A 57,671-nucleotide genomic window follows, 5' to 3' on the forward strand; every position below is an offset into this window, starting at 1 on the left:
GCGTGACGCGCTGATGGTTTCGTTGTCTTGAGGAAACACCAGCGTGACGCGCTGATGGTTTCGTTGTCTTGAGGAAAGCTCAGCGTGACGCGCTGACGGTTTCGTTGTCTTGAGGAAAGCTCAGCGTGACGCGCTGATGGTTTCGTTGTCTTGAGGAAACACCAGCGTGACGCGCTGATGGTTTCGTTGTCTTGAGGAAACACCAGCGTGACGCGCTGACGGCTTCGTTACGTTGAGGAAAGACCAGCGAAGCTCGCTGATGGTTTCGTTGCGTTGAGGAAAGACCAGCGAAGCTCGCTGATGGTTTCGTTGTGTTGAGGAAAGACCAGCGAAGCTCGCTGAGAGACTATTCAATAAAGTGTGTCAACAGCGATATATAGAACCGTGCTACTCCGTAAAACATCTTTTACTCTCTAAATAACTTAGCTTATGGAATTCCGTAAAAAAATTAAATTATTATTAGTAAGTTCGTAAAGATATAAACAAACATAAAATACAACTATAAACCTATCAAAACAGGTGTATAACGATGTATTTTACATCTATATAAACAAGTTAGGTAAAACAGAACAGTAGCAGCGTGTTTGAATTAAAAAAAAAGTAATTATCATTTAAAATAATTAAAATTGAACCCCTACTCCATTCTGAAAAATTATTCACTCCGAAAAAAATCCTTTAAGAGTTTTTAAAAGGTTACTGTGGTGTTTTTTTAGCTCATGAAGCAAATGACAACTGAAACTAATAAAACGTGCTTAAAACGTTACGTGTAGAAAATAGTAGAAACGTGTATGAATTATCGTAGCTACTAAAAAAGTTAAGTGTTTGAAACTTGTAATTTTAAATTAAACTCAAAACTTTCTGAAAACAAATAACGCTGGAATAAGCGTAGCAATGTTTTTCAATGAAACCTCTTTTTTGTTCGAAAAACTGACAACCAGCAGAACGTGGAAAATTATCGTAGTTTCGTAATTAACTTATTCCTATTTACTTCGTTGAAACTATTTCAGGCTGAAAAAAACTGCATTACCTAACACCGGCTAAACTTCATGCGGGTTTAGTTTTTAACTCCAATGTTTTATGTATATTTACTTGGTCGCCAAATCTTGTTGATTTGGCGTTGTGATTAAAAAAAATACAAAACCAAACAAAAAGCTTCGGCTTGGTCACGGTTCGAAAATCTGGTCGATTTTCTAGTCCGCACAAAGCCTAGCCAAAACCGTTGGCGGTAATTAAACTCACTCAATCTAAATGAACGAATATTTTGAAATCAGAATTAAGGGAAACAATTACTATTGGCACATTGCTGAATTGTTGGAATCTAATGAAGAAACTGAAAAGTTTTTATTCACAAGAAATGAAGAAGAAATAATTCTGAATAAAAATGAATTCAGTAAGCGCGATTTATCTGTTGATAAAATACATCTAGAAAGACTAGGATTCTATGATAATGAAAAGAAAAAATTTGTTTCTAAAAATGGTCTATTCGTAGAACCAATTTATTTTCATAAAAAAGAGTCTTCAACAATAGCAACAGAAGAATTTTTAGGTTATGTCATTTATAAATCAAGCCAAACAGATAGTTTAAGAAAACTTCATTCTCAGCTATATCAAGATTTCTTTAATGACATAATTAAAGATAAAGAATCAGCTCGCAAACAGTTGAATTGTTTTTACTCAATTAATCATTTGTTTCAAGTTCTAAAAGAAAAATATACTTTTTCATTTAATGAATTAGAAATTATAACAGGTAATAAACAAAATGAGCGATAAAAACAAATTGATTAAAGTAAATAATCAGGTTCTAAAACGAACTGATAATATTATTTCTATTACCAATAAAATTGTAAATAATCAAATAAGTGTTACAAAAGAAGATTTCGAATGGTGGGATAATCTCGAAGATTTTTGGAAAAAGATTTTTAACTTCTATATCGAAAAAGTTACTCTACCACCTTCGCCATTAGACGAATTTGCATTCAAAACTAATGTAAAAAAAAATGGACTTAATGGTTATTTTAATGGCAAACAGCTGCAAGATTTAGGTATTACAGATACGCCAACCAAAAAAGAGTTACAAGAAATTCTTAGCATAAAAAAAATAAGAATTACAGAGTTTGGAATAAATAATATTTCGCCATTAAGTAGATTAAAAAATATCGAATCAATAGACTTAAGACAAAACTCAATTGTTGATATAAAACCACTTAAAGACTTAAAAAAATTAAAAGAGATAATTTTGTTATCTAATTCTGTGGAAAATATAGAAAATTTAAAAGAGTTAAAAAACCTTGTGGTATTAAATTTAGATGAAAATAACATTATTGATATATCGCCAATTAAATCATTATATAAGTTAGAAATTTTAGGACTATATAAAAACCATTTTACTAGTATTAAAAGTATTAAAAATCTTCCTAATCTTTTAGAGCTTTCGTTATCTTACAATAAAAAAATAAAAGATTTAAACTTTTTAGAAGAACTAAAGAATCTAAAATCATTGAGCTTAAGAGATTGCAATATTAAAGATATTACAATATTAAAAGATTTGAATAAATTAGAAAATTTAGATTTGGGTTGTAATAATATAAGAGATATTTCAGTATTAAGTTACTTATTTCACATCAAAAAAGTATATCTCTGGAGAAATCAAATTAATGATTTTAGCCCTTTATATAAACTTCAAAATCTTGAAAAAGTCAGTCTTGGCGAAAACAATATTACTGAATTTATATACGACGAATTAATTAAAAATATACCTGAGTCCAAAATTTATAATAGAATGTAAAATGCAAACAGAAGCAATATTTGAAAATATTAACAAGAGAATCAAACAAGAAATACTAAAAGCAGAAAAAACAATTTATGTTGCTGTTGCTTGGTTTACAGATTATATTTTATTTCACGAATTAGAAAAAAAAGCTAAAGAAGGCTGTAAAGTATTTGTGCTAACTTCAAATGATTTTATAAACAAACAGTCAAAAATAGATTATGATACTTTCCAAGAAAACTTTAAGGTTTTTCTTTTTGGCGATTCTAAAACAAGGCTTATACACCACAAATTTTGTGTAATAGATAAGCAAACTGTTATTACAGGCTCTTATAATTGGACACATAAAGCAAAATCTAATGAAGAAAATGTAGTAATCACAAAAGGAGATAGTGTTTTAGCGGAACAATTTATTGGAGAGTTTAATAAACTACTTGAACAGTTTAATATTAAAGATAATCAAGTTGACTATCGCAAAGATTTAGATAAAATTATTAAGCGTTTAGAAATCATAAAGAACTTCATCTTAATTGAAGAAACGGAATCAATAAATACAGTAAGTAATAAATTAAAACCTTACAAAGAGTTAAAATCAATCTTAATTTCACTCAAACAAAAAGAATACGCAACTGTTATTAATCAAATCCAAGATTTTATAAAAAGTAGCAAAAATGAAAATTTAACGCTTTGGATTGATGAAGAATTAGTTGCATTGAAACTTGAATTAAAAAATCTTGAAATTCAATTAAATGCTTATGATAATGAGAAAATTGAGTTAGAAAAAGAGTTATTAGAATTTCAACATAGACATAGCTTGGAAGTTGGTTCAATTATGTCTGAAATTTTAAAACTTAGAAAGCATAAATTTAGAGATAATAAAAAGAAATTTAAAGAAGCAGAAAAAGACGAAAAACAATATAATGAGCAAATTGAAGAAGATAAAAATAAAGTTCATTTTGACTTAAACGAAGAAGAAAAAAAGGAATTAAAAATTAAATTTAGAAAAGCGTCTATTCTTTGTCATCCAGACAAAATAAATGATGAAATGAAAGATGAAGCAGAAAAAATGTTTATTGAATTAAAAAACGCTTATGACAGTAATAACATAAACAAAGTAAATAACATTCTTAATTCTTTAGAAAATCAATCCTTCTTCAAATCTAAATCTGAAACAGTTACAGAAAACGAAAAATTAAAATTAGCAATTCAAAAAATACGATTACAAATAAATAGTGTTTTAGAAAATATTGTTGAAATAAAAGAAAATGAGACATACAAAACAGTATCAAAAATAAAGGATTGGAATGAATATTTTAGTAACTTAAAAGCGGATTTGAATACGGAATTAGAACAATTGAAAAACGAAACGGAAATAATAACTACCGCCAACACCGTGTATAATTAATTACTTGGTTATCGCCTACTTACGAAAATACTCACGTATTTTCTATTCGGTTTTTATTTGCTAAATTACGTGCTTAACCACGCAACTAATCATACACAAACACGTTATGTGCAAGCTGAAAAAACCAACAAAAATGGCTGATGATACAATATACATGTCTGAAAAAGATGACTACCCTAGAGAAAAAAAATCTTATGGAGAATTAGTAACACGAGTTTATTTTAGTGGAAAACCTGAAACAGCAAAAGAAGCTAGATTAAAATATACAAAACCTCTTGTAAAAAAAGTAGAAGGTCCTTTTAATGAAAATGGAGAGTTAGTTAATGAACTTGAAATTGGAACGACATATATTTATAAGGCTACAGAACATCAAGAATCAATTTTATCTCTAATTAAAAATATATGGTGGGCTGAACAATTAGATGATGGAACAATTACAGACCTAGAATACAAAAAAGGAGAAAATCCATATTTGGATGATAAAGGAGTTGTTTGTTTCAAATACACAGTTAAAGAATGTGAAAAAGTAAGGATTTATGCTTATGTAGCTAAGCCAATAAAGCCTGTAAGTATTGAATCCGAAGTAGCTTCAAAAAAGGCTATAGCGTTTTTTATTGGTGGTGCTAGTGATAAAGAACCATACTATGGCAATCCTGCTACTGAAATTGTAAAAGAACGTGTTAAAACCGAATTTGATGAATTAATTAAAACAGAAAGTATTAAAGGTTATGATAGTTTCTATCTAGGATATAATGAAACAAGAGGAGATGAAGACATTCAAAATAAAATTATTGCTAATATTCACAATAAAGAAAATACAGCTATTTACATTATTGGTCATAGCCTTGGTGGTTGGAATGGCGCTCATTTATCTCAAATCTTAACTGATAGAGGGTATAATGTGGATTTATTAATAACACTTGACCCTGTTGGTGTGGGTTCAACTGTAACTTACATTTCAGATATTTATTGGGGAACACCAAAACCTAAAGCTAATTATTGGATACACATAAGTACATTTCCTGAAGATTATAGATTTGATGATTTTATAGCTGATTTTGGAGAACAGTGGAGACCCAAAACAGGAATGCAAATTAATGATGAATGTAGTTGCAATCACGGAAGTGCTGGTTTTATGTTTACTAAAAACCTAAAGGACACCGATATTTCTGCATCCGATATGCTTCTTCATCAAATAAAACTTTTCATATCAAAACAAGCTGAAAAATGAAAAACATACTAATTATTTTAATCTCTATCTTATTTTTTTCTTGCAATCACGATATTCCAATAGCAAATATTCAGTTTATTAAAATTGAAAAAAATGATAAATATGAAAATTCCTTTTTTTTATATTTCAAGTCTGATGTAGAACTTATAGAAAATCTGCAAAAAGAACACCTAGGAGCAAGAGTTGATTGCTTTTTCAAAAATGAAAGGGTTAATAAAAGAGATTATGCTGACTACAAAGGTTTCATATTATCTTCTGTTGGAGATTTAGAATTAATATCTAAAAAAGATAAGTATACTTATAAAATTAAAACTTTCTTTGAACAAGAGGGTATTGAAAAATATTCGAATAATCCAATAAAACAAGGAGAAATAATATTAAAAAAATTACAAGAAGATATAGACAAACAAACTGAGTGTGCAAATTGCGCTGTAACAGCTGTCACTTTTATGAATACAACAAATCGATATATATCCAATGCAATGTGTCTTCCTAAAAGAGAAATAAAGAAAGTACTGAAATAACGTTTTGTAACACGGTGTATAAAACATAGCTAATAAGAGCTAAACTGAAAGGGTTCTGTATATTTAGAAAGTCCGCCAAATTTTTAATTTGGCTTTTAAAATTGATAAATTAAAAACAAAATATAAAAATTCGGCTCTGTGTTAACCCGAAAAGTTAGTGTCTTTTTGCACGCTACGTTTCATACACAAACCGTTGCAACAATTTAACCAAAACGTTGAGAAACTAGGAGCTTAATGTAACAAATACTTTAATTGAGATACTAATTATTTAAAATCTAAAATCAAATGAAAAAAATAACGAAAAGAAAAGCATTAATTTTATTATCAATTGGAATGCTTGTAATTACAACTTCACAAATTTTATCTCACTTTTTTGAATTACCTGATTTTACAAAGGGTTCTTTTATCGGAATTGGAATCGGACTTTTACTTACTTCGTTAATTTTCGGAAATTTCAAAACTGTTCGTAATTAGAAGCGAAAAAAAGCGGAATTGAATATAATTGGAGGAAAGAAAAACTCTTTTTTAAATTATACTTTCCAAAATCAAACGAATTCAATTAAATATCAGCACAGAAATAATTTAATGAACTATTTTCGGAATCTGAATTTAAATAAGTAAATGGAAACTAAAATCTTATTAGTTACGAAAAAAACTGTTGCCAACAATGTATAAAAATAATTGCGGTTTAGTGCTTAATCAAAGGTAGTTGCGTGTTTGCTACGTCTGAATTTCCTGCGGAAATTCCTCGCACACAAACCCGCAACTATTCTTATACTAGACCGTTAGCACACAGTTGAAAACCGAACTCAAAAAAAAAACACTGAATAGAATTGATAGATTTTGATAGCATAAAAAAGAAAGTCGAGTTAGAAAGCAAAATAGAAGACATTTACTCGAATTTTCTTCTAAACTATCTTTTGACAACCCAAAAAGAAGTCGTAAAAATTACCAAACTGACTTTGAGGTTGAATGGATTTCCACCAGACATTTCTGATTTTATAAAAAAACAGTGGTCAATTAGATTTGGCTACGTGGAATTAATAAAAGAAAAGAAAAATTACGTAAAAGTAAAACTTACAGATTCTGCATATTTAATGGCTGATACTTTTGAATACAAAGAGCGAATTGTTAAGCGGACTTACTTAATGCGCTTGATTTATGGAATTGTGGTTTTCTTTAGAGCAATTAAGAGATTATTCAAAGTAATAATTCCGAACTTCATTAAACGTTTATTTAGCAAAAAAAGTGGAACTCTGATTATGAAAACCATTGGAGTTTTAAGTGCATTATTAGGTTTTATTTGGCTCTGTATTGAAATGTTTGAATGGGCAGTAAAAAAAGGATTTATAAACTGAAAAGAAAAAACCGTGTGCTAACACCGTATAAAAATAATGCTTAATTTAGTGCTTAATCAAGAGTCCGTGCACTTTTGTTACGTCTGATTTTCCTGCGGAAAATCCTCGCACACAAAACCGCAACTATTCTTATACATAAACGTTGACCCGTCCTGAATAAAGGCTACATAATTTTAAACATTATGTATAAAAACGACAAAGTCATCAGACGGTATTCAGAACCTTTCAAACTGAAAATTTTAGACGAACTTACAACCGGTAAACACACAAAAAGCGAACTTTGTAAACTCTACTCTATTGCTCCTACAACAGTCAACGAGTGGATTAAAAAGTACAATCGTAAAGATTTAATGAACACCTCAAATGACACAAGAACTATATCAAAAAGCAATTAAATTTGCTGGAGAAAAACATAAAGATCAAAAAGTTCCTGGAACAAACTCTAACTATTTGCTACACATCTCTAGCGTTGCTATGGAAATAATCTTAGCATATAATGCAACTAACAATTTCGATTTGAATTATGCTGTTCAATTAGCGCTACTCCACGATACATTAGAAGATACTGATACTAACTTTTTGGAGTTATTGAACATGTTTGGAGAAAAAGTTGTTAATGGAGTTCAAGCATTAACTAAAAATAAAAATCTGGATTCTAAAAAAGAGAAAATGACAGACAGCTTGAACCGGATAAACAAACTTGAAAAAGAAGTTGGAATGGTAAAATTAGCAGACAGAATTACAAACCTTCAAGAACCACCAAAACATTGGAAAAAAGATAAAATTCAACACTATTTATCTGAAGCTATCGTAATTAATAAAACACTAAATAACAAAAATGAATATTTAAATAAAAGGTTAGAGAGTAAAATTGCTGAATACAAAAAGTATACTATTAAATAAGAATAACTTATTATTAAACTCTTAATTACAAACATAATCTATTCTTTAATCTCAAGAAGGTGTAGAGAACCTCAAAAAAATACTAAAACAATTAATAACATTAAACTAAACCTAAAAACATTATATTTAACTCCATAATTAACAGACACATAAAAGCTGTTATTAACAATTATAAATCAAATAAGAATTACAATGAAAAGAATTTACTCAATCTGTTTGTTATCAATAATTACTTTAACTTCATGTAAAAATGAGAAAGAGACTACCAAAAACAAATTAGATGAAGTTGTTAATAATGAAGTAACAACCAAAGAGAAAAAAGAATTAAAGAATAACACTAAAAAATTTTCTTGGAAAAACATAGTTGAATCTAAAGTTGATATTGGTGCATACCCTTATATAACACCACCAAAAGGTATGTTAGTAAATAAAAATACTAGCAGCACAGAGTCTTATGACTTTCACAAACTTGAAATGTTTGACGGTAAATCATTTTTTGACATAGAAGGACGAGTAGATAAAATGGGAATTATGATGGATGGAAGCAAAAAATGGAATCAATACTATTTTGATAAAAGTATTAAAGACTATTTAAAAGCTATTGGTGCTCAACTTATTTTTGAAGGAAAAATACCTAATGAACTTGTAAACCAAAAAGGAGAAAGCGTAAACGATCGTTATGCTTACTTTAATAATTTTTATGTTGGTGATGCTGTAAACTCCCCTATTCGTATGTATGTATTAAAAACGCCAACTAAAAAAATAGGAATTCAAATTTATTCAGATGTGGCTAATGCACAAATTGGAGTTGTAGAATCAAAAGAATTTGAACAAACAATAGAGAAAATAACAGCAGATAAAATTATAAATGAAATAAACACTAAAGGCTTTGCTACATTACATATTAATTTCGACTCTGGTAAATCAAGAATTAAAGCTGACTCTTACGAAATAGTGAGTGAAATATCTAAAATGTTAAAAACAAACCCCAATTTAAAAATAAGTATTGAAGGACATACTGATAATGTGGGTAATGAAGAATTTAATATGAAACTTTCTAAAAACAGAGCAAAATCCGTTCTTATGTCAGTCGTAGATGAAGGTATTGAAGAATCAAGATTAGAAAGTAAAGGCTTTGGGCACACGAAACCTATAGGTAATAACGCTACAGAAGAAGGAAAAGCACAAAACCGAAGAGTTGAACTAAGAAAAATTTAAGAAAAAACGTGTAAGTAGTATGAAAACTACTGCTTACACAAAACACAACATATTATATTTTTTAAATTATTAGGGTATCACCCCAATAAAAAAACACACTTTCTTATCTTATATATATTTGAAGGTGTTAATAAAATTGCTATACTTTCTACTTATTCTACTTTCTAAAAAATGTATTGGTAGTTTTAGTATATATATAAACTAGTTGTAAGTAATTTGAGAAAATCATCAATAACATAAAATATTTAGCTCTAGAATAAAATTAAGTAAGTACTTAGCTAATCGACTAAAGGAAATTTTTACCGAGGGGAAATGGGTTGTGGAAACAAACTTCAAAGAGCAAATAATTGATCTTGATTGGAAACAAGCAACTCAAAAAATAGAAGATTTCAATACTATTGCTGACTTGACGTTTCATATTAATTACTATATCTCTGGTGTATTAAAAGTACTCGAAGGTGGAACACTTGATATTCGGGACAAGTTTAGCTTTGATTCGCCGCCAATTAAATCGGAACAAGACTGGAAAGAGTTAGTGAATAAGTTTTGTTCTAATTCGGAAAAATTCATAAGTCTCGTTGAAACAATGACTGATGAAAAATTATTGAGTGATTTTGTTAACAAAAAATATGGAACTTATTTTAGAAACATTGATGTAATGATAGAACATACATACTACCACCTTGGACAAATAATACTTATTAAAAAGAAAGTTATTCAATAAAGTGTGTCAACTTGTTTTTAGTACTCTAAACAACGTATCAGGAATCGATAATAACATACAAAACACCCCACCCCTACTATTTAAATAATTAACATAATGATACTTACAAATTAAATTATTAGTAAGTTCGTAAAATATAAACAAACATTAAATACAATCAAACCTAACAAAATCGCTGTATAACGATGTCTTTTTACATCTATATAAAACACATGTTGGCGGTAATTGAACAATCTGTAACATACATCACAATAGAAGTTACATAGAAGAATTATTTTCGTAAAAATAAAATCAATAAAAAATGGAACATTTAAATCGAATCGGACTTGACACAGAAAAAAGTAAAAAACTGGCAGATTTACTCAATGAATTACTCGCCAATTATTCGACATTTTATCAGAATACCAGAGGATATCATTGGAATATTAGGGGAGATAAATTTTTTGTTCTACATATCAAATTTGAGGAACTCTACAATGATCTAATATTAAAAATAGATGACGTAGCAGAAAGAATTTTGACATTAGGTTATACACCAAGTCATAAGTACACCGATTATCTTAGAAAAACAGATGTTAAAGAAAGTAACCAAATATCTGACGGTAAAAAAGCTGTAGAAGAAATTCTTGCAGCATTCAAAACTATTATTTTAAAGCAACGTGATATTTTAGAAATCGCTTCTGACTCGAATGATGAAGGAACAAGTGCATTAATGAGCGACTATATAAGAGAACAAGAGAAATTGGTTTGGATGTATTCTGCACACCTTAATGATAAATAAAGCACTCATTGAATACCGCAAATGTTTTCAACACTAATTAACCACAACTAAACAAGCATTATTGTAACAATAGTTACTTTCTTAAAATAAGCTAAGTTGTACCTTTACTTTAAAATAATGACAAGTAATTAAAATTATAGAACCATGGAAAATAATAACGAAATAGAAAACAAAATTTATTCAATGCCAAGAATTGGAGACAATGCTCCAGACTTTGAGGCAGTTACAACTAAAGGAAAAATTCAGTTTTCAGACTTTGCAAAAAATAAATGGGTAGTAATGTTTTCTCACCCTGCAGATTTCACTCCTGTTTGTACCACAGAGATGAGTGGATTTGCACAAAGAAAAGCAGAGTTTGATGCTTTAAACACTGAACTGTTAGGTTTGAGTATAGATAGTATTCATGCACATTTAGGTTGGGTTCAAAATGTAAGAAAAAATACTGGTGTTTATTTTGACTTTCCAATCATAGCTGACTTAGATATGAAAGTATCAAAGTTATATGGAATGTTACAACCAAATGAAAGTGAAACAGCAGCAGTTCGTGCTGTATTTTTTATTGACCCGAAAAAAAAGATTCGTTTGGTTATGTACTATCCACTAAATGTAGGTAGAAATATGAATGAAATATTAAGAGCATTAGAAGCATTACAAACTTCAGATAAGTATAAGGTAGCCATGCCACTTGATTGGAAAAAAGGAGATAAGGTAATTGTATCACCTCCAAAAACACTAGATGAATTAAATGATAGAATTAATGATGAATCGTTAGAAAAAGTAGATTGGTACTTAGCAAAAAAGAATCTCTAACATTAAATAAAAAACTACCGTAAACACAGGTAACCGTTGTACAAGCCCTATAAAACGATATTTTGTTTTAAGATACTTGTACAACGGTTATTATTATTAGGAATAAATGTAAATCTCTTCTTAGAAAAAGCGTAGGTAAATTTATAAAATCATTAGATAAAGACTTTACTAAAGTCAATCTTAAAATTGATAGAGACACGCTATTTAACGTTCTTAAAAAATACAACATACTTACACTTAGAAAAAACAAGTACTATAACCACAAATTCGTATCATTGTTTTTATAAGTACAATAATCTTATAAAAGATATAGAAGTTACTAAACCAAACCTTTCATAACGTGATGCATGCAAAAAGAGCAATAAAAAACACAATTAATTTATACAACCAAATAAGATTACATCTATCTTTAGACTATAAAACACCTAATATGGTATATAAATTATTTGCTTAAAATCAATTTTAACCATAGCCATATTTAAAGATAAGACATTTGATAAACCGAACTAAATAAGAAAAAATGTTTAGACATCAAGGTAAAAGCAGAACATTAAAACATAATCTGAAAATTGCCACTATTCTATCATTTGTTGCTGGTATTGTGAATGTTACAGGTTTTTTAGCATTTAAACAATTGACAACAAACGTAACTGGACATTTTGCTCTTTTTATAAGAGATGTTGCCGATTTTGAGGTTTGGAAAGGAACAGTTTATTTTCTTTATCTTTTTTCTTTTCTCTTTGGTTCTTTTTTGTCAAGCTTTTTAATTGAAAAATTTAAAGAAAACAAAAAGCTCAACGTTTTTGTTATACCAACAATAATTGAATGTTTCATTTTTTTATCAATCCCTATCATAAGTAATACTGTAGAAATAAAATATCCAGACTTCATTGTTTGTTCACTCCTCCTCGCCATGGGACTTCAAAATTCTTTTGTCACAAAGATTTCAAATGCAATTGTAAGAACAACACACCTTACAGGGTTATTCACAGATTTAGGAATTGAATTATCTCAATTATTTTTCCCTGAATCTCATCCGCATAGAGAAAAAATTAAAGCAACTATAAAGCTTAGAATTTATATTATTTGTTTCTTTTTTTTAGGAGGAATAACCGGTGGATTTCTTTACTCTAAACTTAACTTGAGGTTAAACACTCTTATTTTAGGAGCTATAATTTTATTAATAAGTTTATTTTATGACGATTTAAGGTATAGATTAATCAGAACTAAAAGAAAATATAAACAAAGAAAAAAACTACACACAACTAATAAGTCTGGTTAAAACAAATAAGTTTCATAAAATTTACCTCAAAGTACTTTTATAGCTCAAATCATACGGCAACCCATTTTTTACAACAGCAAAAATATGTTTTAGTAACTTATTACATACCTTAACCTTCTAAATGATAGAGCATAAAACCTGTATAACCACACAGCTCTTTTAAAACCAATACAAAAAATAGTAGAACGTGATAAAAGTTACACTACAACTAAAAAATCTATCGTACATTTGCGATAAGAAATATGAAAAGAACTTTAGAACACGTAGAGTATAACAAAAATACCGAAGCTTTAGCTAAGTTTGCTAAAGCATTAGGACACCCAACACGTATTGCCATTTTAAAACATCTTGAAAGTCAATCATGCTGTTTTACTGGTGATTTGGTAGATGTTCTTCCATTAGCACAATCTACCATTTCTCAACACCTGAAAGAATTAAAAAATGCTGGTCTTATTCAAGGAGAATTAAAGCCACCAAAAATAAAATACTGTATTAATAAAGAAAATTGGAAGATTGCAAAAAACTTATTTCAACAATTCTTTGATTGATATTTTTTTAATAATCAAATCGTACATTTACGATAAACAAACATAAAATAATGACTAAAGTAATTAAAATATTAGGAACAGGATGTCCAAAATGCCAATCCATGACAAGTGTTGTTAAAGATGTCGTTTTAGCAAACAACATTGATGCAACAATTGAAAAAATTGAAGATATTATGGAAATTATGAAATTCAATGTAATGATAACACCAGCTTTGGTAATAGATGATGTAGTTACAATAAAAGGTAGAGTACCTTCAAGAGATGAAGTATTAAAACTTTTAAATTGAGTAAACTATGAAGTATCATATCAAAGCTTCATCTATTTCAAATCAAGATGCAGTTATTTCTATTAAACAATCAAACATAGGTTTTGGCATCACTAAAAACACTACTGAAACCCTCCCTAACCCAGCAGAATTATTCTTAAGTTCATTCGCTTCATGCATACTTAAAAATGTAGAACGTTTTTCAATTATGATGAAATTTAATTACTCTAAAGCTACCATTGAAGTAACAGCAACACGTATTGAAAATCTACCACGAATGGAAGATATTGTTTATACTTTAACAATTTACAGCGATGATAAAAAACTAAATGTTAATTTATTAAAAAAGAACATAGAAAAGTTTGGTACAATATACAATACTGTAAAGCTATCTTGTAACATTTCTGGAACTATTAATATAACTGAAAATGTTTAATTGGTTACAAAATTTTGCTGACTGGCTTATATACTCTGTTTTTAATATTGAAACAGAAACTCACTTAGCAACCGCCCTTAATTTCTTTGTGTATGATACACTTAAGATTTTAATTCTCTTATTTGTTATTGTTTTTTTTATGGGAATAATAAACGCATACTTTCCCATTGAACGCCTTAAGAATTATCTGAATCGAAAAAAAATGTACGGCTTAGAGTACTTCTTCTCCTCTATTTTTGGAGCAATTACACCTTTTTGTTCGTGCTCTTCTGTTCCTTTATTTATTGGTTTTGTTCAAGGCGGTATTCCTCTAGGTGTAACATTTTCTTTTTTAATTACTTCTCCTTTAGTTAATGAAGTTGCCATAGCTATGTTTATAGGTATGTTTGGCTTAAAAGCAACACTTATTTATGCAGTTTCTGGTATTATATTAGGAACAATTGGTGGTTGGTTATTAGGCAAATTAAATCTAGAACCTTTACTCTCCAATTGGGTAAAAAAAATTCTAGAACGTAAAATACAACAGGTAGAATATAAAGAAGAAAAGCTAACTTTTTACCAACATTTACCCGAAATTATAAGAGGAGCTTGGGATATTGTAAAAGGAGTGTTTATTTATATAATTATTGGTATTGCAATTGGTGCAGTAATGCACGGGTATGTTCCAGAAAACTTTTTTAATGAGTTTTTAGGAGGTGAAGAATGGTGGACTGTTCCCCTAGCTGTAATTGTGGCTGTTCCAATGTATGCCAATGCAGCAGGAATAGTACCAGTTATTGAGGTTTTTGTAGCTAAAGGTGTACCACTTGGTACTGCAATTGCCTTTATGATGGCAACAGTAGGGTTGTCAATTCCTGAAGCAACTTTACTAAAAAAAGTGATGTCGCTAAAATTAATTGCTATCTTTTTTGGTGTAGTAACACTATGCATCATTATTTCAGGATATTTATTTAACATCATATTATAATCTATAAAATCAAATAAAATGAATAAAACAATCATTTTTTTTACCGCTTTAGTAATCGGTATAATATTTACATCTTGTGAAAGTCAAGAAAAAAACAAAACAACTACTCTTAATACATCTATTTCAAAAATAGAAGTTTTAGACTTCCATTCCACTCATAGGTGTATGACCTGTAATGCAATTGAAGCAAATACCAAATTTACTTTAAATACCTATTTTGCAAAGGAGCTTAATGAAGCTAAAATTACATTTCAAGTTATCAATGTAGATGAAAAAGAAAATGAAAAGGTTGCTGAAAAATTTGAGGCGTCTGGCACTTCTTTAATCTTAAACGTAATTAAAGAAGGAAAAGAAACCCAAATAAATCTAACCGATTTTGCTTTTATGAAAGGTAACGACCAAGAAGCCTTCAGTAAAGAATTAAAAGCTAAAATTGATAAAGAATTAAAATCACTCTAAATGGATTATTTACAATCGCTTTTAGAAAATTACAATATCCCTGTTTTATCGGCATTTATACTCGGGTTAATGACAGCTATTAGCCCGTGCCCTTTGGCAACCAACATTACTGCAACTGCATTTATTTCTAAAAATATTTCGAGCAAAAGAAAAGTTTTTTTGAGCGGATTATTATACTCTTTAGGAAGAGGGTTTAGTTATACTATAATTGGTTTAATATTATACTTTGGTGCAAGTAAGTTTCACATTGCACGGTTTTTTAATCAAAACGGAGAAAAATATTTAGGCCCTTTATTAATTATAATCGGCTTAATTATGCTAAATATTATTAAACTAAATTTTTGGGGTAAATTAAATTTTCAAGAAAAACTATCTGAAAAACTCAAAGATAAAGGTTTATTAGGTTCTTTTTTTATAGGTGTTGTTTTTGCTTTAGCATTTTGCCCATATAGTGGAGCATTATTTTTTGGCATGCTAATTCCAATGGCAATTACATCAGTAGATGGACTTTATTTACCTATAATATTCGCATTCGGAACAGGGTTACCTGTAATTATTTTTACCTACTTGTTAGCTTTTACTGTAGGAAAAATAGGCATATTCTATAACAAAATCACAAAAATTGAAAAGGTAATACGAACAATTACTGGTATCGTTTTTATACTTACTGGACTATATTATGTTTCTGTTTTTACAGGAATATTTGAATAAACAACATTAACAAGTATGTAAAAAACACCAACATATAACAAAGAACTAAGCTAAAACACAAGTAAATTTTATATCATAACCTTACTCCACACTTTATTTTATAAACTAGATAATAATATAATAAATTTACTTATATGCTGTTCAATTAGCGCTACTTCACGATACATTAGAAAAATTGCTCCCATATCCTTAAACTACATTTTTTTACTAACATTTTTCTACACGGTAGTATATACCACTGTTTAAAATAGCTCCCCTTACTATGGGAGAGTCACTCCCCTTAGGCAGGGAGTATCGCTCCCCTTACCATTGGGGTGTCATCCCAATTAGGCTTGGGGTATCGTTTCCATTACCGTTGGGGTGTCACCCCAATTAGGCTTGGGGTGTTGCCCCTATAAAACCACCCCCTATTTTCACCCCATAAAAACAACCAACAAAAGCTAGCCTTTCTAACAAAAAAACACTGTAAAAGAACATATTACAAGCAATACCTTAACCAAGCCACACATAAAAAGTGTAATTTTTTTCATATCTTCTCATGGTCTAACCACTTAATAATAAGCCTTAAACACAAAAGCCATGAGGAACAAACTAAAAAAAGACTTAGGATTATTTGATGTTTTTGCCATAAGTACTGGAGCTATGTTTAGCTCTGGTTTCTTTTTACTACCAGGAATCGCCTCACATTACACAGGTCCCTCTGTGTTTTTGGCGTACTTACTTGCAGGTGTATTAATACTGCCCACCATGTTTAGCATTGCTGAAATATCAACAGCCCTACCACGATCAGGAGGAGCATACTTTTTTTTAGACAGAAGTTTAGGACCACTTATGGGAACCATTGGCGGACTGGGTACCTATTTCGCTTTAATGCTAAAAACAGCCTTTGCAATTATTGGTATTGGTGCTTATGCCGCTATATTTTGGGAAGTTCCCACCAAAATAGTTGCTATCGTAGCCACTCTTTTTTTTATGGCATTAAACTTAGTGGGAGCTAAAAAAACCTCCGCCTTTCAAAAGGTGTTTGTCATATTCCTATTAATCATTTTAGTTGGTTTTATTGCTGATGGACTTTTTTCCATCTTCACCTCAGATACTATTACCAACGAATCTATTAACAAACAATTTACCCCTTTCTTTTCAAACGGATTTGGAGGTATGTTTACTACCATAGGTTTTGTTTTTGTTTCCTATTTAGGGCTCACTCAAATAGTAAGCGTTGCAGAAGAAATTAAAAATCCTGAAAGAAATATTCCTTTAGGTATGATACTCTCATTAGTCGTTACAGGATTAATTTATGGTTTGGGTGTTTTTATTATGGTTACTCTTATTGAGCCTACCACTTTTGCTAATGAGTTAGCTCCTGCGGCTACAGCTGCAGAATACCTTTTTAAATGGTTACCCGATAATGTAGGAGTTTTATTAATGTCGGTAGCAGCGCTTGCTGCATTTGCCTCAACAGGAAATGCAGGGCTTTTATCAGCATCAAGATATCCGTTTGCCATGGGACGCGATAAATTATTTCCTGCTATTCTAGCCAAAATTGGCAAAAAAGGAAGTCCTGTAGTCGCTATATTCTTAACCACAGCGCTAATTATCGTATTCATTTTAGTATTATCAGAAGAAGGTATTGTAAAGCTTGCGAGTACCTTCCAACTATTAATTTTTATCTTTATTAACTTCTCTGTTATCGTTTTTAGAAAAAGTAAAATAGAATCGTACGATCCTGGGTATGTATCTCCATTATATCCGTTTATGCAAGTTATAGGAATTGTTATTTCATTCATCCTTATTATTTATTTAGGATGGATGCCCATACTTTTTACCTCTGGTATTATTGTAATAGGCCTACTTTGGTATCACTTTTATTCCAAAGGAAAAGTAAAACGAGAAGGTGCTATTTTTCATTGGTTTGCGCTTTTAGGAAGGCATCAATACGATGAATTGGAAAATGAATTAATGACCATTTTAAAAGAAAAAGGACTTCGTGAAGGGGATCCGTTTGATGAAACCGTAATTACATCGAAAATAAAAATAATTAAGGATACCACTAACTTTGATAAGGTCTTAAATATCGCTTCCGATTACTTTTGTAGGGAGTTAGACCTCAACAAAGAAGGAGTACTACACAAATTTTTTCAGTCGATACCCGATGAATCTGTCATCACTTTACCAGGTATTTTAGTTTTTCATGCCAAGTTTAAGAGTGTTACACATCCTTCCATGAAAATTGTAATTTCTAAAAAACCAATTGAAGGAATACTTCCCTCTGAAGATTATGAGTTTAAAAAGCCCATACAAATCTGTGCTTTTCTAATTAATTCTGATGAAAACCCAAAACAGCAATTACGTATGCTATCGAGACTTCTTGATATTTTAGAGCGAGAGCACATCGTAAAAACCTTGCTTAAAATGAATAGTCACAGAGAGATTAAGGAGTTTTTATTACAAAACGAGCGATTTGTAAGCATCAAACTACTCAAAGGAACTCCGCAAGACACCATGATTGGAAAACAGTTAAAGGAAATTCAGTTACCAAAAGATGTTTTAGTCGCTTTGGTTGAAAGAAACGACAAAACATTTACCCCTAATGGTTCAACTGTTTTTCTAAAAGATGATGTACTCACCATACTTGGAGAAACCAAATCTATCGCAAAACTGTATAAGGAATACATGAGTTATGAAATAGATAAGCTGGATACGGAGGAGACTACTTAATTTTTGGTTTGATTCTAAAGCTATTTTAAATAACTTAGCTTTCGACCAATAAATCTAAATTATTGGCATAAACATTCAATATTTAGCCACATAAATATTCATTCTGAACAAATTTTACTTAAATGATAAAACATCATAACTATTTTAAAGTTCATTTACCTAAGAAACAATATAAAGGAGAAAGTGAAGACGAATTAGCTGAAATTATTATGGAAGAAGCTTACCTATTATCTGACGGAAAATGGACTAAAAACTACAGTCCTATTAATCCAAAAACTGACAGATTTGAAGTAAGTCTTTATCCATCTATTCTTTACGCTACCAACAAATTAAACTATTCTGAAAAAGAGAAGTTTCAAATGATAAATAACTATTTAGACCATTCATTTGTTGACTTTTTAGAAAAATTTGATCCTTTATACAAATGCACAAGTTTCATAGAGTATCACCTCCATTATTTCAAAGGAGACAAAACCGAGTTTTACAAACACATTAAATATCAAATTATAACTATTATTAAAAAGCGAAAAGAATTAAAAAAGAAAAACTTAGATTATAATAATTTAGAACTAATTATAAGTGACTGGGTTAACGAAAAAATGAAAACAAAAGAAGAAAAATTAAATACTCTAAATGCAGAAAATGTAATTATAAACAACAAAAGCAAAATTAAAAACCAGTCAATTAAAACAGGAAAAGATCCAAAAGAATCAAACTGGAATAAAGCTAATGTTTTAATTGCTCTAGTAGTTGGAACTGTAACAATAATTGGAATTATATGGGGAATAATAAATTAAAAAACTATACATACACTTTAAACCTTAATTAATATTGATTTAACCAGTCTTTTTTCACTCTTATTTATCAATACCTTTTTAAAATTAGCTGAACGAGAAACAAAATCAATAACAAAACTCCCCTCTACTCTCTTTCCAAAAAAATCTAATTTACCATATCTAACAATTTTATATTATCAGTTTACACTTCTTATAGAAATTATATCTTTGGTAAACCATGTTTCATGCTGAAAAAGATTAAATGACAAAATGGACTACCAGACATACGAACCACATACAGATTTAAGCTCCATTATTAGTTGTTATTGGACGTTGGAAGTACCCATACATTCCGAACCACAAAAACAACGAATTGTACCAGATGGTTGTATAGAAATGGCATTTATTCTTGGAGACGATATAAAACGGTACACTTCCGAAAACAACTTTATACTTCAACCACGGGCAATGATATTGGGGCAAACAATTGAACCTTTCTACATTGAACCTACAGGATATGTCAATACTTTTGCAATTAGATTTTATCCTTATGGGTTTGCTAATTTTATTTCTGAACCAATCAACAACTTAGCAAATACAGAAACACCTTTAAACCTCCTTTTTGACAAGGAAATCGCAAATAACTTGCAACAAAAAATAATCAACGCTGAAAATACGATACAACGTATAGACATAATCGAAAAGTTTCTTTTACATACGTTTAACGACCAAAAAACAATTCATAACATAGTAAAAAGTACTGTGGATACTCTCCTATCTACAAACGGAAGTGTTTCTATAAACTCAATCCTCCAATACGACCTATCTAAAAGAAGGCAGCTTGAAAGAAACTTTAAAAAACAAATTGGAGTAAGTCCCAAACAATTAGGAAAAGTAATTCGGTTACAAACAGCTTTAAAATTGATGCTTAACCAAAAGTCTAAAAACCTAACCGATGTTGCCTATAAAAGCGACTATTTCGACCAAGCCCACTTCATTAAAGACTTTAGAGAATTTACAGGAATAAACCCTAAAGAGTTTCTTGCTGACGAAAGCTTGAAGCTTTCTACCCTTTTTTACAAATAAACTAAGGTGTCGCATTTTTACAATTTCAACTAATTTTCTGCTCTTAGTTTTGCATCAATAATACTAAGCCGAAAATGAAAAACAACACATTTATTACCATTATTACCCTACTTTTTTGCTTTGTGTCTTGCAAAAACAAAGACACTTCAGTCGCTAAAACAATACAATCTAAAGAATCAATCACTAAAAGCATACAACAGATGAAAAGTTATGTCTCAATTTTTGAAATTCCAGCAACCAACATTACACGAGCCGTTAATTTTTACAAAGAAATTTTAGGAATAGAAATTGAAAGATTCCATTTTCCAGAAATGGAAATGGGGGTATTTCCTTACCAAAATCAAATGGTTACAGGAGTAATTATACAAGGCGAAGGTTATCAACCTTCTGCTAGTGGCGTTACCATTTACCTCAATGGTGGAGACAACCTGCAAACTATTATTGATAAAGTAGAAGAGTATGGTGGTAAAGTTATGATACCTAAAACACCTCACGCTGACGAAAACGGGTATTTTGCCATTTTTCTCGACTCAGAAGGAAACAAAATCGGACTTCATTCGCCAAATTAAAAAACAAACACCTAACAATAAAGGGAAGTAATAATGGTTTGGGTACTAACCCAAACCGTTATTTCTTTTTATTAAAGTGTCTTGAAAACCAACCCATAGATTTATAAAGTCAGCTACAGCTCATACATCAAACGAAAGTAAAACTCCCTTTATAAAACCATTCTCTCCCCTTTCTAAAAAAATCTAATTAACGTATCTTGCAGTCTTATTAAAAGATACCTATAATGCAAGACAAAAACGTACATACCTATATAAAAAATGTTGTAGAAAATATGCCGGCAGATTGGTTAAACCTTACCACGCACCGCCTGGATATTTATGAAGAAAAGCTAGCTAAAACCCAGTTTTTAGAGCAGTTTGAAGATTTGTATAAAAACAACAATGCTACTGCTTCAGCGTTAAGCGAGTTACCAACTGCATACGATTATATCCGTTTAGGGCATCCTTTATCATCTGTATTAGAGTGGACGATTGCCAAACTATACAACACAAAAGCAGCAAATGTAATTAGTTTTTCGTCACAAACAGTTCCTGTATTGGCTGTGTTAAGAGCGAATTTGTTTGCTAATAAAAACACGCAAATAGTGTACACCAATAAAATCCCTAGCTTTTTTGATGCTGAAGCAATTAAAAATGTATACGGATATCAATTTGAATTAAAAAAGGTGGATAGTGTTGAAGCGATAACTGAGTTTGATGGTAGTACCGTATTGATTGTTGAGCAAGAAGCTATTTGCAACTTTACCATTGTACCAAACGTTGATTTCTACATCAACACACACCCAGAGTTAGGAAGCTTTTTATTAGTAAACGGTGAGCAAAACGACGCTTATATTTCAGACATTCAACATGTAAGAAGAAGAGAAACTATTGCCATGACTCCTGCTAATTCATTAAAAGCATTAAAAAGTCTTATCGATGAGCCGTATGATGTTACGGTTACTGATGTAGCAGAAAACAAAGCGAAGGTTGAGAAACTCATCAATGAAATTACCAATACCAGTACAAAAGCGTTAGTAGCATCAAGTGGACTTTCAATACAATACGCCATTTTAATGGGATTGATTGACGATGCTCTTGAAAACCATAAAGGAAAAGCGATTAAAATTGTAGTGCCTCCAAACTGCTATGGTGGTACTAACGACCAAGCAAGACGTGTTGCTGCTTGTTTAAACAACGTAGACATTGTTGATTTACCTGTTGATGGAGACAACGACATGGTAGAGAGTATTGATACCGTGTTAACCAACATTGCAGCGCAAGATGCGGTTCCGTATATCATTGCAGAAATTCCAACCAACCCAAGAGTAGAAGTACCAAATCTTACCGATTTAAGAAATGTTTTAAGTAAAAAACGTACCACTCCTACTGGTGAAACAGCGGTTGATCCTGTATTTATTTTAGACCAAACTTTTTGTCCGAATGTTCACTTTTTAGGAGATACAGACATGTTAGCCAATATTAGAACTATTTCGTTTGCAAGTGGATCTAAATTCCCTAGTGGTGGAAAATGTACTGCTGGATACTGTGTTGGGAATAAAACAACCAACACGTTAATCAAAAAAATAGAAAAGCACTTACACATTTGCGATAACGAGGCTACACCGCTTCAATACGAAATATTAGCTGCACAAATGCCTTCAATGACACAACGAATTAGTGATGCTTATAAGAATACGCGTGAGTTTGTAAACTTTATTCATGAAGTGTTACCAGATGCTAAAATCAATTTTGTTTCTGAGGAATTAGCTGCACAAGGGTTTACACCATCGGTATTCTCGTTAGACCTTCCTACCAAAGGAAATACTGCGGAAGAAAAAGAAGCGTATAAAAGAGCCTTAAACTTAAAGCTTATCAATTTAATGATTACTGAAATACCTAATGAAAGTAAGTATTGTGTAAGCTACGGACAGTTAAAAGGTTGTTATTGGACGATTCCTGCAACCTCAACACAAGGAACTACCAAAGAAGGGGATAAAGATTATATTGCTCGTGTAGCGCTATCTCCTAACATGGATTTAGCACTTCATAAAAAAGTATTCCTTGATTTTGTAAAAAGTATTTAAGAACAATAAAAACGTCATTTCGACCGAAGGGAGAAATCGCAAGGTTCAGCGAAGCTAAATCTTATCAAAGGGAGTAACTCTGATTATTGAGATTTCTCAGTCGTAACCTCCTTCGAAATGATGTTTTATTTTGTTTTGCAAATGAACACTGAGCGAAGTCGAAATGAATAAAATGGCTATCTTACTCTCGACTTACACAGATTGCTTCACTACCGTTCGCAATGACGTTAACCGAAACGTCATCTCGAACTGAAGCAACGCGGAACGTGAGAGATCTTAATAATAGGAGTTACTCTCTTCATGAGATTCCTCACATTCGTTCGGAATGACATAAAATTATTCGCAATGACTAAACTCTTTTTATCGTACCTTTTTTATTTTTTATATATTTAAAGAACTAAAAAACAAACTACTAACCTCAAACTAATCACTATGAAGCAAAAAATTTTATTCGTACTAAGTCTGCTATTCGGATTAATGTTTATCAATTCAGGATTAAACAAATTCTTAAACTACATGCCAATGCCAGAAGAATTACCCGAAAAAATGATGAGTGCTATGACTGCCATGATGGAAATTGGCTGGTTAATGCCTTTGGTAGGAATCATTGAAATTTTAGGAGGTATTCTATTCATTATCCCAAAAACTAGAGCCCTAGGAGCTGTTGTTATTTTTCCTGTAATGATTGGAATAATGCTAACTAACATTTTTCAAGCGCCTTCTGGACTTCCTATTGCTATAGCATTATTTGCTATTAATCTTTGGGTAATTTATGAAAACTGCGATGCTTATAAACCTATGGTAAAATAATAACTATCATCATTACGAAGGGGGACACGACTGAAGTAATCTCTCCGTCGACCAGCAGATTGCTTCGTTCCACTCGCAATGACAAAACATACTGTCATCTCGAACTGAAGTAGCACGGAATGTGAGAGATCTTAATAATAGGAGTTACTCACATGAATAAGATTTAGCTCCGCTGAACCTTACGGTTTCTCACATTCGTTCGAAATGACAGTTATTAAACGTCATTACGAAGGAGGTACGACTGAAGTAATCTCTCCGTCGACCAGCAGATTGCTTCGTTCCACTCGCAATGACGTTTTTACAAATCTATTTCCTTTAACGCTTTGATGTTATTACGCTCTAAAAACGCATCAATCGTTTCAAAGTGTTCAATAACACGTTGGTCTTTAAACTCAAATACTTTTTGAGACAAGCCTTGTAAGAAATCACGGTCGTGCGATACTAAAATTAACGTTCCGTCAAAGTGTAATAAGGCTTCTTTAATTACTTCTTTTGATTTTAAATCTAAGTGGTTCGTAGGCTCATCTAAAATCAACACGTTTACAGGTTCTAACAACAGTTTTACCATTGCCAAACGGGTTTTCTCTCCTCCAGAAAGTACTTTTACTTTCTTTTCTAAATCATCTCCCGAGAACATAAAACGTCCTAAGATATTTTTGATTTGTGTTCGAACATCTCCTTCTGCAACCTCATCTACGGTTTGGAAAATTGTTAATTCTGGGTCTAATAACGAAGCTTGATTTTGTGCAAAGTATCCCACTTTGGCATTGTGCCCTAAACCACATTCTCCTTCAAAATCAATTTCTCCCATAATTGCTTTAATCATGGTTGATTTTCCTTCTCCGTTTCTTCCTACAAACGATACTTTTTCACCACGAGCTATGGAGAAACTTGCATCTTTAAATACGGTTAAATCTCCGTATTGCTTCGTCAATCCTTCCACTTTTACAGGGTAATCTCCTGAACGTGGTGATGGTGGAAAACGTAGTTTTAAGGCTGAAGTATCTACCTCATCTATCTCTACAGGAACTAATTTTTCTAACATTCGTTCACGCGAAGCTACTTGATTCGTTTTTGAATACGTTCCTTTAAAACGTTCGATAAATGCTTTGGTATCGGCAATAAATTTTTGTTGTTCTTGATAGGCTTTTAACTGATGTGCACGACGTTCTTTACGCAACTCTAAATAGTGTGAATAATTCGCTTTGTAATCGTGAACCGTTCCCATGGTAACCTCAATGGTTCTGTTGGTAATGTTATCGATAAATGCTTTATCGTGCGAAATTACTACCACCGCCTTGGCTTTGTTTAATAAGAAGTTTTCCAACCAAATTACCGATTCTATATCTACGTGGTTGGTAGGCTCATCTAACAAAATTAAGTCGGGTTTTTGCAGTAAGATTTTCGCCAGCTCTATACGCATACGCCAACCTCCACTAAACTCTGAGGTTGCTCTTTCAAAATCTTCTTGCTTAAATCCTAACCCTTTTAATGCTTTTTCTACTTCTGCTTCGTAGTTTATTTCTTCTAACGCGTAGTACTTCTCGCCTAAATCTGATACACGTTCGATGATTTTCATATAATCGTCCGATTCGTAATCGGTACGGGTTTCTAACTGTTTGTTGAGGTCGTCCATTTCTGCTTTCATAGCAAAAATAGATGCAAATGCTTTGGATGCTTCTTCTTTTACCGTGCAATCGTCTTCCATTAACAAGTGCTGAGGTAAGTAAGCGATTACGGTATCTTTCGGACTACGAACGCCTCCTTTAGTTGGTTTAGAAACTCCTGCTATAATTTTCATCATGGTGGATTTTCCTGCGCCATTTTTACCCATTAAGGCAATTTTATCGTTCTCGTTTATTACAAACGAAACGTCGCTAAACAGCGTGTTACCACTAAACTCAACCGTTAATTGATCTACCGTAATCATACAAAATATTTTAAGCGGCGAAATTAGCAAAAATGGTGTATAAACTTGTGAAAAACTTTCACTTAGATAGTTTATTGATTTTGTTATATTTGAAACTCTAAAACAAAAAAAGCATGAAAATAAAGACCTTAATCTTCGCCTTACTACTTTCAAACATAGTTTTTGGTCAAAATAATACCTCTAAAAACAGCAATAAGTTACTTTCAGAAACAACTACTGAAGTTAATTCTTTATACACTCCTAATTACCCTGAAGGGATATATACTTCTAAAAAAGATTTTATTGCTAAAAAGCCTAGTTCTTTAAAAACTGTTGTAATGAAAAACTTTAATAAAAAAGTTATGGATAGTATTATTCACGATTGTTATTTCTATTACTCTGATAATAATAAAAAGGTGAGAAACGTCTTTGCAATTTCCTATAAAGGGCATTTATACTTTCAAATTAAAGCTATTTTAAAAAACAGAAACAAAACTGATAGGGCTCAAAACACCAACTACCATAACATGTTTGTCAGGACTATTATAGGCGGAGAGAATTACTTATATACCGAAGCTGAGTTAGTGAACCAATGGGCTATGGGAACTGCTGTAAATTTTGGGGCTATTGGTGGTGCTATTGCTAATGACCTTATAAAAGGAAAAGGTATTGTTTGGGATTTTAAAAATAAGGAATTTAACATTTTTAAATCTTGTAAAGACTACAACAAATTTATTGAGGACAAACTACCAGAAGCTGTCCAGGAATGTAAAAAGCACCAACCTGACATGTTGGGAGTTAGAAAAGCTATAGAAAAAATAAAATAATATTACAACTGCTTACTCATACTACAACTAACAAAATTCTACTTTTAAGTATTGGTTGATAGCTTTTTCTTGACTTTTTTTAATGCTTACACCGAGAGCTTTTATAAAATCTGTTGGGATTTGAGGCTACGGCTAGCAACGTTGTCAGCTTTTTTATGCGTGTTATTAATTTATCTATTGCCGTAGTATTAGCGACCCATGCCGTGGTGTTAGCGACCCGTGCCGTGATATTAGCGACCCGTGCCGTAATATCAGCGACCCATGCCGTAGTATCAGCGACCCGTGCCGTGGTATCAGCGACCCATGCCGTGGTATTAGCGACCCGTGCCGTGGTGTCAGCGACCCATGCCGTGATATCTGCGACCCATGCCGTGGTATCAGCGACCCGTGCCGTAATATCAGCGACCCATGCCGTAGTATTAGCGACCCGTGCCGTAGTATTAGCGACCCATGCCGTGATATCTGCGACCCATGCCGTGGTATCAGCGACCCGTGCCGTGGTGTCTGCGGAGCACGCCGTGATAGTAGCGACCCATGTTGGGGAAGTATTCAATAAAGTGTGTCAACTTGGTTTTTGATTTTCTAAATAAGGTATCAGAGATCGTTAATAACAAGTAAAACTACTTTTAATATCTAAATAGCTGAGCTTATGGAATTCCGTAAGAAAATTAAATTATTATTGTTAAGTTCGTAAAAATATAAACAAACATAAATACAACTATAAACCTACCAGAATGGGTGTATAACGATGTATTATACACCTATATAAACAAGTTAGCAGCAAGATGTCGAAAAAAAATATAGATAAACGAGAGATTCAATTAGGAGAACAGATTCAAAATGGTTTATATGGTAAAGAAGCTATAAAAGATGCCAATATTTATAAAGAGATATCCAATACTGGTATAGAAACTTTTATTAAAAATATTAATGATTTTTATTCAAAAGAAATCGAATCTGTTTTTAAACCATATCCGCATGCATTAATAGAAATTATTTTAACACTATTTTTCAAGAATAATTCAAAAGATGTCGAATTATCAGACTGTTTTGCTTTAATTTTTCAAAAGAAAATTGAAGGAACTAGAAAATCTTATATAAAAGATAAATATATTAATATGTTAGAAGCTGGTCATGCTTCTAAACAATCTTTATCAACAAATAATCCTCTAATTATATGGGAATTAACAAAAAATAATTTTCTAGCATATAACGAATTTCTTAATGTTTTAATTGGTGTAATTCTTATAAATTATCGTTACTCTATTGGAAAAACATACAAGTTTAATACACTTGACAACCACTATGGTAATAAAGTTAACCAATTAATTGAGTTAAAACCTGAGAATCAATGTTATCAATATTTATTTGAATTATTACAACCAGATATTAGAAACGCTATTGGACATCAAAATATTTGGTTCGAAAAATCTAGTAATACAGTTACATATTTAAATGACAAAACTGGTTTAAATGAAACAATGTCAATAGAAGATTTTATTCTTTTAAATTCTAAAGCTTCATATCTAGCAGAAGCATATTTAGTATCTATAAGCACTATTGCAATCTTTTCATTTGGAACAACACTAGATCGAGCAAGATTACCAAAAGAATTATTTTTATTAATAATGAAAATAAATTCATCTAAATAAAAAAATCCTGCTGCTAACACCTGCTCATAGTTAATGCGGGTTTAGTTCTTTCTCAAAGTTTTGTCTATATTTACTTGTAGGCTTACCCTTTTTAGGGAAGTCTACAAAAAGGAGAAGCCTACAGCTCCTACTCCTTTGCTTTTTACATCGGCATCACGTAATAAAGCTATAATTTGTGATACTTTTCGCATGGGGTAGTTACGAGCAGCGTTTACATAGTCGTCTACAAAATATGAGGGTATTCCTATGTTTTTGGTGTTATAAAACTTTTAATCTTCTAAAATCAACTTTTCTTTGGTTTAAAAACTTTAAGTCTACAAAGTATTCTTCAAAATCTTTTTTAAGAATATTTTCTCCAGCTTTACTTAAATACATATCTTCCATTTCCCATTTTTTATAATATATATTAATACCGTTTTGTTCGTAAAGCTTCATTCTGGCTTCTACTTCATTCATAAAAACTGATGTTTGTAGTTTTATATTTTTGTCTTTTAAAGAAATTGTTATTTGCGACCTAAACCTTTTACGAGTTTCAAACCTGTCGTGTTTGTTTTTATAATATTCAGGCGACCTTATAAATAATTCATCTAAAAAACTACTCTTTTCATCTAAGTAATCGTCTGGATTTTCTCTACACTCTTTTCCGTATACATCAATAGATATAGTTTCGTCGTAATAGAATCCTTCAATTCTAACATCTTCTGTAGATACTTTTATGTGTAAGTAATCTTTAAAGAGCGACTTGTTTGACCTATTGTTGTATCTGGTAGCATTATTATAGTTATCGGGACTCTTATGTGAAGATGTAAGGTAAATACCTTCAACTATTTTTCTTATAAATGTTACTAAGCTAAACTGCATTCTTAATGGGTTTCTTTGATGTTTTAATTTTTAGCTATTTTTCTTTTGCTGTAGAATAAAAAATAATAGAAAGCTAGATAAGATGATAACAAAGTGAAGGGATAGATTATAACTAAGTTAGCATAATAATAACGTTCTGCAACATTTAGTTCTGAATTAGCTTTTCCAAACTTAAATATGTTTAACAATGTATTTGTTATCTCATTGCCATAAGTAAAGTGTTCATCGATATAATTAATCAAATAAACCATAATTAAAGTTGAAAACCCAGCACAGGTAACATATACAAGTGGTTTTCTTCCCTTGAAATTCATTAATAGACCAAAAGCAGTTAATAGAATTATAAAAAAGAAAAACAACAAAAAGCCTTTACTGCTTTTATCAGGCTCACCTTGTATTAGTACTTCTGCTAAAATTATGAATAAGATTATTTGAAAAGTAGTAAAAATGCTACTGAAAAAGATCAGCATTATATTGATTATATTTTTTATCATAATTTACTTTTTTACCATTCTACAGGAAAAAAAACAGTTTTATAACGAGTAGGTCTAACCTTAACTTCACTACGTTTTGAGCTTCCTGTAGGATTATACTTCATTTTATGAGCTTTTCCTAAACCTGTAATAAAATTCAGTGAAATAGTATCGTTTTTTGTCAGCAATTCCAATAAGTTATAATGTTTGTTTTTAAACTGAGAAAAAGAACCTATGTGCAAAGTATCCTTGTTTTCCTTTATCATTTTTTCAACATAAGGTTTAAGTTGTGACTGGACAGCATTGGTAGTATCTAAAAGATGACATCTTATGTAATAGATGTAATTTAAACTGTCTTTACCATAAATAATTCTTTTTTGGTGATTAGTAGCGTATATAAGTGAATCGTTTTTAATAGTATAAAGCCCTAGTTGAGATTTTTCTTTTTCTATATGAGGGCTAAAATGGTAATAATTAATTTTACTTAGTGTCTGATTAACATAAGATGTATTCCTTATTTTAATTTGATTGGGAAGTTTTATGTATGATATTTTATTTTCAATTCGTTTTTTATACATCCCTATTATTACTGGATAATCATTAGCCTGAACTTGATTAAAAACAAGATCTTTTTTAGGGTTGGCACAAGTAAATGTTGTTAAGATTATAAATAAGTAAACAGTTAACTTCATTGATTAGTTAAGCTTAATAGGTACTTTAATTCTTTTTATTTTTTGATTTTTCCCCTTAAGTGGCAGAAGTTTAAACCTTAAATATAGAGTATCTTCTTTTATTAAGTCTTTTGTTAAAGTTGGGTAATTTTTATAAAAATCTTCAAAAACCCCTAGTGTAATAGAGTCTTTTGTTTCTCTACCTTTAATATATTTTGACGATAGTTTATTCGACAGTTCAGTATCGTAAATCATATGCCTGGTGTATAATAAGAACTTTTTTCTTTTATTAGAGCTAAATGACCTTTCTTCATAATCTTTTAATACTTCTATCTTTTTTTCTTTGTTTATATAATAAATTTCCACAGAAGCGCCTTTTTTAGGGTTTCTGTATTTGTATTGATAAGTATATAAAAGTTCTTGTTGACTACTCTCAATATATAGATTAAAAGGTAAACTTATCGCATCTATTTTTTTACTTTTAGGATTATACCAACCGATTATTTCATTACTTTTTGAAGTAGTACTCTTTACTTCAATATTTCTTTGCATACTGCAAGAAGAAATAACAAATAGAATTAGCGTTATATATAACTTATATTTCATAATTTATTCAATAAAAATGGATTCAATAATTGTTTTTACTTGTACTGGATTTTTTTTATCCTCTCTAATTAAAAGCATGACATTTCTATCACTAAATATCTTTTTATCATAATCTCTTACCTCTTCTAATGTTTTAAACTTACCTGTAAGTATACTAGATAGAGTATTACTTGTAATAGGCTCTAAGAAATATGCCATCTCGTAAACATGTAGAAATGTTCTTAAAGCATCTAATCCTTTTATTTTTGCTCTTTCAAGTTTTTCTTGCATTATTTGGTCAACTATAGCTTCTTGCTTTTCATGTTCAACTAATGCTACATATCCTAAAAACTCAAGCCATAAACTAATACCTACTATGGGAGTTTTGGGTAAAAAACGTTTTAACAAAAAATCAGGTACGTTTAAAGGTGTATCCGTTATTTCTTCTAAGCTCATCATAGAGAAATCAACCAAACTAAATATTTTACTAAATGCTTCAGATGCACCTTCTGCACTCATTAGTGGTCTTATACGTAATGTATTAAGTATTTCTACATTAGTACCATTAGTTGCAAAATAATGTGCTTGGTTAGCTGCTGATTTTACAATACCGTTATTAAAACGTCTACCTCTTTTTACAATTACCTCTTTGTTAAATACTTCTTCGGTGTATTGGTAAATTTTTCTAGACTTGGTATGTATTTTACCATTTGTATCTACCATAGTACCTTTGGCTAATTTCGCCAATGCAATGGTAGTTACTTTACTTTCAATAGCATTATTATAACCTGCTACAGCACTACTTACAAGTTTTTCAGCTTTCTTTTTAACTTTCTTTTTAATTTTTGATTTAGCAACATCCTCAACTTCATCAGTTGTAGCTTCTTTAAGTTCAGCTAAAAACAAAGGGCTTCCATCGTTAGCAATAAGTTGTGGTAATTTACTCCCTGCAATAGAAGGTTTAAAAAACAGTGTTCGATCGGTAAAAGCTACATTAAGGTAAATACTTTCTCTATTAGGTAAATTTTTAGTTATTTTTTTATAAGTAACTCTCCAATAAAGTTCAATATCGTAAGCTCTATCTTCTACAAGATTTTGTTCCCATTTTTGGTTAAGAAAAAGTTCAATAGTCGCCTTATTATTTTTTACAATAGCTTTTTTATGAATTTCTTTCTTATCGAACTCATCATCGTCAGGGTTTAAATAGTCATCTGAAAAAAACTTATCTAAATCATATAACTTACAATCAATTTGCTCTCCATCTTTTATATCCTTAGTTTCTATGTGAAAATAAACTGTATCTCCTAATTTGGCTTTTGTTAGGTTTAACCTGTCATTTTTATTTTTAGTCCACCATCCACTAATTATTTGAGGGTTTTTTTCTGACTTATTGGTTTCTTTCTCTTTATAAGGAGTATCTTCTATAGATGGTATAAAACTTTCTTGCCAAGGCTTTATATAACGAGTAGGACTTTTTCTACGCCAATCTGTACTATTATTAAAAAAACGATAATCTTGCATTGCAGGTGATATGGTTAAGGTAACCTGCATACCTTTTTGATTATCAAAAGTTTCATAATAATTTACAAGTACGCCATCTTGAAAGTTGTATTGAAATAGTTCTATTCCATCAAACTCGTCTTTGTAAAAGACTATTTTACCGTCTCTTAATTGATAAAGATTAAAAGGATGACGTATTTTTTTATTACCTCTTCTATCTGATTTAATCCAATCAACAAAGGTATCATCGTACATTTCAGATTCAAAAGTTATTGAAATAGCTCCTCCTAATAAGGCGGAAGTTGGTTTACCGTTCCAATCGGTAAGGCGATTATAATTTAAGTTTGTAGTAAGTAGTTCTCGTTCCTCACCACATACAAAAAGCTTTGCTTTTATGTTCATAGATGTATTTTAGGGTGGTACAATTTTTTGAGTTAAAGATATAAAATATCTCCAAAATTATACAATTAGTGTATTGATTTTTAAGCTTTTTGCCGTAAAATACTGTCTTTTAAGAAGAACCAATTTTATTTGTACGCAACTTGTACCTGTGTATACAATTTTATGTACTTAAAAAGCCACTAAGTAGTACGTGTTTTTTTGCTCTTTTATTCGAGCAGTCGTCTGTTTTGATACGTTTGATTATGAAAAGTGAGTCTGTGGGTAAGTTAAAATTGCCTCTTTATTAGAATTTTGTTTGTAAAATATCGTTTTACAACATTTTTCTCGTAGTTTTTTACTTCTTCAGTCACAAAAGTTATACACAACACTATTAATGCAAAATCTTAAACAGTAATTCTTTTAAAATATCAGCATGGGTTTGGTTGGCTCCTACTCCTTTGCTTTTTACATCAGCATCTCGTAATAAGGCAATAATTTGTGATACTTTTCGCATCGGGTAATTACGGGCTGCTTTTACGTAGTCGTCCACAAAATATGGTTTTACTCCTAAGTTTTTAGCAACCGAGGCTTTCTATTTATCTTTTAATCCGTGATATTAAAATTCATATATAGAAAAACGATTACTTACTCTGTTAATAAACTTTTTAAGAGTATTATGAATTAACAGGTAAATAGTTAACTTCATTAATTAATTAGTTAATTTAATAGGTACTTTAATTCTTTTTGTAGATAGTTTACTTTTTTTATCCTCGTTGTTAAAGCTTAAGAACAAACTATCTTTTACCAATATATTTTCAGCTAAATCTGGTAATTTGTTTTTAAAATCATTAAAAAAGTCGAGTACTATAGAATCACTTTTAAACTCTCTATTTCTATAAGAGTGCAATATTTGGTCGGAATATTTCTTGTTTGTTATTAAATGTTTAGAATAAATAATGTATTTTTTCTTTGTACTAGGTGTTATTTTTTTTCTACTGAAGTTCTTTTTCTTTTTTAATTTTCCATTTGCTTCTAACTCATACAAAAATGTATGTGTACCACTGTTTTTATCTGCATAAATATATTTATGAGATATGAACTCACGTGGTATTAGAAAACTTTTATTTTCAACTTCTAAATATATAGGAACACTAAAAGCCCAAATATCTTTCTGCTCTTTATCATACCAAGCAATAACTTTATGTTTATTAGACACTTTACTTGTAACAGTAATTTCTTTAGTTGTTGTACACGAAACTAATAGAAGTGTGAGTATAATATTTAAATACTTCATTTTATTTTAATATCTCCATAATATTTTTTTGTGAAAATCTCCCATGTAATTTGTGTTTTTTAAGCTTTTATATTTAGTATTTCTATTGATTTAGAAATTTAATTTTCACTCCATTCATCAAATACTTGAGCTACCCAAAAATCCTTTTTACTATCATACTTATAGTAAATTTGTTCACTGCCAAAATCAGTCTCTATTTGTAATATTGCATTTTTTAAGTCTTTACTTATAAGTATACTTTTAAGCTCAAATAGTAAGTTTTTATATTTGATTTTTCCACTTGGGTAATAAGCTACTCCGCTAAAAACAGCTAGAACATCTTTATCCCTTTTTAACCCATAAACAGACGCAGTTGCAAATCGTTTTCTCTTATTTATTATTTTTTTATACTTTTTATTATAATAAAGCAATGCCCGCTCAGTATTTCGAGAACGTGGATAAAGAATATATTTATTTGATTTTTTCTTATTTATAGGCTTAAAAAAAACTCTTCCATAATTATCTTTTGTTTTAATTATTGAATCACAAATAGTAACATTTACAGATTGGTCTATAACTAAATATTTCACATTGGACAACAGTCTGTTTTTTCCACTACCTACAGAATCAAGAACATTATTTTGAACAAAGAGATTTTAGACATCGAATTATAGAATTTAAAAAGAGCATTTAGAAATAATATATGCATATTGTGTTTTTATTGTAGTTTAGAATATTGGTGTAATTTTTCCCATTGCCATTTATTAAGTGTGTATTTAATAATAAAGAGTAAGGAATCTCACACTAAAACCCACTTTGAATTCTATATTTTTTTAATACTTTTCCAGTAATTCCGTCTATGCGAAATCGAAGCGTTCCTTTTTTGTTAACTTCATTCTTGTAGTTTTCATTTCCTTTTAATAAACCAATATACCAAATAGGTTTTACCTCTGGAAATTCATTTAAGTTGTTATGAACAGCATAAAACTCTGTTATTTCATATTTTTCAATTTCTTTTTTTGCTATTTTTTTTACTATTGCTATAGCCTCTGCCCAACAAATATTATAACCTTTTTCATAGTCTATTACTTTAGTAATATTTCCTTGTTTATCATAGTTGGTTTCTTTACCTAATGTATAAATATTATTATATGTGAAAGCTGAAAAATTTATTTTTCCTTTGTTATTATAGTATAAATATTTATTTATGTTTGTTTGTTTGTTTGTTTGTTTGTTTGTTATCTCATCTTTAGAATACCAATATTCGTTTTTATAATCATCGTCATCAACTATAACAATGCTTCTTTTTTCTTTTTGCAAAAGATTAAGAATTTTTTCATCAATTATTAACTCCTCTTTAGAAATCTTAAAAATAGGATTATTATAATGACAGGTATCATCGTTTATCAAATACTCTTTAGGAACAGAAGAACAGTTAACAAATAAAACAAGTGTAAAAAATATTAAAAAGTAACGCATCTTATTTTAGTTTAGAATATTGGTGTAATTTCTCCCACTGCCACTTATAGGTATGTTTTTTGTTGTTTTCATAATCCATATAATTGTCAGTTTTATTGTCTTTAAATTGGTGTTTAGCCCTTTTAGTCTTATCAACCTTACCTTCATTAAAGGTATGCCTTAGACCTAAAGCATGCATTACTTCGTGTATAATATTCTCTGTAGCTATTTTTCCATCAGGGTCTAACACCAAATAGGCTATTCCATCACCTGTGGGTGATATTCCTCCCGATGTTTTATATTTACCATCAGGTTTAATATCTTTTTCGTTAATACACTTTTGATTGATAAAATACACTGTTATTTTATTTACATCTCGATTACTATGTGTTTCACCAATGTAATGTAAAACAACGTGTTTTCTACTTCTTTCAATATAGTTTCCAACTTCTACGACAGGATGTGTTTTCAAGAAACCTCGTGTTTTTAGCTTTTGCGAATATTCAGTAAAATCTACTATCTTAGGGCTATTATTTGTAATAGTAACATCAATCAAAGCGGGGTTTAATCCTTTTTTTAGAGATGCCTCTAAGTCTTCTTTTTTGATTTTTCTTTCCAAGTTACGTTTATCTTTCCCATTCCCTTGAATCTCCACAAAGTACCACTCTAGGTCTATAGTTTTGGGTTTAGGGTAGTATATATTAAGAGCACCAACGGTTAATTTATCATCCGCTTTTATAAGGATTTGCGCTGGGGTTGCATTGTTGTTTTTACATGTAATTTTTACCTCTTTTACGCCTTTTAAGTTTTTAGGTTCAAAACTAAAGTCTGGATGTTCTTCAAAAGCTATGTTTTGATATTGTTTAGCTTTCTTTTTAGTATCCCAATCTAGTTTTAATTCTACTGTTTGGTTTTTTCTTATACTTATCCAATTTGGTATATACTCTTCATCTAAAATTTTTTCTGAAAGAGGTTTGTATTCTTTCTTTAATTTTTCATAACCCGATATTACTATAGTTTCTTTAGGAATGCTATCAAAACCAAAAATTCCGTCTTTTATATCACGGCTTCTAGCAGCCTCTACTATTATTTTAAAAGGCTTTTTCTCTTTCTTTGGTTCATTATTCTCCTGTGCTTTATAAGGTGTTTCTTCTATAGGCGGTATAAAACTCTCTTGCCATGGTTTTATATAACGAGTTCTACTTTTTCTTCTCCAGTCAGTACTATTATAAAAAAAACGATAGTCTTGCATTGCAGGTGATATGGTTAACGTAACCTGCATACCTTTTTGATTATCAAAAACCTCATGGTAGTTTATAAGTACACCATCTTGAAAGTTGTATTGAAATAGTTCTATTCCATCAAACTCGTCTTTGTAAAAAATTATTTTACCGTCTCTTAACTGATAAAGATTAAAAGGATGACGTATTTTTTTATTGCCTTTTCTATCGGTTATAATCCAATCAATAAAGGTATCATCGTACATTTCAGATTCAAAAGTTACTGAAATAGCTCCTCCCAATAAGGCGGAAGTTGGTTTACCGTTCCAATCGGTAAGGCGATTATAATTTAAGTTTGTAGTAAGTAGTTCTCGTTCCTCACCACATACAAAAAGCTTTGCTTTTATGTTCATAGATGTATTTTAGGGGTGGTACAATTTTTTGAGTTAAAGATATAAAATATCTCCAAAATTATACAATTAGTGTATTGATTTTTAAGCTTTTTGCCGTAAAATACTGTCTTTTAAGAAGAACCTATTTTATTTGTACGCAACTTGTACCTGTGTATACAATTTTATGTACTTAAAAAGCCACTAAGTAGTACGTGTTTTTTTGCCCTTTTATTCGAGCAGTCGTCTGTTTTGATACGCTTGATTATGAAAAGTGAGTGTGTGGGTAAGTTAAAATTGTCTCTTTATTAGAATTTTGTTTGTAAAATATCGTTTTACAACATTTTTCTCGTAATTTTTTACTTCTTTAATGATAAGGTTTGCACACAATACTGTTAATGCAAAATCTTAAACAATAATTCTTTTAAAATATCGGCATGGGTTTGGTTGGCTCCTACTCCTTTGCTTTTTACATCAGCATCACGTAATAAGGCAATAATTTGTGATACTTTTCGCATCGGATAATTACGGGCTGCGTTTACGTAGTCGTCCACAAAATATGGGTTTACCCCTAAGTTTTTAGCAACCGAAGCTTTCGATTTGTCTTTTAATCCGTGGTATAGTAATAGTTGTGTAAAAAAACTATTTAGTAAGGAAATGGTCATTACCAACGGGTTGTTCTTTGGATTTTGCGCAAAATAATTGATAATTCTATTTGCTTTTACCACATCTCGCTGTCCTACTGCTTTACGTAACTCAAAATTGTTAAAGTCTTTAGAAATTCCGATGTTTTCTTCAATATGCTTATCGGTAATAATGGTTTCCGCAGGCAATACTGAGGTTAGTTTATCTAATTCGTTGCTAATCTTGCTCAGGTCGGTTCCTAAAAACTCCACCAACATTTGCGAAGCTTTTGGTTCGATGTTAAACTTTTTTCCACCCAATACCTGACGAATCCAATCGGCTACTTGATTATCATACAGTTTTTTACTCTCGTAAATGAGTCCACTTTTTGCAATGGCTTTGTACGCCTTTTTACGTTTATCGAGCTTTTTGTATTTATAATTAAACACCAATACGGTACTCGGTTGTGGATTGGCAGCATACGACTCTATTTTATCAATCGTACGGCTTAAATCTTGCGCTTCTTTAACAATAATCACCTGCTTTTCTGCCATCATCGGAAAACGTTTTGCCGACGACACAATTTCTTCTATCGATACATCACGACCGTACATAACTACTTGATTGAATCCCTTTTCGGATTCATCTAACACATTATCTTCAATGTAATCTGAAATTTTATCAATGTAATATGGTTCTTCCCCCATTAAAAAATAAATGGGTTTGATATTGCCTCCTTTAATATCGGATATGATAGATTTAATTTCGTTCATAAAGCCTCTCCTCAATCCTCTCCTAAGGAGAGGAAGTATTATTGTTCTTGTTAATACTAACTCAAATAATTACCTCTATTAGGTATTATTATTTAAAATGTTATAGCGAGGTATTCATTTGTAATGATACTCTTTTGTCATTTCGAAGGAGCAATTTTATGAGCGACGAGAAATCTTAACAATAAGAGTAACACACCTCTTGAGATTCCTCCTCCTTCGTCGTTCGGAATGACAATTACTATAATGTCATTTCGAAGGAGGTTACGACTGAGAAATCTCATTCAACGGAGTAACTCTCATGTTTAAGATCTCTCACATTCCGCGTTGCTCCAGTTCGAGATGACAATAATGTTTCGTCATGTTGAACAACGAAGAAATAACTTATAATTTTATTACTTTTGGGTTATGCAAAAGCTCAACCTTCCTAGCTATACATTCAAGCTCAAAAGTAACGAAAATAAGACGCTTATTTTTGATAATTTGAGAAAAAAATATATGGTATTAACTCCCGAGGAATGGGTACGTCAGCATTTTGTGCAATGGTTGATTCAAGAAAGAAACTATCCTGTTTCATTGATTGCTATTGAAAAACAATTGGTTATCAACAACCTTAAAAAACGTACCGATATTGTGGTTTTTGCTTCTGACGGGCATCCGAATATTATTGTGGAATGTAAAGCTCCGCATATAAAAATTACCCAAGATACTTTTGATCAGATTGCACGCTACAACTTAAAACTCGATGCTGATTACCTCATCGTTACCAACGGACTGCAACACTTTTTTTGTATGCTAGATAAAGAGAAGGAAACTTATGTGTTTTTAAAAGATATACCTAAGTACCAATAAGTTTTATGAAAGCAAATTTTACCACTGAACTCATAACTATTATTAAAAATGATACTTGGATGCTAAACATTCTTGAAGCTGTTAGGAATCTACATTTACCCGACTGTTGGATTGGTGCTGGTTTTATTAGGAACAAAATTTGGGACTATAAACACAATAGTAAAAGAACTTCTTTAAACGATGTTGATGTTATTTATTTTGATGAAAGCGACATTTCTAAGGCTCGTGAATTAGCTCTTGAAGAACAACTCAAAACTATTAATTCCTCTGTAAATTGGTCGGTGAAAAATCAAGCAAGAATGCATACTCGAAACAATCATTTACCTTATAAAGATTGTTACGAAGCCATTTCTTACTGGCCTGAAACAGCTACAGCAATTGCTGTTCAGTTAAATACAAACAATCAAATAGATTTTATTGCTCCGTATGATTTAGATGATGTATTTAATCTTATTGTACGACCTACTCCTAATTTTGATTTAACAACGTATCGTAACAGAGTTATAAATAAGGGGTGGGAAAACATCTGGGAGAAGTTAGTTATTGAAGAGTAAAGGTTACGCACCTCGTGAGATTCCTCCTCGTACCTCGTTCGGAATAACGGTAACGGAAACGTCATAGTGGGGAGTAATAACAATGCTGCTATCTCACTATTAACAAAGAGATTACTTAACATACCACTTTGACTACGCTCAGTGTTCATTTGGAATGATGGTAATTCCTTTAATGACATCCAGCACACATTTCAACACACAAAACAGCACGCTTATAACATTCCTTTGTCCTTGCTTTTATCATTTTCTTAAATTCATGTTCTGAGGTACCAAACTTAAAAAATTGATTTTATGAGTAATGATATTAAACTAAACTTTATAAACAGATCTAATGATGCTAATAACAGCAGTATTGTGATTTTCCAGAAAAATATTTCAGATACCTTTGATGAAATTGCCATTGCATGGAAAGTTATTAAAAATTGTGGTCGATTAGACAATCATCCTTTCAACTATCCTATAATCTTTCAAATTGCAGCTAGTGATTCTTACGGAAACTACACACCTCAATTAACCGCCTGTAATGGAAATGCTTATGAAATGGTTAAAAGTACTTCTGGAAATGTCTTACAGAGTTCTTCAACTCCAGCTACTAACCCAGAAGAAGTAGAAATACAAAATAACTTAACTAATGGCGATATTTGTGCTCACTGTTACAGAAATGGTAAATTATTAGCTACTAAAACTAATCTTGTACCAGGTCAAAAAGCTATTTTTAAATTTGAGCCTAGTATTTACATTGGTGTTGCCTCTCAAATTGAAGAAGGTAGTTTTATTTCTTCTGCAGTTATCTCTGAAATAAACACAAAAATTACTATACTTGGTATTGCTAGTGCTGATATTGTAATGACCGGCGGGAGTTCTGAACCTTTTAATTTTAGTTTAGAGAATATAACGTATATACCTGTAGAATTAGAATAGAAGTTGCTCTGTTTAATAAGATTTAACTTTGCTGAACCTTACGGCTTCTCTCATACAGTCAGAATGATGGAACACAGAATGACTCATGCTTTTTAACACGAATTTCATTTTTAAACTGTAAATTTGCCGTCTTGAAAACAGCAATCGTCATATTAAACTGGAATGGGAAAAAATTGCTTGAGCAATTTTTACCTTCTGTCGTGAATTTTAGTTCAGAAGAAGCTGAAGTGTATGTCGCAGACAATGCTTCTACAGATGATTCTGTTGAATTTATTAAGCAGTATTTTCCTACTGTAAAAATTGTAGAGAATACCGAAAATGGCGGGTATGCAAAAGGTTATAACGATGCGTTACAACATATTGGTGCAGATATCTATTGTTTGGTAAATTCTGATATTGAGGTTACTGAAAATTGGTTGACTCCTATTATCAATACTTTTAAAAAAGAGTCCAACACAGCCATTATTCAACCAAAGATTTTAGATTTTAAAGATAAATCGAAGTTTGAATATGCAGGTGCTGCTGGTGGTTTTATTGATGCTTTTGGATATCCATATTGTCGTGGTCGTTTGTTTAGCGATTTAGAAACTGATAACGGACAGTTTAACGATACTACCGAAATATTTTGGGCATCTGGGGCTTGTTTTTTTATCCGCTCTGAAGTTTTTCATCAACTCAACGGTTTTGATGAAGATTTTTTTGCACATCAGGAAGAAATTGATTTGTGCTGGCGTGCTAAAAACAGTGGACATATTATAAAATATGTAGGGTCATCCACTGTGTATCATGTAGGTGGGGCTACATTGGATACTTTAAACCCTAGAAAAACGTTTTTAAATTTTAGGAATAGTTTACTCAACTTAGTTAAAAACTTACCTTCTGCTAAATTGTTTCCAATTATATTTTCTCGTTTAATTTTAGACGGGTTGGCTAGCGTTAAATTTTTATTGGAAGGGAAACCTAACCACTTGTTTGCTATTTTAAAAGCTCATTTTAGTTTTTATGCACATCTTTTTAGGTTCATAAAAAAGAGAAAAGAATCACTAAAGAAACCGAACTACTACAAACACAAATCTGTGGTTTGGCAGTATTATGCTAAAGGAAGAAAAAAGTTTACCGAGTTACGTTAATTCTTGCTCATCTTTATAAATATAATATAGCAGAAAGAAGACTGCAATTCCTCCAAAAGTATGCCATAACCAGTGCGTTTCCATAGGTAATACAACTACTTTATTATCTAATGTCCTAAATAGTAAAGCTATTCCAAAAACTGCTCCTCAGTATACAGTGTATTTTACATTTCTCCAACGGGTCTTATAAAACAACACGCCATGCATCTGTTTCTGCAAACTCTTTGATAACCTTATTCCTCTCTACTAATAACTTTATCATATATTTTTTCAAGAATATTTTATCTATTAACTTTCCTAAAAAAACTAGAGGAGACACATAATCAAACACATCAATCATCTTTACTTTATTCTCAAAACTCTTCTATGAAATAATGCTCATGTCGAAAGCTTTTAAAAGCTCCTTTTTGCATTTCATCTACAAAATATTCTGGATATTTATATTCTGTTATTTTTGAAGTTAATTCTTGGTAAAAACCTAAGTGTTTAGCTCTCCAAGTAACACTTTCATTTAACCCTATTAAACCAGTCATTTTACCAGCAACAACTTCCTCTTTTGTCTTTTGAGTTGATATTTTATGCAATTCTACACTACGAGATAAATCAAATACAATTTCTCTGGAAGAATGTATATAAGTAACTAACTCAATCCTAGGCATTACAAAACATCTAAGTTTCCTTTTCCTTCACGAAGTACTTCTGGTTCATCGGTTGTTAAATCGATTACAGTAGATGCATGATTGTCACCATACCCACCATCAATCACGACATCAACAATGTTCTGCCATTTCTCGAAAATTAATTCAGGATCGGTTGTATATTCTAATACTTCATCTTCATCGTGAATAGATGTAGATACAATCGGATTTCCTAAAGCTGCTACAATGGCTCTTGCTATATTATTATCAGGTACACGAATACCTACTGTTTTTCGTTTTTTATAGGCTTTTGGTAGTGAGTTACTACCTGGTAACACAAAAGTATATGGCCCTGGTAAAGCTCTTTTTAAAATTTTATAAGTTGCGGTATCTATTTGCTTTACGTAATCAGATAAATGACTTAAATCGTTACAAACAAACGAGAAGTTGGCTTTTTCTGGCTTTACTTTTTTTATTCTTGCTACTTTTTCTAGTGCTTTAGTATTGGTAATATCACAGCCTAAACCATAAACAGTATCGGTTGGATATATAATTAACCCTCCATTTTGTAAAACTTTTACAATTTTTTCAATCTCTTTTGGATTGGGGTTGTCGTTATACAGTTTTATAAATTGTGCCATAGCTTAGTAATTATCAAAGTCAAAATCGTCTAGGCTTTCAAAGTTATTAAATTCATCATCAATTTCATCATCTATATTTTTTGAAAGATCTTCTGCCTTAAATTCTTTTTCTGGAGCTTCTTCTGGAATTTCTCCTACAGATAAGATCATTTTTGTTTCAGTAACTTTTTCATTAGATTGTTCTATTACCTCTACATAAAACGTCCACATTTGCAAGAAATCGTACACATAAATCAACTTATCGTGTTGGTTTGGTATGGTTTCATGCAACATACATGTTGCCATTGAAATTCCTTCTCCTGCTTCTGACATATTAAATAAAGGAATTTCTTCACCTTGATTCCAATCGTCATCGGTACGGTAAAAAGATGCCATTTCTTGTCCGTTAAAATCAAACGCTTTTGCGATATCAAAGTGTAGGTTTTCTAACGAAGCTTTTTCATTTACTAACAGGGTTCGTATTACATCTTCTTTCGTATCTAAAATTACGCGTACTTTATACATTCTATCATTTTTTGTCAGTACAAAAATACGTATTTTTGAGTGATAATTTTTAGTCACTATGAATAAGCAAGCATCTCTTACAGTCTTAAACAGTTACAACAAAAACACCTTAATGGAAACTTTAGAAATAGAGTTTATTGATGTAGGAGATGATTTTATTACTGCTAAAATGCCTGTGACACCTAAAGTACATCAACCCTACGGGATATTACATGGTGGTGCTACAGCTGCTTTAGCAGAATCGGTTGGTAGTTGTGCTTCTGCATTTTTTTTAAGAGACTTTAATAAAATTATTAAAGGTATTGAACTTAGCATCAATCATGTAAAAAGCAAAAGAGAAGGATATGTTTTTGCGACTGCAAAAGCGATTCATAAAGGTAGAACTACACATTTATGGGAAGTGAGAATTGTTGATGAGGATGAGAATTTGATTTCACTTTGTAAGATTACCAATATTGTTTTAGACAAACAATAGCATGAAATTGCTGAAAAAAATCTTGAAAATCGTTGGAATTGCTCTCTTTGTGCTTTTCCTTGTTTTATACTATGTATTCTGGAGTTTTTCTGCTCCTAAATCTGATGTAAAAGTACTTAAAAAAATTTCAGGTAGTTCTGTTACTCCTGTCCTCACTTATAAAAACTTTAAAGGTTTTAAGTACAGAAAACTTTCAATCATAAAAGATACTACTTTACCTACACTGGTTTTTGTTCATGGAACAATAGGTTCTTCTATCGATTTTGTAAAATATATGAAAGACAGTGTATTGCTTAGCAAAGCTAATATGATTTCATACGACAGAATTGGTTACAATTATCAAGACAAAAATTCGGTTCAGGAAAGTATTGCTTTTGAGCGTGACATGTTAAGAAGTATTTTACAAGATTACAACCCCAACAAAACAATACTAGTAGGCTACTCTTACGGCGGTCCTATTGCTTTGGCTATACAACAAAAAATTCGAAAAGTGATTTTGTTGGCTCCAGCAGTGTATAGCGAAATAGAACCTATGCCATGGTCTTTAAATTTATATAAGTGGAAGTTTACTCGATGGTTGGTTCCACCTATTTGGCAAGAAGCTAGCAGAGAAAAGCTATCTCATAAACAAGATTTACAACTTTTTGAAAACAATTGGAAATCTACTCCTAACAACATAGTAAGTATCCATGGAACTAATGATTGGATTGTACCTTTTAAAAACTCTTTATTTTTAAAAGAACAGTTTCCTGAAAATCAGTTTGAGTTAATTAGCATTCCTGATGCTGGTCATGGATTTATTTGGAGTAAATTTGACACGATTAAAAAACATTTAATACAACAATTAGATTGAGTATTTTTTTAAACATAAAAGAAGCCTTCAACATAGAATTACCTTTTGTTACTTACAGAAAACCTAACTGTACTATAATTAAAGGATGGTTTCAACAAAACAACGACTTAATTACCTCTGAAAACTATAATGAGAGTGGATTTATTTTTGCTCCGTTTGACAACAGAGAAAAAGCTATTTTAATTCCTAAAAATCAATCTACCTATATTGAAGAAGAAATTACGATTGGCGATACTCAAACTAACAATAACAATCATGCTCCTGATACTGCTTCCGAAAAGAGCCATATCCAACTAGTTGAAAGAGGAATCACTGCTATTAAAAACCAGCAGTTTAAAAAAGTAGTCCTTTCCAGAAAAGAAAAAATAGAGGTATCAAATTTCAGCCTTATTGATACTTTTCAAAAACTTCTGAACAACTACCCTACAGCTTTTGTATATGTTTGGTATCATCCTAAAATTGGGTTATGGTTAGGAGCTACTCCAGAAACTTTAGTTAGTATTAAAAATAAAAGTTTTACTACTATGGCTTTGGCGGGAACACAAGTTTACAATGGTACAACTAATGTTACTTGGCAACCAAAAGAATTAGAAGAGCAACAATTTGTAACTGACTACATTACTAACAATTTATCTGATATTTCTTCAGAAATTACAAAATCTGGTATTGAAACTATTAAAGCAGGAAAATTACTTCATTTAAGAACAGTTCTTAATGGTAAGCTAAAAACTAATACTGCTTCTTTAATCAAAAGCTTACATCCTACCCCTGCCGTTTGTGGAATGCCTTTAGAAGCTTCAAAACAGTTTATTTTAAATAATGAAAACTATCATAGAAGCTTTTATACAGGGTTCTTAGGAGAACTAAACATTAATGATAAAGAAAGTAATTTGTTTGTTAACCTTCGTTGTATGGAAGTTTCTAACAATACTGTATATATTTATGTTGGAGGTGGAATTACAAACGACAGTAATGCTATAAAAGAATGGCAAGAAACGGTAGCGAAAACAACTACTATGAAAAAAATTTTATAGGAAAAACACTTAACTCACAAGATATTTTAATTCAAAACAACATAACCTACTGAAATTCAGTTTTTTTTTATTATATTTAGATAAACTCAAAAACTCGCTTTCCTATGAAACAAAAATTACTTAGGATTAACCAGCGTGAAGATAAACTTAATAGTAGAGTAGGTAGAACTTTAACTTATAAGCAGCTGGTTGAATTCGCATCAAAACTACCAAACAAAATAAAATCGCTTATATAAAAAATAAAAACCACCAATTGCTTGTGCAACAATTGGCAGTTTTTCTAAGTGTAAATTGAATTTGAATTGATTTTTTCTGCACAATCCAATCTCTAAACACAAATTATACATTTGTGTTTAGAGTTATGCAAAACAGTTTCTTCTGCTTAAATATCGTCGAAAGAAACGTCAGTAAAACTTTCTGTTGAAGTTGCTTCTGTTGCTACGTTTTCTTCTTTTTTATAGTCTTTTTGATGACGTTCACTGATTACCTCAGATCCTTTTTCATTTACGATAAAGTCTGTTGCTTTATTCAACATCTCTTTAAAGTCGCTAAAATCTTCTTTATATAGGTAAATTTTATGTTTCTGATAATGAAAAGAACCATCATCATGAGTAAACTTCTTACTCTCTGTCACGGTTAAATAATAATCATCTGCCTTTGTAGATCTAACATCAAAAAAATATGTTCTTCTTCCTGCTCTTAAAACTTGTGAAAAGATTTCCTCTTGTTCTACTCTCTCGCTCATAATTCGCTACTTAAAATAATAGTTGTTTACTTAAATTTTCCTCAACAAATCTAACAAAATATTTGACTTGACAATACGAAATGCTATATTTCTTTTTCTAAAAGCTGTTGCTCATATAACTCTTTGTAATACCCCTCTTCTTTTACTAATTGATTATGAACACCTTGCTGAATTATCTTTCCGTTATCTAATACAATTATTTTGTCTGCATTTTTTGCCGATGATACTCTATGACTTATTATTATCGTTGTTTTATCACTAGAAACTCGTTCTAAGTTAGATAATATTCTCTCTTCTGTCTCAGTATCTACTGCTGATAAACAATCGTCAAAAATTAAAATTTTAGGATTTTTTATAATAGCCCTCGCTATTGAAGTTCGCTGCTTTTGACCTCCTGAAAGCGTAACACCACGTTCTCCTAAAATAGTTTTATATCCTTGTTTAAAGTCAATAATATTTTCATGAATTACCGCATTTTTAGCTGCTTCAATAATTTCTTCTTCCGTAGCATCTTCTTTACCAAACTTTATATTGTTTTCAATCGTATCTGAAAATAAAAATGGTTCTTGTGGCACAAACCCTATTTGGTTTCTTATATCATACAAATTACAGGTTTTAATATCTTTCCCATCCATTAACACACTTCCCTTTGTAGTATCATACAATCGAGAAACCAGATTAATAATAGATGATTTACCACTTCCTGTTTTTCCTAAAACTGCTAGTGTTTCTCCTTTTTCTACTTTAAAGCTAACATCTTTTAACGCAGTAATATTTGTATCTTCATAAGTTAAAGAGACATGTTTAAATTCAATATTTCCTTCTATTATCGTTTCTCCTTCATTTGCATTTTTAATTTCTGGAACTTGCTCTAAAAATTCGTTTATTCTTTCTTGAGAAGCTTCTGCTTGTTGCACCATAGAAGTCACCCAACCAACGACAGCTACTGGCCATGTTAAAATATTTACATACATCACAAATGCTCCAATGGCTCCTACCTTAATTTCATCATTAATATATAAACTACCACCAACATACAACACTATAATATTACTGATTCCTATTAACAAAATCATTAACGGAAAAAACAACGCTTGTACTTTATATAAGTCTATATTTTTATCTTTACTTGCATCTGCCAACGTATCAAAGTTTTTAATCACAGCATTTTCTATTGCATACGATTTTACGACATTAATACCAGAAAAGAACTCTTGATTAAAAGTGGTTAATTTTGAAAGGTATTGCTGGACCACAGTACTTCGCTTATTAATTTGCTTGCTTAAAACAAAAACTGATATTGATAAAACAGGAAAAGGTATCATTGTATACAAGGTAAGCTTTGGTGATATCGCATACATTTGGGTAAATCCGACAGCAAAAGAAACCAACATGTTTAACGAGTACATAATAGCTGGTCCAAAATACATACGAACCTTAGATACATCTTCACTAATACGGTTCATTAAATCACCTGTTCTATTTTGCTTATAAAAATTAAGTGATAATCGTTGGTATTGTTGATAAATCTCATTTTTTAAATCAAATTCTATTAATCGTGACATTACAATAATAGTTTGGCGCATTAAAAATGTAAAAAAACCACCCAATAATGTAACTCCCACAATAAGTAGGATATTTGTAAAAAGAATACTTTTTACTTCTGACATTTCGGTTATTTTACCTAATTGATAATCTTCTACAACATTTAATGAGTCACCAACAAAATTGGGAATTTTAAGTGTCAGTATTTTTGATAATATAGTAATTAAAATCCCTAATAATAACCTCCATTTGTATTTAACAAAGTACTTGTTTAAGTATTGTAATGCTTTCAATTTTATTTTATTATAAAAATTAAACTTTATAAAGACGCCCTGTTAAAGATACCTTAATTGAGACCTCTTTTTTTGCTTATGTTTTAATGATTTCTTACTTTTGTACTCGAATTTTTGAGATTATCCAAATCGTCTCAAATTAAAAAACAAAACAAATGACATCAGAAATCATTGATACTAAAGATCTTAAGAATGACCCAGTGTTTGGTCAATTATCTTTTGACAATCACGAGCAAATCGTTTTTTGCAACGACGAAGATACAGGTTTAAAAGCAATTATCGGTATCCATAATACAACTTTAGGGCCTGCTTTAGGAGGTACTAGAATGTGGCAGTATAAAAGTGAATGGGAAGCTTTAAACGATGTATTACGTTTGTCTCGTGGTATGACTTACAAATCTGCTATTACTGGTCTAAACCTTGGTGGTGGTAAAGCAGTTATTATTGGTGATGCTAAAACTCAAAAAAATGACGCTTTAATGCGTAAGTTTGGTGAGTTTGTTAATTCTTTAAGCGGAAAGTATATTACTGCTGAAGATGTTGGAATGGAAACTCGAGATATGGATATTATCCGTGAAGTTACTCCACACGTAACTGGTGTTTCTGAAAACATTGGAGGTTCTGGAAACCCTTCTCCTGTAACAGCTTACGGTGTTTACATGGGTATGAAGGCTGCTGCTAAATATAAGTTTGGAACTGAAAACTTAGATGGTAAAAAAGTATTAGTTCAAGGTGTTGGTCATGTTGGAGAAACTTTAGTTAAGCACATTACTGATGAAGGTGCTCAAGTTGTTTTAAATGACATTAACGAAGCTCGCTTAGAAGAGTTAAGTAAAAAATATGGCGCTAACGTAGTATTAGGAAATGATATTTTTGGACTAGATGTAGATATTTATGCTCCATGTGCCTTGGGTGCTACTATTAATGATGAAAGTATTGCTCAATTAAAAGCTAAAGTAATTGCAGGTGCTGCTAATAATCAATTAGCTAACGAATTAAAGCACGGTACAATGTTAAAAGATAAAGGAATTGCTTATGCTCCTGACTTCTTAATTAACGCTGGTGGTATTATTAATGTATATGCTGAGGTTGTAGGTTACGATAAAGCTGAGAGCTTAAAAAGAACTGAAAACATCTACAATACTACATTAGATATTTTCAATTTATCAGAAAAAGAAAACATCACTACACATCAAGCTGCTTTCAATATTGCACAAGCAAGAATTGATGCTCGCAAAAAAGAGCAAAATAGCTAGATAAAAAATAAAAAAGTTTTACTTTTGCAGAGCGTTAGAAATGGTTTCTATCGCTCTTTTTTTTAAAGTTCTTTAGAATGATTAACAGAAGACATATTCGTGTTAAAGTAATGCAGTCGGCTTATGCGATGCAACAATCGCATAGCGATGATTTGGTTAAGGAAGGAAAATTCTTAAAACACAGCATTCAAAAAATGTACGATTTGTACGTTTTAAATCTTCAATTATTAGTTGAAGTGCAAAAATTAGCTCGTAAGAGAATAGAGCTTTCTAAAAAGAAAATACTTGCTACTAAAGAAGAACTGAATCCAAATACAAAATTTATAGATAACAAGCTTTTAAACTTACTTAACGAAAGTGTAAGTTTAGAAGGGTATATTGAGCTTAACAAGTTAAATTACTGGGATCTTGATGATGAGTACGTAAAGATTTTATTAGATGAGCTACAAAAAAGTGATCTTTATAAAAAGTATATGGATACTGTTGAAGACTCTTTTAATGTAGACAAAGCTTTTGTTATCGACTTTTTTAGAGAGATAGTAGCTCCTAATGAAAAATTAGCTGATTATTTTGAAGATAAAATGATCTCTTGGGTAGATGATATTCCTTTTGTAAACACTTGGATTCTTAAATCTTTAAACAAACAAAAAGCTAATAAACCTTTTATTTTAGGTAGTTTATATAAAGATAATGAGGATAAAATATTTGTTTCTGATTTGTTTACAAAAACGATGTTACATCAACACAAATACGAAGAAGATATTATAGAAAAAACTCCTAACTGGGAAGCTGATAGAATTGCAGATATTGATATGATTATTATTAAAATGGCAATTACTGAGTTTTTACACTTCCCTTCTATCCCAAGTAGAGTTACTATAAACGAATATATTGAACTAGCTAAGGATTATTCAACGAATAAAAGTGGTTACTTTATAAATGGTGTTTTAGATAAATTAGCCAAAGACTACCTAAGTTCAAATAAGATGGTAAAAATTGGTAGAGGTTTATTATAATAAATTAGTATTTTTACAACAAATTAAAAATATTTTTACAATGAAGAAAATAGCAGTAATAGCAGCATTTGTTGTATCGGCAGGGGTGTTAGTTTCTTGCGGACAAGGAAATGCTTCATCAAAAGTTAAAAAAGAAAATGTTGAAAAAGCAGAAAAAAGAGACAGCTCTATTGGTTTAGGTGCTCCTGTTATTTCTTTTGACAAAGAAGAATTTGACTTTGGTACTGTTAACGAAGGAGAAGTTGTTAAAACGACCTTCTTAGTAACAAATACTGGTAAGAGCGATTTAATCATTACAAATGCACAAGCATCTTGTGGATGTACTGTTCCTGAATGGCCAAAAGGGGCTATTGCTCCAGGTAAAACAGGAGATATTAAAGTTAGTTTTAACACCAACGGAAGAGTTAACAAACAATCAAAATCTATTACCCTAACCACCAACACTGAAAAAGGTAGAGAGGTTATTAAGATTTCTGGAATGGTAACTCCTAAAAAGAAAAATTCATAATGTTTATAACCATTTTTTTACAAGCTAGCTCTCAAGAAAGTTTAATGAACATGCTTCCTTTTGTAGCAATGATTGCTGTTTTTTACTTTTTAATTATCCGTCCACAAATGAGACGTCAAAAAAAGGAAAAGCAATTTCAAACTGAAATCAAAAAAGGAGCGAAAATAGTTACCACTAGTGGTATTCATGGTAAAATTGTTGAAATCAACGATACTGACAACACAGTTACTATTGAAACTGGTGCTGGTAAAATAAAGTTTGAACGTTCTGCCATTTCTATGGAAATGAGTAAAAAACATTCTACTGAGACTAAAAAATAACAGTATATTTTTTTATAAAAAAGTGAGCTCATGAGCTCACTTTTTTGTTTTTTACGTAGATTGCATCAATAAACTATTTCTTGAAAACAAAATTTAACATACCTAAAACTTTCTTTGGTTTTTTAACTGCTTCAGTATTTTTTTGGTTGCTTATTAATCTATCAAAAGAATATAACACTACCCTTGTGTACAGTGTTGAATACGTAAAACTACCACAACAAAAAACATTAATAGAAACACCTATTAATCAGCTTTCTTTAAAACTAAAAAGTAGTGGATATAATTTGTTAGTTGCTAGCATTACCCATAAACCGATTAAGCTGGACCTTACTAAAGTTTCTAAGAAAACTAGAACTAATTATTACTTTTTATCTAAAGATCTAACTTCAGAAGTTCAAAAACAATTAAAATCTAGCATTGAATTAACTAAAATTGTAGAAGATACAATTCCTTTAAAAATTGGCACGCTTAGTTCAAAAAAAATCCCTTTAAAACCTAACTTAAATATCACTTTTCAATTAGGATATGACCTCTCAAAACCTGTAACAATTACTCCTGATAGTGTTTTAATTTCTGGAGATGAAACCTATGTTAAAGAAACAAAATTTTTAACCCTAGAAAATATAACGTTAGAAAACTTATCAAAGAGCACTAATATCTCCTCTCCTATTATCTTTCCAGAAAACACACAACTTAAATCAAGCCATTCAACAGCTGAAATTAGTATTGACGTTGATAAGTTTACCGAAGGAGAAATAGAAGTTCCTGTGTTTGTAAAAAATGCTCCAAAAGGAATTAATGTCTTTCCTAAGAAAGTTAAGATTATCTATAAAGTAGGCTTGCAGAATTTTAATGAAGTAACACCTGACTTATTTAAAGTAGAGTGTGATTATCTACAATCTAAAAACAAAGAAGTTAACTATCTCACCCCTCAAATAAAAGATCTTCCTGATATGGTTACATTGGTAAGAATAGTTCCTAATAAGATTGACTTTTTAATATATGAATAGTATTGTAGTAGGTTTAACAGGCGGTATTGGTAGTGGGAAATCTACCATAGTTAAAATGTTTTCAGAATTTGAAAATATTTCCATTTATATTGCTGATGATGAAGCTAAAAGGCTAATGAACACATCCGCTAAAATTAAGACTCAACTAATTGCCGAATTTGGTGAGCAAGTTTATGTTAACGATGAGCTTAATAGGTCTTACTTAGCTTCAATTGTTTTTAACAACAAAGAAAGATTAAGTACACTTAACGCTATCGTTCACCCTGTTGTTAATAAACATTTGCAGCATTTTATTAAAGAAAACATAGATAAAGATTACATTTTGTATGAAAATGCCATTCTTTTTGAAAACGGGAGCGATTCTCTTTGTAATAAAATCATAACAGTTACCGCCCCAATAGACGTAAGAATTAATCGAGTCATAAATAGAGACAACTCAACCATTGAAGAAGTAAAAAACAGAATTAAAAATCAATGGGATGAAACTAAAAAAACACTTCAATCAAACTATTTAATTGAAAACCTTACACTTACAAAATCAAAAGAACAAGTCTTAAAAATCCACAATTCTTTAACAGAAAACATACATTAATTTACACTTTTTTATAATTTTTTGTTAAAATTATCTTAATTTTATAGCGATTCTGTTAATCTAAGTTAAAAGATTATACGCCTAAATTTTATTAATTTATTTTTGAATAATGGGTAAGAAAATTTTTATTCTCATTGTTATTTTAATGAGTATTTCTTTAATAGGAATCATCTCTATTCAAGTTTATTGGATTAACGATGCTATTAAAAATAAAAAAGAACAATTTAAAAACAATGTAAAAATTGCTTTAGCTCGCACCTCTGAAAACATAAAAGAGAGAGAGTATCTAGAGTTTAAGCAAAATTATAAAGATTATTTTGAAAATGATAAACTAAGAACTGATGCTGAAATAACAACTTTTCTTTTTCAACAAGTTGATACGGTAAGCAAAAAAAAGTTTTCTTTTGGTAGTACTATTTTAGAAGAGAGTATTAAAATGCCTAATGAGTTTGTAGATAACGACTCTATTATTATTAAACGCTACTCGGGGAAAGAAGATATTTACTTTTCTCAGGTAATAAAATCTGAAAATAAAGATTTTAAGCCTTTTTTAGATGAAAACCGTTACTCTACTTTTAGGACTTATAATAGTTGGAATAATGAAGTTATGGAACATGCTTTTAGACGAAGTAAAGCCGTGTTTCCTATTAACCAAAGAATAAGTAATAAAGAGTTAAATTACACTCTGAAAGAAGAGTTTGCTAAAATGAATATTACACAAGATTTTAAATATGTTGTTTATGAAGAAGGTTTGGCAACACAGTTAAAGTCTGGATATTTTAACATACAACCAGAAGATATTAGCTATCCGTTATTGGAAGATGAAAACGGAAATAGTAAATATAAACTATATGTTAAATTTCCTAACGAGAAAAAGAATCTGCTTTCAGGCATGATGAAAGTACTGATACTTTCTTTATTTTTTATAGGAATTATCATTGCTGCTTTTTCAACATCGTTATATCAGCTTATTCGTCAAAAAAAGATCTCTGAAATAAAGACAGACTTCATTAACAATATGACACATGAGTTTAAAACACCTATTGCCACTATTAATCTAGCTTTAGATGCAATTAAAAACCCAAAAATCATATCAGATGAAGAAAAGGTTAAGCGATATGTTCAAATGATTCGCGATGAAAATAAGCGTATGCACGGACAGGTAGAAAATGTATTACGAATTTCAAGACTCGAAAAGAACCAGATTGAAATTAGTAAGGATGCAGTAGACATGCACGACATAATTGAAGAGGCTACTGAACATATTCAGCTATTAACCGACGACAAAAAAGGAAGTGTAACAACTCATTTTAAAGCTATTTCAACAGAAGTTCTTGGAAATCAGTTTCACTTAACAAATGTTGTTGTTAACATGTTAGAAAACGCATTAAAATATTCAGAAAACGCACCAAAAATTGATGTATTTACTGAAAACACAAATAAATACTTTATCTTTAAGATAAAAGATGAAGGTATAGGGATGAGTAAAAATGCTCAAAAATATGTGTTCGATAAGTTTTATAGAGAACATAAAGGGAATATACACAACGTAAAAGGTCACGGATTAGGCTTAGCCTATGTAAAAGAAATTATAGATAGTCACCAAGGTACCGTTTACGTTGAAAGTGAAAAAGGGAAAGGAAGCACATTTACAGTTAAATTACCATTAATATAAAATATTAAGAAATGGGGAGTAAAAAAATATTATTAGTAGAAGACGATCCTAATTTTGGAACAGTTCTGAAAGATTATTTAGCATTAAATGATTATAATGTTACACATGCTAAAGATGGAATAGATGGTTTAATTATGTTTAAAAATGCAGAATATGACTTATGTATTTTAGATGTAATGATGCCTCGTAAAGATGGTTTTTCTTTAGCTGAAGACATTCGTTCAACTAACAAAGAAATTCCTATTATCTTCTTAACTGCAAAAACATTAAAAGAAGATGTTTTAAAAGGGTATCAAGTTGGTGCAGACGATTATTTAAATAAACCTTTTGATTCTGAAGTTTTATTACATAAAATTAAAGCAATTTTACAACGTAAAGAAACAGAAAAGACAAACGACAGTGATGAATTTGAGTTTAAAATTGGGTCTTTTGATTTTAACTCTAAACTACGTCATTTAATATACAAAGGTGGAGAACCTCAAAAGTTATCACCTAAAGAAAGTAAACTTTTACGAATGTTAGCCGTGCATAAAAATGACTTAATGCCACGTGAATTGGCGTTGACAAAGATTTGGCGAGATGACAACTATTTCACTTCTCGTAGTATGGATGTTTATATTGCTAAACTTCGTAAATACTTGAAGAATGATGAAAATGTAGAAATTTTAAATATACATGGTGAAGGATTTAGGTTAATTGATAACAAATAATGTCATTCTAAGTAAGAAAAGCTTAGGTAAACCCTAAGCTTTTTTTATTATCTATCCTATTTGTTTTCTAACTACGCTCTAATGATTTATCAACAGTACTGTACTTTCCGTTATAACTTCCTGTTGCTACATTTCCATTAGCCTTTTTAACTTTAATATCTAATGATATATTAGTTTCATTAATTGAATTTATAGTTAAAGTAACTTCATCTCCAGTTTCATACTCCATTAACAATTGCTCATTATCATACTCTCCTAAAAACTCTCCATCCGTCATAAATTCATACCATAAACTGTCTGTTGTATAAGTTTTTGAAGTTAAGTCTTTATCACGAACAGTAATTGAAAATAAATCCACCTCAGTTAAAGCTATACCAGAGTTTCGAGCAGCTTCTATATCTTCTTCAGTAACATTCAATAAGTGTAAGAATACAGAAGGCGTATCTCCTTTCATGAATTTCTCTACCAAAATTGATTCTATTGAATAATTTTCACCTTCAATTATAAATTGATTTGGTGTTTCTTGAACATCATCAGATGAACAGCTTACATAAAAAACAGTTGTTAAAATAATTGCTAATAAGTAGTTTATTTTTTTCATAATTGTATAATTTGATATGCAAAACTACCTTAGTTTTAAACCATCTAGTTAAATTTACTTCTGAATATATCATGTATTTTTCTAAAAAGCTAAACTTTCCTTTTAAACTATTTTCTACTACTTTTTTTATACATTGTAACAATAATTTACATCAATCGTCAAATACATATAATCAACAAAAACCAAAATAGCTTGGAAACAATTTTATCTATTCGAAACCTCGATAAAAAATACGGAAAAGTTCATGCCGTAAACAATCTTTCCTTCGATATACAAAAAGGCACAGTGTACGGAATTTTAGGACCTAACGGAAGTGGGAAATCTACTACTTTAGGTATTATTTTAAATGTAGTAAACAAAACCTCAGGGAGTTTTAGCTGGTTCAATGGAAACTTATCTACACATGAAGCATTAAAAAAAGTAGGAGCGATTATAGAACGTCCTAATTTTTATCCATACATGAGTGCTGTTCAAAACTTACAATTAATATGTAAAATTAAAGGAGTTTCATACGATAAAATAGATGAAAAATTAAAAACTGTTAACCTTTATGAACGTAGAAACAGTAAGTTCAAGACTTATTCTTTAGGAATGAAACAGCGCTTAGCTATTGCTTCTGCCCTATTAAATGATCCTGAGATTTTAATTTTAGATGAACCAACAAATGGATTAGATCCTCAAGGAATTCATGAAATTCGTCAAATAATTAAAGAAATTGCTAAAAATGGAACCACAATTTTACTTGCCTCTCACCTACTTGATGAAGTAGAAAAAGTATGTTCGCACGTTG

General features: G+C 30.7%; 62 protein-coding genes and 3 pseudogenes (1 of these 65 running past the window's edge). 45 read left to right on the forward strand and 20 right to left on the reverse strand.

Translation table 11 applies throughout. The annotated features are described in order from the left end of the window. Positions 1-1,248: 1,248 nt before the first annotated feature. From MK851_RS08960 to MK851_RS09085, 27 genes and pseudogenes are all read left to right on the forward strand, one after another. A complete protein-coding gene (locus MK851_RS08960; protein ID WP_320243286.1) occupies positions 1,249-1,770 on the forward strand; it encodes a hypothetical protein in 522 nt (173 codons plus the stop codon). Next, the gene (locus MK851_RS08965) at positions 1,760-2,785 is read left to right on the forward strand and encodes a leucine-rich repeat domain-containing protein (RefSeq protein ID WP_320243288.1); all 1,026 of its coding nucleotides are present in this window, start codon (positions 1,760-1,762) and stop codon (positions 2,783-2,785) included. Before MK851_RS08960 ends, MK851_RS08965 begins: the two co-directional genes overlap by 11 nt. Before the next feature lies 1 nt (position 2,786). Further along, complete coding sequence (locus MK851_RS08970; protein ID WP_320243290.1) at positions 2,787-4,172, forward strand: phospholipase D-like domain-containing protein; 1,386 nt, start codon at positions 2,787-2,789, stop codon at positions 4,170-4,172. A 133-nt stretch (positions 4,173-4,305) separates the two neighbouring features. Then, positions 4,306-5,403 (forward strand): hypothetical protein, encoded by a 1,098-nt coding sequence (locus MK851_RS08975; RefSeq protein ID WP_320243292.1) that lies wholly within the window; start codon positions 4,306-4,308, stop codon positions 5,401-5,403. Then, positions 5,400-5,927 carry a hypothetical protein gene (locus tag MK851_RS08980; RefSeq protein ID WP_320243294.1) on the forward strand — a complete coding sequence of 176 codons (528 nt, stop codon included), beginning with the start codon at positions 5,400-5,402 and terminating at the stop codon, positions 5,925-5,927. Before MK851_RS08975 ends, MK851_RS08980 begins: the two co-directional genes overlap by 4 nt. Before the next feature lie 285 nt (positions 5,928-6,212). After that, entirely contained in the window at positions 6,213-6,401 is a 189-nt protein-coding gene (locus MK851_RS08985; protein WP_320243295.1) for a hypothetical protein, read from the forward strand. Positions 6,402-6,760: 359 nt separating this feature from the next. After that, entirely contained in the window at positions 6,761-7,285 is a 525-nt protein-coding gene (locus MK851_RS08990) for a hypothetical protein (protein ID WP_320243297.1), read from the forward strand. Between the two features lie 182 nt (positions 7,286-7,467). After that, positions 7,468-7,680 carry a transposase gene (locus MK851_RS08995; protein WP_320243300.1) on the forward strand — a complete coding sequence of 71 codons (213 nt, stop codon included), beginning with the start codon at positions 7,468-7,470 and terminating at the stop codon, positions 7,678-7,680. Beyond that, positions 7,649-8,188, forward strand: a complete 540-nt coding sequence (locus tag MK851_RS09000; RefSeq protein WP_320243302.1) for an HD domain-containing protein — start codon at positions 7,649-7,651, stop codon at positions 8,186-8,188. The genes MK851_RS08995 and MK851_RS09000 overlap by 32 nt, the downstream gene beginning before the upstream one ends. Positions 8,189-8,380: 192 nt before the next feature. Then, complete coding sequence (locus MK851_RS09005; protein ID WP_320243304.1) at positions 8,381-9,406, forward strand: OmpA family protein; 1,026 nt, start codon at positions 8,381-8,383, stop codon at positions 9,404-9,406. Positions 9,407-9,725: 319 nt separating this feature from the next. After that, positions 9,726-10,130: a DinB family protein gene (locus tag MK851_RS09010; RefSeq protein WP_320243307.1), complete on the forward strand. Its 405-nt coding sequence runs from the start codon at positions 9,726-9,728 to the stop codon at positions 10,128-10,130. A gap of 301 nt (positions 10,131-10,431) precedes the next feature. Then, the gene (locus MK851_RS09015; protein ID WP_303506256.1) at positions 10,432-10,911 is read left to right on the forward strand and encodes a Dps family protein; all 480 of its coding nucleotides are present in this window, start codon (positions 10,432-10,434) and stop codon (positions 10,909-10,911) included. A 144-nt stretch (positions 10,912-11,055) separates the two neighbouring features. Then, on the forward strand, positions 11,056-11,721 hold the full coding sequence (locus MK851_RS09020) for a peroxiredoxin (protein ID WP_303506254.1): 666 nt from the start codon (positions 11,056-11,058) through the stop codon (positions 11,719-11,721). Between the two features lie 334 nt (positions 11,722-12,055). Next, a pseudogene (locus tag MK851_RS15680) lies at positions 12,056-12,175 on the forward strand (hypothetical protein); the annotation flags it as partial. 66 nt (positions 12,176-12,241) lie between these two features. Further along, positions 12,242-13,003, forward strand: coding sequence for a YoaK family protein (locus tag MK851_RS09025; RefSeq protein WP_320243310.1), 762 nt, complete (start codon positions 12,242-12,244; stop codon positions 13,001-13,003). A gap of 242 nt (positions 13,004-13,245) precedes the next feature. Next, positions 13,246-13,551 carry a metalloregulator ArsR/SmtB family transcription factor gene (locus MK851_RS09030; RefSeq protein ID WP_320243312.1) on the forward strand — a complete coding sequence of 102 codons (306 nt, stop codon included), beginning with the start codon at positions 13,246-13,248 and terminating at the stop codon, positions 13,549-13,551. A 101-nt stretch (positions 13,552-13,652) separates the two neighbouring features. After that, positions 13,653-13,838, forward strand: a complete 186-nt coding sequence (locus MK851_RS09035) for a thioredoxin family protein (RefSeq protein WP_303506248.1) — start codon at positions 13,653-13,655, stop codon at positions 13,836-13,838. Positions 13,839-13,845: 7 nt separating this feature from the next. After that, a complete protein-coding gene (locus MK851_RS09040; RefSeq protein ID WP_303506246.1) occupies positions 13,846-14,253 on the forward strand; it encodes an OsmC family protein in 408 nt (135 codons plus the stop codon). Next, positions 14,246-15,220: a permease gene (locus tag MK851_RS09045; protein WP_303506244.1), complete on the forward strand. Its 975-nt coding sequence runs from the start codon at positions 14,246-14,248 to the stop codon at positions 15,218-15,220. Before MK851_RS09040 ends, MK851_RS09045 begins: the two co-directional genes overlap by 8 nt. Before the next feature lie 18 nt (positions 15,221-15,238). Further along, positions 15,239-15,679, forward strand: a complete 441-nt coding sequence (locus tag MK851_RS09050; protein WP_303506241.1) for a nitrophenyl compound nitroreductase subunit ArsF family protein — start codon at positions 15,239-15,241, stop codon at positions 15,677-15,679. Then, entirely contained in the window at positions 15,680-16,390 is a 711-nt protein-coding gene (locus MK851_RS09055; RefSeq protein WP_303506239.1) for an aromatic aminobenezylarsenical efflux permease ArsG family transporter, read from the forward strand. Positions 16,391-16,969: 579 nt separating this feature from the next. Beyond that, positions 16,970-19,108, forward strand: coding sequence for an amino acid permease (locus tag MK851_RS09060; protein WP_320243315.1), 2,139 nt, complete (start codon positions 16,970-16,972; stop codon positions 19,106-19,108). A gap of 122 nt (positions 19,109-19,230) precedes the next feature. Further along, positions 19,231-19,905, forward strand: a complete 675-nt coding sequence (locus MK851_RS09065; protein WP_320243317.1) for a hypothetical protein — start codon at positions 19,231-19,233, stop codon at positions 19,903-19,905. 249 nt (positions 19,906-20,154) lie between these two features. Then, a complete protein-coding gene (locus MK851_RS09070; protein ID WP_320243319.1) occupies positions 20,155-20,970 on the forward strand; it encodes a helix-turn-helix domain-containing protein in 816 nt (271 codons plus the stop codon). 74 nt (positions 20,971-21,044) lie between these two features. Beyond that, positions 21,045-21,539 (forward strand): VOC family protein, encoded by a 495-nt coding sequence (locus MK851_RS09075; RefSeq protein WP_320243321.1) that lies wholly within the window; start codon positions 21,045-21,047, stop codon positions 21,537-21,539. A gap of 224 nt (positions 21,540-21,763) precedes the next feature. Continuing rightward, a complete protein-coding gene (locus tag MK851_RS09080; protein ID WP_320243323.1) occupies positions 21,764-23,605 on the forward strand; it encodes a cystathionine beta-synthase in 1,842 nt (613 codons plus the stop codon). Positions 23,606-24,037: 432 nt separating this feature from the next. Beyond that, the gene (locus MK851_RS09085) at positions 24,038-24,415 is read left to right on the forward strand and encodes a DoxX family protein (protein ID WP_303506229.1); all 378 of its coding nucleotides are present in this window, start codon (positions 24,038-24,040) and stop codon (positions 24,413-24,415) included. Between the two features lie 298 nt (positions 24,416-24,713). On the opposite strand, the gene MK851_RS09090 is transcribed toward MK851_RS09085, so the two are convergent. Next, on the reverse strand, positions 24,714-26,345 hold the full coding sequence (locus MK851_RS09090; protein ID WP_320243326.1) for an ABC-F family ATP-binding cassette domain-containing protein: 1,632 nt from the start codon (positions 26,343-26,345) through the stop codon (positions 24,714-24,716). A gap of 113 nt (positions 26,346-26,458) precedes the next feature. Between MK851_RS09090 and MK851_RS09095 the strand changes: the two genes are divergently transcribed. Both MK851_RS09095 and MK851_RS09100 read left to right on the forward strand, forming a co-directional pair. After that, the gene (locus MK851_RS09095; RefSeq protein WP_303506225.1) at positions 26,459-27,151 is read left to right on the forward strand and encodes a hypothetical protein; all 693 of its coding nucleotides are present in this window, start codon (positions 26,459-26,461) and stop codon (positions 27,149-27,151) included. 785 nt (positions 27,152-27,936) lie between these two features. Continuing rightward, on the forward strand, positions 27,937-28,803 hold the full coding sequence (locus MK851_RS09100; protein WP_320243329.1) for a hypothetical protein: 867 nt from the start codon (positions 27,937-27,939) through the stop codon (positions 28,801-28,803). Positions 28,804-28,904: 101 nt separating this feature from the next. Here the strand turns inward: MK851_RS09100 and MK851_RS09105 are convergent. From MK851_RS09105 to holA, 12 genes and pseudogenes are all read right to left on the reverse strand, one after another. Continuing rightward, positions 28,905-29,042: pseudogene (locus tag MK851_RS09105) on the reverse strand (DNA polymerase III subunit delta); the annotation flags it as partial. A gap of 19 nt (positions 29,043-29,061) precedes the next feature. Then, entirely contained in the window at positions 29,062-29,664 is a 603-nt protein-coding gene (locus MK851_RS09110; RefSeq protein WP_303506219.1) for a hypothetical protein, read from the reverse strand. 23 nt (positions 29,665-29,687) lie between these two features. Continuing rightward, positions 29,688-30,158 carry a hypothetical protein gene (locus MK851_RS09115; protein ID WP_303506217.1) on the reverse strand — a complete coding sequence of 157 codons (471 nt, stop codon included), beginning with the start codon at positions 30,156-30,158 and terminating at the stop codon, positions 29,688-29,690. A gap of 11 nt (positions 30,159-30,169) precedes the next feature. Continuing rightward, positions 30,170-30,829 (reverse strand): hypothetical protein, encoded by a 660-nt coding sequence (locus tag MK851_RS09120; RefSeq protein ID WP_303506215.1) that lies wholly within the window; start codon positions 30,827-30,829, stop codon positions 30,170-30,172. A 3-nt stretch (positions 30,830-30,832) separates the two neighbouring features. Continuing rightward, positions 30,833-31,414 (reverse strand): hypothetical protein, encoded by a 582-nt coding sequence (locus MK851_RS09125; RefSeq protein WP_320243332.1) that lies wholly within the window; start codon positions 31,412-31,414, stop codon positions 30,833-30,835. Between the two features lie 3 nt (positions 31,415-31,417). Further along, the gene (gene tssD / locus MK851_RS09130) at positions 31,418-33,295 is read right to left on the reverse strand and encodes a type VI secretion system tube protein TssD (RefSeq protein WP_320243334.1); all 1,878 of its coding nucleotides are present in this window, start codon (positions 33,293-33,295) and stop codon (positions 31,418-31,420) included. A gap of 370 nt (positions 33,296-33,665) precedes the next feature. After that, positions 33,666-33,890, reverse strand: a pseudogene (locus MK851_RS09135) (DNA polymerase III subunit delta); the annotation flags it as partial. Between the two features lie 93 nt (positions 33,891-33,983). After that, positions 33,984-34,568, reverse strand: a complete 585-nt coding sequence (locus MK851_RS09140) for a hypothetical protein (RefSeq protein ID WP_320243336.1) — start codon at positions 34,566-34,568, stop codon at positions 33,984-33,986. 98 nt (positions 34,569-34,666) lie between these two features. Beyond that, positions 34,667-35,137 carry a hypothetical protein gene (locus tag MK851_RS09145; protein WP_320243338.1) on the reverse strand — a complete coding sequence of 157 codons (471 nt, stop codon included), beginning with the start codon at positions 35,135-35,137 and terminating at the stop codon, positions 34,667-34,669. Positions 35,138-35,351: 214 nt separating this feature from the next. Then, positions 35,352-36,026, reverse strand: a complete 675-nt coding sequence (locus MK851_RS09150; RefSeq protein ID WP_320243340.1) for a hypothetical protein — start codon at positions 36,024-36,026, stop codon at positions 35,352-35,354. A gap of 1 nt (position 36,027) precedes the next feature. Then, positions 36,028-37,638 (reverse strand): type VI secretion system tube protein TssD, encoded by a 1,611-nt coding sequence (gene tssD, locus MK851_RS09155; protein WP_320243342.1) that lies wholly within the window; start codon positions 37,636-37,638, stop codon positions 36,028-36,030. Positions 37,639-38,009: 371 nt separating this feature from the next. Further along, positions 38,010-39,011: a DNA polymerase III subunit delta gene (holA, locus tag MK851_RS09160; protein ID WP_303506202.1), complete on the reverse strand. Its 1,002-nt coding sequence runs from the start codon at positions 39,009-39,011 to the stop codon at positions 38,010-38,012. 405 nt (positions 39,012-39,416) lie between these two features. Between holA and MK851_RS09165 the strand changes: the two genes are divergently transcribed. From MK851_RS09165 to MK851_RS09180, 4 genes are all read left to right on the forward strand, one after another. Then, positions 39,417-39,860 (forward strand): type I restriction enzyme HsdR N-terminal domain-containing protein, encoded by a 444-nt coding sequence (locus tag MK851_RS09165; protein ID WP_303506200.1) that lies wholly within the window; start codon positions 39,417-39,419, stop codon positions 39,858-39,860. Positions 39,861-39,865: 5 nt separating this feature from the next. Then, positions 39,866-40,414 carry a nucleotidyltransferase family protein gene (locus MK851_RS09170; protein WP_320243344.1) on the forward strand — a complete coding sequence of 183 codons (549 nt, stop codon included), beginning with the start codon at positions 39,866-39,868 and terminating at the stop codon, positions 40,412-40,414. 291 nt (positions 40,415-40,705) lie between these two features. Then, complete coding sequence (locus MK851_RS09175; RefSeq protein ID WP_320243346.1) at positions 40,706-41,335, forward strand: hypothetical protein; 630 nt, start codon at positions 40,706-40,708, stop codon at positions 41,333-41,335. A 131-nt stretch (positions 41,336-41,466) separates the two neighbouring features. Next, positions 41,467-42,465: a glycosyltransferase family 2 protein gene (locus tag MK851_RS09180; protein WP_320243347.1), complete on the forward strand. Its 999-nt coding sequence runs from the start codon at positions 41,467-41,469 to the stop codon at positions 42,463-42,465. A 184-nt stretch (positions 42,466-42,649) separates the two neighbouring features. On the opposite strand, the gene MK851_RS09185 is transcribed toward MK851_RS09180, so the two are convergent. From MK851_RS09185 to MK851_RS09200, 4 genes are read right to left on the reverse strand one after another with little or no spacing between them, the layout of a single operon-like run. Further along, the gene (locus MK851_RS09185; RefSeq protein WP_320243349.1) at positions 42,650-42,805 is read right to left on the reverse strand and encodes a hypothetical protein; all 156 of its coding nucleotides are present in this window, start codon (positions 42,803-42,805) and stop codon (positions 42,650-42,652) included. A 13-nt stretch (positions 42,806-42,818) separates the two neighbouring features. Then, entirely contained in the window at positions 42,819-43,124 is a 306-nt protein-coding gene (locus tag MK851_RS09190; protein WP_320243351.1) for an SRPBCC family protein, read from the reverse strand. Further along, positions 43,124-43,744 (reverse strand): L-threonylcarbamoyladenylate synthase, encoded by a 621-nt coding sequence (locus MK851_RS09195; RefSeq protein ID WP_303506190.1) that lies wholly within the window; start codon positions 43,742-43,744, stop codon positions 43,124-43,126. Before MK851_RS09195 ends, MK851_RS09190 begins: the two co-directional genes overlap by 1 nt. 3 nt (positions 43,745-43,747) lie before the next feature. Continuing rightward, entirely contained in the window at positions 43,748-44,248 is a 501-nt protein-coding gene (locus tag MK851_RS09200) for an IS1096 element passenger TnpR family protein (RefSeq protein WP_320243353.1), read from the reverse strand. Positions 44,249-44,306: 58 nt separating this feature from the next. Here MK851_RS09200 and MK851_RS09205 point away from each other — a divergent pair, with 58 nt between their 5' ends. The 3 genes from MK851_RS09205 to MK851_RS09215 are packed head-to-tail and all read left to right on the forward strand — an operon-like array spanning position 44,307 to position 46,610. Beyond that, positions 44,307-44,723, forward strand: coding sequence for a PaaI family thioesterase (locus MK851_RS09205; RefSeq protein ID WP_303506186.1), 417 nt, complete (start codon positions 44,307-44,309; stop codon positions 44,721-44,723). Between the two features lies 1 nt (position 44,724). Next, positions 44,725-45,576 (forward strand): alpha/beta hydrolase, encoded by an 852-nt coding sequence (locus MK851_RS09210; RefSeq protein WP_320243355.1) that lies wholly within the window; start codon positions 44,725-44,727, stop codon positions 45,574-45,576. Then, entirely contained in the window at positions 45,573-46,610 is a 1,038-nt protein-coding gene (locus MK851_RS09215) for a chorismate-binding protein (protein WP_320243358.1), read from the forward strand. Before MK851_RS09210 ends, MK851_RS09215 begins: the two co-directional genes overlap by 4 nt. A gap of 382 nt (positions 46,611-46,992) precedes the next feature. On the opposite strand, the gene MK851_RS09220 is transcribed toward MK851_RS09215, so the two are convergent. After that, positions 46,993-47,355, reverse strand: a complete 363-nt coding sequence (locus tag MK851_RS09220; RefSeq protein WP_125068090.1) for a PUR family DNA/RNA-binding protein — start codon at positions 47,353-47,355, stop codon at positions 46,993-46,995. 83 nt (positions 47,356-47,438) lie between these two features. Continuing rightward, positions 47,439-49,193, reverse strand: coding sequence for an ABC transporter ATP-binding protein (locus tag MK851_RS09225; RefSeq protein ID WP_320243362.1), 1,755 nt, complete (start codon positions 49,191-49,193; stop codon positions 47,439-47,441). Between the two features lie 155 nt (positions 49,194-49,348). On the opposite strand from MK851_RS09225, the gene MK851_RS09230 reads away from it, so the two are divergent. The 8 genes from MK851_RS09230 (at position 49,349) to MK851_RS09265 (ending at position 56,280) form a co-directional block, all read left to right on the forward strand. Next, entirely contained in the window at positions 49,349-50,449 is a 1,101-nt protein-coding gene (locus tag MK851_RS09230; RefSeq protein ID WP_303506178.1) for a Glu/Leu/Phe/Val family dehydrogenase, read from the forward strand. Positions 50,450-50,526: 77 nt separating this feature from the next. Beyond that, positions 50,527-51,465: a transcription antitermination factor NusB gene (gene nusB, locus MK851_RS09235; protein WP_303506176.1), complete on the forward strand. Its 939-nt coding sequence runs from the start codon at positions 50,527-50,529 to the stop codon at positions 51,463-51,465. A gap of 40 nt (positions 51,466-51,505) precedes the next feature. Continuing rightward, a complete protein-coding gene (locus MK851_RS09240; RefSeq protein WP_320243364.1) occupies positions 51,506-51,973 on the forward strand; it encodes a DUF1573 domain-containing protein in 468 nt (155 codons plus the stop codon). After that, positions 51,973-52,293: a preprotein translocase subunit YajC gene (gene yajC / locus MK851_RS09245; RefSeq protein ID WP_115900569.1), complete on the forward strand. Its 321-nt coding sequence runs from the start codon at positions 51,973-51,975 to the stop codon at positions 52,291-52,293. Before MK851_RS09240 ends, yajC begins: the two co-directional genes overlap by 1 nt. Positions 52,294-52,373: 80 nt before the next feature. Then, the gene (locus MK851_RS09250; RefSeq protein WP_303506167.1) at positions 52,374-53,303 is read left to right on the forward strand and encodes a hypothetical protein; all 930 of its coding nucleotides are present in this window, start codon (positions 52,374-52,376) and stop codon (positions 53,301-53,303) included. Further along, entirely contained in the window at positions 53,296-53,895 is a 600-nt protein-coding gene (coaE, locus tag MK851_RS09255) for a dephospho-CoA kinase (protein ID WP_303506165.1), read from the forward strand. Before MK851_RS09250 ends, coaE begins: the two co-directional genes overlap by 8 nt. A gap of 109 nt (positions 53,896-54,004) precedes the next feature. Beyond that, entirely contained in the window at positions 54,005-55,570 is a 1,566-nt protein-coding gene (locus tag MK851_RS09260; RefSeq protein WP_320243368.1) for a HAMP domain-containing sensor histidine kinase, read from the forward strand. An 11-nt stretch (positions 55,571-55,581) separates the two neighbouring features. Further along, positions 55,582-56,280 (forward strand): response regulator transcription factor, encoded by a 699-nt coding sequence (locus tag MK851_RS09265; RefSeq protein ID WP_047789269.1) that lies wholly within the window; start codon positions 55,582-55,584, stop codon positions 56,278-56,280. 67 nt (positions 56,281-56,347) lie between these two features. Here MK851_RS09265 and MK851_RS09270 read toward each other — a convergent pair whose 3' ends face one another. Next, complete coding sequence (locus tag MK851_RS09270; RefSeq protein ID WP_303506155.1) at positions 56,348-56,881, reverse strand: hypothetical protein; 534 nt, start codon at positions 56,879-56,881, stop codon at positions 56,348-56,350. A gap of 192 nt (positions 56,882-57,073) precedes the next feature. On the opposite strand from MK851_RS09270, the gene MK851_RS09275 reads away from it, so the two are divergent. Then, positions 57,074-57,671, forward strand: the 5' portion of a protein-coding gene (locus MK851_RS09275; protein WP_303506153.1) for an ABC transporter ATP-binding protein. Its footprint extends 299 nt past the window's final position; 598 of the gene's 897 nt are visible here — the first part of the coding sequence; the start codon lies at positions 57,074-57,076; the stop codon falls past the right edge of the window.

Origin of the sequence: Tenacibaculum sp. 1B UA, from assembly GCF_033978845.1 — a bacterium.
In the GTDB taxonomy this organism is placed as follows: domain Bacteria; phylum Bacteroidota; class Bacteroidia; order Flavobacteriales; family Flavobacteriaceae; genus Polaribacter.

What these genes read in the sequence shown, in the direction of transcription:
- MK851_RS09205 (WP_303506186.1), top strand. Translation starts at nt 44,307, where the DNA reads ATGAATAAGCAAGCATCTCTTACAGTCTTAAACAGTTACAACAAAAAC.
- MK851_RS09210 (WP_320243355.1), top strand. Translation starts at nt 44,725, where the DNA reads ATGAAATTGCTGAAAAAAATCTTGAAAATCGTTGGAATTGCTCTCTTT.
- MK851_RS08980 (WP_320243294.1), top strand. Translation starts at nt 5,400, where the DNA reads ATGAAAAACATACTAATTATTTTAATCTCTATCTTATTTTTTTCTTGC.
- MK851_RS09240 (WP_320243364.1), top strand. Translation starts at nt 51,506, where the DNA reads ATGAAGAAAATAGCAGTAATAGCAGCATTTGTTGTATCGGCAGGGGTG.
- nusB (WP_303506176.1), top strand. Translation starts at nt 50,527, where the DNA reads ATGATTAACAGAAGACATATTCGTGTTAAAGTAATGCAGTCGGCTTAT.
- MK851_RS09230 (WP_303506178.1), top strand. Translation starts at nt 49,349, where the DNA reads ATGACATCAGAAATCATTGATACTAAAGATCTTAAGAATGACCCAGTG.
- MK851_RS09075 (WP_320243321.1), top strand. Translation starts at nt 21,045, where the DNA reads ATGAAAAACAACACATTTATTACCATTATTACCCTACTTTTTTGCTTT.
- MK851_RS09110 (WP_303506219.1), bottom strand. Translation starts at nt 29,664, where the DNA reads ATGCAGTTTAGCTTAGTAACATTTATAAGAAAAATAGTTGAAGGTATT.
- MK851_RS09100 (WP_320243329.1), top strand. Translation starts at nt 27,937, where the DNA reads ATGTCGAAAAAAAATATAGATAAACGAGAGATTCAATTAGGAGAACAG.
- MK851_RS09185 (WP_320243349.1), bottom strand. Translation starts at nt 42,805, where the DNA reads ATGATTGATGTGTTTGATTATGTGTCTCCTCTAGTTTTTTTAGGAAAG.
- MK851_RS08975 (WP_320243292.1), top strand. Translation starts at nt 4,306, where the DNA reads ATGGCTGATGATACAATATACATGTCTGAAAAAGATGACTACCCTAGA.
- MK851_RS08995 (WP_320243300.1), top strand. Translation starts at nt 7,468, where the DNA reads ATGTATAAAAACGACAAAGTCATCAGACGGTATTCAGAACCTTTCAAA.
- MK851_RS09030 (WP_320243312.1), top strand. Translation starts at nt 13,246, where the DNA reads ATGAAAAGAACTTTAGAACACGTAGAGTATAACAAAAATACCGAAGCT.
- MK851_RS08985 (WP_320243295.1), top strand. Translation starts at nt 6,213, where the DNA reads ATGAAAAAAATAACGAAAAGAAAAGCATTAATTTTATTATCAATTGGA.
- MK851_RS08960 (WP_320243286.1), top strand. Translation starts at nt 1,249, where the DNA reads ATGAACGAATATTTTGAAATCAGAATTAAGGGAAACAATTACTATTGG.
- MK851_RS09085 (WP_303506229.1), top strand. Translation starts at nt 24,038, where the DNA reads ATGAAGCAAAAAATTTTATTCGTACTAAGTCTGCTATTCGGATTAATG.
- MK851_RS09270 (WP_303506155.1), bottom strand. Translation starts at nt 56,881, where the DNA reads ATGAAAAAAATAAACTACTTATTAGCAATTATTTTAACAACTGTTTTT.
- MK851_RS09040 (WP_303506246.1), top strand. Translation starts at nt 13,846, where the DNA reads ATGAAGTATCATATCAAAGCTTCATCTATTTCAAATCAAGATGCAGTT.
- MK851_RS09200 (WP_320243353.1), bottom strand. Translation starts at nt 44,248, where the DNA reads ATGTATAAAGTACGCGTAATTTTAGATACGAAAGAAGATGTAATACGA.
- MK851_RS09015 (WP_303506256.1), top strand. Translation starts at nt 10,432, where the DNA reads ATGGAACATTTAAATCGAATCGGACTTGACACAGAAAAAAGTAAAAAA.
- MK851_RS08965 (WP_320243288.1), top strand. Translation starts at nt 1,760, where the DNA reads ATGAGCGATAAAAACAAATTGATTAAAGTAAATAATCAGGTTCTAAAA.
- holA (WP_303506202.1), bottom strand. Translation starts at nt 39,011, where the DNA reads ATGAACGAAATTAAATCTATCATATCCGATATTAAAGGAGGCAATATC.
- MK851_RS09080 (WP_320243323.1), top strand. Translation starts at nt 21,764, where the DNA reads ATGCAAGACAAAAACGTACATACCTATATAAAAAATGTTGTAGAAAAT.
- MK851_RS09065 (WP_320243317.1), top strand. Translation starts at nt 19,231, where the DNA reads ATGATAAAACATCATAACTATTTTAAAGTTCATTTACCTAAGAAACAA.
- MK851_RS09000 (WP_320243302.1), top strand. Translation starts at nt 7,649, where the DNA reads ATGACACAAGAACTATATCAAAAAGCAATTAAATTTGCTGGAGAAAAA.
- MK851_RS09165 (WP_303506200.1), top strand. Translation starts at nt 39,417, where the DNA reads ATGCAAAAGCTCAACCTTCCTAGCTATACATTCAAGCTCAAAAGTAAC.
- MK851_RS09060 (WP_320243315.1), top strand. Translation starts at nt 16,970, where the DNA reads ATGAGGAACAAACTAAAAAAAGACTTAGGATTATTTGATGTTTTTGCC.
- tssD (WP_320243334.1), bottom strand. Translation starts at nt 33,295, where the DNA reads ATGAACATAAAAGCAAAGCTTTTTGTATGTGGTGAGGAACGAGAACTA.
- MK851_RS09035 (WP_303506248.1), top strand. Translation starts at nt 13,653, where the DNA reads ATGACAAGTGTTGTTAAAGATGTCGTTTTAGCAAACAACATTGATGCA.
- MK851_RS09190 (WP_320243351.1), bottom strand. Translation starts at nt 43,124, where the DNA reads ATGCCTAGGATTGAGTTAGTTACTTATATACATTCTTCCAGAGAAATT.
- MK851_RS09125 (WP_320243332.1), bottom strand. Translation starts at nt 31,414, where the DNA reads ATGAAATATAAGTTATATATAACGCTAATTCTATTTGTTATTTCTTCT.
- MK851_RS09265 (WP_047789269.1), top strand. Translation starts at nt 55,582, where the DNA reads ATGGGGAGTAAAAAAATATTATTAGTAGAAGACGATCCTAATTTTGGA.
- MK851_RS09170 (WP_320243344.1), top strand. Translation starts at nt 39,866, where the DNA reads ATGAAAGCAAATTTTACCACTGAACTCATAACTATTATTAAAAATGAT.
- MK851_RS09045 (WP_303506244.1), top strand. Translation starts at nt 14,246, where the DNA reads ATGTTTAATTGGTTACAAAATTTTGCTGACTGGCTTATATACTCTGTT.
- MK851_RS09005 (WP_320243304.1), top strand. Translation starts at nt 8,381, where the DNA reads ATGAAAAGAATTTACTCAATCTGTTTGTTATCAATAATTACTTTAACT.
- tssD (WP_320243342.1), bottom strand. Translation starts at nt 37,638, where the DNA reads ATGAACATAAAAGCAAAGCTTTTTGTATGTGGTGAGGAACGAGAACTA.
- MK851_RS09150 (WP_320243340.1), bottom strand. Translation starts at nt 36,026, where the DNA reads ATGCGTTACTTTTTAATATTTTTTACACTTGTTTTATTTGTTAACTGT.
- MK851_RS08970 (WP_320243290.1), top strand. Translation starts at nt 2,787, where the DNA reads ATGCAAACAGAAGCAATATTTGAAAATATTAACAAGAGAATCAAACAA.
- MK851_RS09115 (WP_303506217.1), bottom strand. Translation starts at nt 30,158, where the DNA reads ATGATAAAAAATATAATCAATATAATGCTGATCTTTTTCAGTAGCATT.
- coaE (WP_303506165.1), top strand. Translation starts at nt 53,296, where the DNA reads ATGAATAGTATTGTAGTAGGTTTAACAGGCGGTATTGGTAGTGGGAAA.
- MK851_RS09070 (WP_320243319.1), top strand. Translation starts at nt 20,155, where the DNA reads ATGGACTACCAGACATACGAACCACATACAGATTTAAGCTCCATTATT.
- MK851_RS09195 (WP_303506190.1), bottom strand. Translation starts at nt 43,744, where the DNA reads ATGGCACAATTTATAAAACTGTATAACGACAACCCCAATCCAAAAGAG.
- MK851_RS09025 (WP_320243310.1), top strand. Translation starts at nt 12,242, where the DNA reads ATGTTTAGACATCAAGGTAAAAGCAGAACATTAAAACATAATCTGAAA.
- yajC (WP_115900569.1), top strand. Translation starts at nt 51,973, where the DNA reads ATGTTTATAACCATTTTTTTACAAGCTAGCTCTCAAGAAAGTTTAATG.
- MK851_RS09140 (WP_320243336.1), bottom strand. Translation starts at nt 34,568, where the DNA reads ATGAAGTATTTAAATATTATACTCACACTTCTATTAGTTTCGTGTACA.
- MK851_RS09090 (WP_320243326.1), bottom strand. Translation starts at nt 26,345, where the DNA reads ATGATTACGGTAGATCAATTAACGGTTGAGTTTAGTGGTAACACGCTG.
- MK851_RS09120 (WP_303506215.1), bottom strand. Translation starts at nt 30,829, where the DNA reads ATGAAGTTAACTGTTTACTTATTTATAATCTTAACAACATTTACTTGT.
- MK851_RS09020 (WP_303506254.1), top strand. Translation starts at nt 11,056, where the DNA reads ATGGAAAATAATAACGAAATAGAAAACAAAATTTATTCAATGCCAAGA.
- MK851_RS09095 (WP_303506225.1), top strand. Translation starts at nt 26,459, where the DNA reads ATGAAAATAAAGACCTTAATCTTCGCCTTACTACTTTCAAACATAGTT.
- MK851_RS09220 (WP_125068090.1), bottom strand. Translation starts at nt 47,355, where the DNA reads ATGAGCGAGAGAGTAGAACAAGAGGAAATCTTTTCACAAGTTTTAAGA.
- MK851_RS09050 (WP_303506241.1), top strand. Translation starts at nt 15,239, where the DNA reads ATGAATAAAACAATCATTTTTTTTACCGCTTTAGTAATCGGTATAATA.
- MK851_RS09055 (WP_303506239.1), top strand. Translation starts at nt 15,680, where the DNA reads ATGGATTATTTACAATCGCTTTTAGAAAATTACAATATCCCTGTTTTA.
- MK851_RS09175 (WP_320243346.1), top strand. Translation starts at nt 40,706, where the DNA reads ATGAGTAATGATATTAAACTAAACTTTATAAACAGATCTAATGATGCT.
- MK851_RS09260 (WP_320243368.1), top strand. Translation starts at nt 54,005, where the DNA reads ATGGGTAAGAAAATTTTTATTCTCATTGTTATTTTAATGAGTATTTCT.